A 57,671-nucleotide genomic window follows, 5' to 3' on the forward strand; every position below is an offset into this window, starting at 1 on the left:
ATTACAATCTGGCCAATGCGTGCATCGGAGACATTAAAAAAAGAACTCTTTAATCAATTTGAAGAATGTGCTGCTAATTATGAAACCCTGATGGAAGGCTTTCTTGATAAACAAAGCTGCCTTATCCCCAGTGCGCTTGAAGCATTCAACAGCAGACTGGCCAAAAACCGTGAAACCTATGCCAAGGTAATCCGCCTTGAAAGATTCATATATATTGAAGACACTCAGCTGCTGGGCATGAAAGTCGAAATTCTGGAGAAATGTGCATCACACTTGCGGGCCATGCTCCATGCCTTAAGCCACGTACATGGCGAAGGCTATCATATCATTATGGAAGACGAACTTCGCCAGCTGGCAAAAGCCACTGCCCAAGCCATGCGCGATATCGGTTCAAAAAGAATTCCTGATGAAAAATCGCTGCACGAAGCACTTGTTGCCTCACAAAAAAGACTGGAGACTCTCAGAAATGAAGGAGCAACGCGCAGATTCTATCTACAGAAGATGATCCAGTTCTTTGCTTTTTATCACAGCGCACAATTCATTTGTGAAGACCTGCTCCGCTACACACGAGAAAGAAAAAAAATTAACGCCAAGCTGGTTAAGAACTAGTACACACCAGCCAGACTAAGCAGAAGCTCATCAGCTTCAGGCTTGTCGTGCTTATGAGTCATAAGCAACTCACGGACACTGACTTTCTTGCCGTAATACCTTTTATTGAAATCATTACTGATCATGAACGCTCCGGTGCGGTAAGTCATGCCACCGTAAGCACCGGCTTGATCAACCAGAAGTATTATATTCCCTTCCGCATCGAAGGTTCCACGATTACTGCGGTCGGCATCATGTCCCACTGCCAAATCCGCACCTAACGAAAGGTCTATCTTTCCACCAAGCGCATCTTCCAAGGCCTGATCATCCATAAGAAATACCAGCAGTGTTTTGCCTTCCACTCCGCCCTGAAAGCCGATATCTATTCCGGCCATATTGAAAAAAGCAGGCCCGTTCCAGAACCCGGTCTCATCCTTGGCGCAAAGAACACCCGGACCGACCTCAGCCCCGACCATAAAAGCTGCCTTGTACACATCGGGGAAGATGAACACTGCTCGCGATTCCTCCAACAAATGATCAATATGCGGCCAGTTATCTTTGGCCCTCATTTGATTGAGCGCACAAGCAGAGGAATCAACAATACGCTGCATTACCGATGAAGAATTGCTGACGCAGGGATTGCCCACAAACTTTTTCACAGGAGTACAGGAACAGAATATCACTATTGTAAGCCCCAACAGGACTGTTAATATCTTTTTAATCATGCCTCATCCTAACCTTAGATGAATAAAATCATCAACCAGAGACGAGGTCACATATCTATCCTTTTCAATAAAATTTACGAATGATAAAAAATGTCATGTCAAAGTCAGCAAAACATGTTTAGTAAATATTAACTAAACACATTTGAGGAAAAATAAATGTCTACCATATTGAAACCGTATAATGAAAGAATGATGGAGGTACTGATCTACATCCAGCGCAATCTGGATGGAGACCTATCTCCGGAAATACTGGCTGAGCAAGCCTGTTTTTCTGTTGCCCACTTCCATCGCATTTTCAAAGGCATGGTCGGCGAAAGTTTGAAAGAACATGTACGCCGACTGCGCTTGGAACGAGCTTCTTATCGACTTTGCTACTCAGACACCACTGTTATGGAGATTGCCCTTGATGCCGGATTTGAATCCCCGGAAACATTCAGCAGGGCATTCAAAAAAAGATTTCTGGTTTCCCCCAGCGACTTCAGAAACAGCTCACGGGCCATGCTTGCGCCCGGGGGTGACGGTAAAATCCATTACCGCCCGGATCCAAGCATTGAAGGTTTCGAACTGGATGAAACCCCGCTTTCCTGCAAAGTGGAAATCCGCACTCGAGAGGATGTACAGGTTGTGTTTATCCGCCACGTTGGACCCTACCTTAAGGTGGTTAAAGCATGGGAAAAGCTTTGTGGGTGGGGTTATGGAAATGGTCTGCTTTCAGAAAAGACAGAATTTCTCGGACTCTCATACGATGACCCGGACATCACCCCGGAAGGGAAGATACGGTACGATGCCTGTTTTACCATTGATGAAGAGGTTGAAACACCTCCGGAAATGGGAATTCAGGTTATCCCCGGCGGTAAATATGCAGTTACAACTCATTACGGACTTTACGAAAAAATGCACGGTATTTACCGGGAGCTTTACGGTAAATGGTTACCCAGTAGTGGTTATCAGCTGAAAAACACCATTCCTTCATTTGAAAAATATATAAAAGTAGCACCAGATGTTCCGCCCGAGGAAGCGGTTACGGAAATCTGGCTAGCCGTTTATTAATAATTTAAAAAATAGGAGCGCTAAAATGGACGTACAAATCTGGACCCTTGACCCTGCTAAAATGGCTTATGCTGAACATGTCGGACCGTATGAAGAAGTAGGCAAAGCTTGGGAAAGACTCTGCGGATGGGCTGGCCCCAATGGTGTTTTCAATGAAAAAACCAGATTCTACGGCGTATATCACGATGACCCGGGACAGGTTCCTGCTGAAGAACTACGCTCCGAAGCCTGCATTACTTTGGAAAATGAAGTCAAAGTTCCCGCTGAAATCAAACTTAAAGATTTCCCCGGAGGCAAATATGCAGTCACCACCCACCTCGGGCCATACGAAAAACTCAAAGATTCTTGGACTGAATTTTATGAAAAATGGCTCCCGCAGAGTGGCGAAACTCATGCAGAAGCACCCTGCTATGAGCAGTATATGAACGACCCCAACAACACAAAACCAGAGCATCTGGTTACACTACTACTCATGCCTTTGAAGTAGAACACTAAAATTATGCCCCGCATCCGTATTAACGTTTGCGGGGCATATTGCTTTAATTGCTCAGACTAATAACTGGCAATCATGACTTTATTTTCCATCATCATGGGAATCCAGAGTCTTTTCCCTTTCAGATCCAGATAAAAATCAGCAGGACCGCCAATCTTTTCGCCAAGATTAAGCACGGAAAGCTTTCCTGTTTCAACATCCTGTTTGATCAAAACACCTTCTTTTTTAAAATCGACCCAGTCGGAAAATATTATATTTCCGTCATGATAAACCATTCCGTCGTAGAGTCCATTTCGCAGGCTGATCTTCTCGAAGTTAAACTTACCATCAACAATATGCCCTTTACCAACAATTCCATTAGGCTGGTGATCTTTACCAAATGAGCAAAAATAAATTGTTCCGGTCTTGAAATCGTAAGAGAGGCCGTTAGGACCGAATAAGTCGAAATCACACTCAAGTCTGGTGAAATTATGAGCTGAAGAAACATCTAAAAGATAAAGGACGCCGATATCCATGGCCGAGACAAGCAGCTTATGCTCGCCAACCGCAACGAGGCCATTCAGGAACGAAGTCCCTTCACCGGAAAAATCAACATCAGCCACCTGCTTTCCATCTAACACGGAATACCCCTTGATCCGGTCAATATCAGCCACATAAAGAATATCGTTAAGCACGACCATTCCTTTAGGCGCATTCAGTCCCTTAATGAACTTGCGATCAAGAACCTTTCCTTCATGAGAGAGTCGGGAAATATACCCATCTCCATCTTTATCCATTGGCTTGAGCTCTTCCCCCACATTGGAAACATAGAAATAATGGCCGTCCGAGGTCACACTTTCCGGTGATGAAAAACCATCTACGACAATAGTTTTTGTTGAGCAGGCTACGAGCTGCAGGACCGCTAAAAGACAAATTGCAATGATTACATATTTACGCATAAACTTTCTCCTTGTTCTGTTTGAAGAAAAGCTAGCGTAAAGCGACGGATAGGACTTGCGTTTAAAGACCAGATTTTGCTGAATTTAGTTCAGCGCGATATTCACGGGGAGTTACGCCGTAATTTTTACGGAAGAGAGTGCTGAAGTGGGATAAACTTTCGTAGCCTGATTCATAAGAAATTTCGGTAATACTCTTAGCGGAATTGCGGATAAGCTGCTCGGCCCAAGACATGCGGCGCTCACGAATCCAGCGTGCAGGGGTGGTGTTAAACGTTTTTTTGAATTCACGTTTAAATGAAGAAAGGCTGCGCCCGGAAAGTTCGGCCATTGTTTCCAAACTGATATTTTTATTAAAATACCGCTCCATGACCTCGGATAAATCGCCCCTGCTCCGGTTTCTGCAGGAAATCAAAAAATTGATAAACTCATCATTACCCGGTGTGGTACATATATAATGTAGCAGTTCCTGAACTTTCAGCCGTAAAAATTCATCATTTTTACCCAACGGGGAATCAAATAAGGAGAGCATGGATGAAAGATATATGCTGACCTGTTCCGTCACATTGATGCAAAATGCGGAACAATCCGTAGAAGCGAGCGGACTCCCTTCTGGAGAAAGCTTCTCAACAAAATTACTCAGCATGCTGTCATCAAAAAAGAAAAGGACAGTATCAAATGTCCCGCCATCTTCCGGAATCATCTCCGACATAAGATGACAGCCCTTGCGGACAAAAAAAGCTTCACCTTTACGGATCACCATATCCCCGTCAGCAGAATGGATATACTTTTCTCCCTCAAGCACAAAGACGAGTGAGTGCTGCGAAACACAAACTTCATGCCTGATCTCTGATTTCCTGCTCTGAAATTGTACAAAGGTGATTCCATCCACAGTGATATCAGCGAATTCAGGGGAATTATGAATAAAACGGGGTATTGTCAGCATGGGAAAGAAAAGGGCCGTACAATACGGCCCTTTAGTATTTAATGATTAGAATTCAAGGTGCTTGGGTGTTCTGGGGAACGGAATAACATCACGGATATTGGTCACACCAGTGAGCAGCATGAGCATGCGTTCGAAGCCCATACCGAATCCCGCGTGCGGTGCGGTTCCGAAACGGCGGGTATCAAGATACCACCAGTAATCTTCAGAATCCATTCCGGTTTCAGCAATTCTTGCTTCCAGAACATCAAGCCTTTCTTCACGCTGAGAGCCACCTACCAGCTCACCGATTCTGGGAACCAGCAGGTCCATGGCAGCCACGGTCTTATCATCATCGTTCACACGCATGTAGAAGGGTTTGATTTCCTTGGGGTAATCGTAAACGATGACTGGTTTCTTGAAATGTTTCTCAGTAAGATATCTTTCGTGCTCGGTCTGCAGGTCCTGACCATATTCAGGATAATATTCAAATTTCTTAGCCTTCTTGCAGCGCTGGAGCAGGTTGACTGCGTCCTCGTAACGGATGCGTTCAAAGTCGTTATCAAGGGTGTTACGCAGAGTATCCATCAAAGTTTTGTCCACAAATTTGGCGAACAGTTCGATGTCGTCAGCGCATTTATCGAGAACATGGTTGATCAGATATTTAACCATTTCCTCGCCGAGATCCATGTTATCGTTAAGATCAGCAAAAGCCACTTCAGGTTCAATCATCCAAAACTCGGCAGCGTGACGCGGAGTATTGGATTTTTCAGCACGGAAAGTAGGACCGAAAGTGTAAACCTGTCCGAGGGAAAGCGCATACATTTCAGCATCAAGCTGACCGGAAACAGTCAGGTGTGCCTCTTTTCCAAAAAAATCATTGTTGGCCTGCTCTTCTTTCTTCATAGAGGAAAGGGCACCGTGATCAAGGGAGGTAACCCGGAACATTTCACCTGCGCCCTCACAGTCGGAGCCGGTAATAATCGGGGTATGTACGTAGAAAAATCCTTTATCGCGGAAAAACATATGGATCGCGTAGGAAAGCTCGGAACGGATGCGGAACATGGCTCCGAATTTATTTGTGCGCGGACGCAGATGCGCAATTGACCGCAAGAACTCATCAGAATGGCGTTTCTTCTGCAGCGGAAAAGTCTCAGGATCAGCAAAGCCGACCATCTCGACAGACTTGCCGCGCACTTCCCACTTCTGGCCCTTACCCGGAGATTCAACCAGCTCGCCAACTACGCTAACTGATGCTCCGGTGGAAATTTTCTCCAGCTCAGCTTCAATTTCAGGAGTATGATCGATGATCACCTGCACATTCTTCAAACAGGAACCGTCGTTAACCTCCAGAAATGAAAAGCCTTTATTGGCACGCTTGGTGCGGACCCAACCTTTGACCAGAATTTCAGACGCAGCACTTTCCGCATTCAAAATATCTTTAACGCATGTTCTTCTCATAAATTGTCTCCAATCACTCGGTTTTGCGCCGATAATTGCGCTTCGCGTAAGATGTAGCTGCTAGACGGGCAAATTTCAACAAACTTATGCATCATTAATATATAGCAACTGGAGTTGAAATTTTTTCTTCAAATTTTTCCATTTTTCACTTGCATTTCATAACAGGAATCGTTACTAATTATTTCAACGAAACGGAACAAAGATTTTAACCATAAATTCACACTCAAATTGAACAAGGAGAATTCCAATGAGCAAGACACTTGAAAACCTCAAAGCAGCTTTCGCAGGCGAGTCCCAGGCTAACCGTAAATACCTCGCTTTCGCAGAAAAAGCAGAATCCGAAGGTAAGCCCGGTGTTGCAAAACTCTTCCGCGCAGCTGCTGCCGCTGAAACCATTCATGCTCACGCACATCTTCGCCTCATGAAAGGTATCGGTACTACCGAAGAAAACCTCAAACAGGCTATCGAAGGCGAAAGCTACGAATTCGAATCCATGTACCCTGAGATGATGGAAGATGCCAAAGCCGAAGGTGAAAACGCAGTTCTCCGCTACTTCGGTTTTGCAAACGAAGCAGAAAAAATTCACGCAAACCTTTACACTGAAGCACTCAATGCTGACGGTGACGTTTTCGCAGAAGCAGAGTTCTACATCTGTTCCGTGTGTGGTCACACCCAGAACGGTGCAGCCACCGAAAAATGCCCCATCTGTGGAGCTGCCCCCAAGGCTTACCACAAAGTGGACTAAAACCACCTCTTTCAGATACCTCTTCAGCCCCGCCCGCTACCATGCGTGCGGGGCTTTTTTCATTCATTAAATAAAGAAGCCCTAGACTAATTCCATTGAGTACCTATTTGTAATGCTGACAGTGAAATAAGCCGAAACCGGACGGTTGCGCATCCGGGATTACTGCGCTATCTTCGCCTGTTCAAAATAGACTGCAAAGGGGATTTCAATGGGATTCTTTTCGAAAGTAAAAAAATTATGGAGCAGCCCGGAGGATAGGGCTGAACAAGCACTTAAAGATTATCTCGGCGATGATTATGAGCCGGAAGAAAAAGTAGAAGAACCGGAAGAAAAAGCCGAACCGGAGCCGGAACCGACTCCTGAGCCGGAGCCTGTTGTTGAAGCTGAGCCGGAAGTTGCGGAAGAAGCACCCGTAGAGGAAGAGCCAGTATTTGAAACACAACCGGAAGCGGTTGAGGAAAAGGCTGAAATCCCGGTAGAAGAACCGATTCTCGAAGAGCCTGCCGCAGAACCCGAGGTTGTGGCTGAGCCTGAAATTTCATTTGAAGAACCTGCCCCTGAGCCGGAAGCTGTTGAAGAAACTCCTGTTGTAGAAGCAGCACCTGTTGCCGAGCCGGAACCGGAAGTTGTCGCGGAAACTCCTGTTGTTGAAGATAAATCAGAACCTGTTGCCGAACCGGAGCCGGATGAAACCGACGAAGCTCCCGTAGTGGAAGCTGCACCTGTTGCCGAAAAGCCCGCAGCTCCAGCCGGACCGACCATTCTTGAACCGGTCATGGAGACCGAAGCACAGCCTGCGGAAGATAAACCGCAATGGCAAATTGAGCTGACTAAATCCCTGCAACAGGCAGAACCGCGCCTTTCCGTATGGCTGGGCCTGATCCTTGAAGGCATCGAAGAAGCCGGAGACGATCTCTGGGACCGCCTCTCCTTCCTGCTGGAAGCTCTTGAAGCACCGAAGAACGAAGCAGAAGACTTCATCACCCGCTTCAAAGACTGGCTTGAAGACATGGACTACGAGTATGTGGACGATTTCCGCTCCGAACTCCAATACCGTCTGGCCCTTGCCCTCGAACTTGAGGATGAGGAAGATGAGCGCAGCCGCTTGTTCATCAAGCTTTCCGAAGGTCTGAACAAGACCCGCGAGCAGATCACCAAGCGCATCGACTCCATGCTTTCCAGCCACACCGCCTTTGATGACGATTTCTGGGAAGAATTCGAAGAAATCCTGATCATGGCTGATGTTGGCTATGACGCTTCCATGGAACTTGTGGAACGCATGAAAGAACGTGTCCGCAAATCAGGTGAAACCAACCCTGAGAGTTTCAAAGATCTTCTGCGCGAAGAACTGGACGAAATCTTCAAGGTTCCCAAACGCATTAAAGCATTCAACCCGCCGGAAGTTGTCATGATGATCGGCGTAAACGGTGTTGGTAAAACCACCACTATCGCCAAGCTGGCCCACCGTGCCCAGATGCAGGGCCGCAAGGTTCTCATCGTTGCCGGTGATACTTTCCGCGCCGCAGCAATCGGTCAGCTGGAAGTATGGGCCCGCCGAGTTGGTGCCGGCTTCTACGCCAAGTCAGAAGGTTCCGACCCCGCAGCAGTAGCATTCGAAGCCATCGATTACGCAGTAAAGAACGGCTACGATCTCATGCTGCTCGACACAGCCGGACGTCTGCATAACAAAGCAAACCTCATGGAAGAACTGCACAAGATCCGCAGGGTCCTCGGCAAGAAGCATGATGAAGCACCGCACCGCAGCGTGCTGGTCATTGATGCCACCACCGGACAGAATGCCCTCTCCCAGACCAAGATATTCAACGAGGAAATCGGCGTTGATGAACTGATCCTGACCAAGCTTGACGGTACAGCTAAAGGCGGCGTCATGATCGCAGTGACCATGCAACACAAAATACCCATTACCCACATCGGCTTGGGTGAGAAAATGGAAGACCTCAGGCCGTTTAATGGCGAAGACTTTGCCAAGGCATTGTTGCTGTCATAACCACAACAAGCTTTAATAACGCTAGAAACCGCTCGACTCACAGTCGGGCGGTTTTTTGTTTTGAGATTCAAATTGCAACCTTAAAAATACTTCACAAAACATTAGCCAGCCTTTATACGGCCAGTTCTATAAACAATCTCATCTTATCAAAGCCGAGTTAACACCTAAGATCATAAAAAATATCATCATGAAAAGACTGCTTATTCTATTACTGTTTTTGTTCCTTGCTGCCTGCACCACACTGGCCGATCAAATGCAAACAAGCCTGCACAGCCACGATTTCAACACTGCCCTTGCGATGCTTGAAGAAAAAGGCGTCGGCATATCAGTGAGTCCTGATGCCGATGAAGAGGACCTGCTCGCCAGAAAAGTATATGAAAACGCTGTTTACAAATACTACAAGAAAAGAATTGATGACCAGTTGGACCTTGGCAACCTTAGACGAGCATACGATCTTTCAGTTGAGGCGAACTCGCATTGCCCGTGGTCGGAAGGAATCCTAAAAACAGAGTCCGGTTTAAAATCTAAGGTCGCAATTCTGGATTCATTACAGAAAAAATGGGAGCTGAAGGCACAAGGAACAAAACTTGATCCAACTACAGCAGAATCTGCATTCAAAGACCTTATCGGATCATATCAAATTTTGAACGACACCCCGCTCCTTGCGAATCTGTTAGACCGATCCACCGTCACCCTGCTCCACCAATGGGCAGTGGAACTTAAAGCAAGCAATCAAAGATTGACCGAATCTAAAATAAACGAATTTGCCACTGCACTGGATGATTTCCCCAACATTGATGAAAATAAAATTGCTTTGATCTTGGCCTTGAATAACTTGGCGACCATAAACAAGATCAACAAAAAGCGGAGTAATAAATATTCCAAACTGGATGATTCAGCTCAAAAAGCATTAAATGACTTGGCTGTATTTTTTGGAAATGGACAGGATTTTACACTGCTAAAAGAATGTTATGAGTCGACCAAAAGTGTTTTTGTTGCATGGACAGACTCGCATCTTGCAAAACTGTTGGAAAATGCAAATGTCTCATTCTCTTTAATCAACTCATCTGAAATAATCTTGGAATCTGTTCCGTTTATTGAACAGAAGAAAATATCTTATCCTCTGGCAAAAGCCCACCTGACCCGGGCAGAGGCAATTGCCGGCAAGAGTAAAGCCGCAGCAATTGCGCTGCTGCACGTTCAACGTATCAGTGAGCTTTCACCCACTCTTTACGCAAAATACGGCAAAGCAATCGCACGAAAGGCAGAAGCAAGCATAAAGTCCAGCAGGCCCGTTCAATCTGCGATCAACATTGGGGCCACCACGTCGACTTCCCTCAATGCCAGCGATTTGGTTGAACAGCTTTTCAAATCCGGGGTCAACATACAAACAAAAGACTATTTCCAATGGGCATGGAAGACAGGACAAGCGACCAACTGTAGTACTGACGTTTATTTTTCAGATATCACTAAATATATTCCTGCAACATGCGAGCTTAACATCATTAATTCAAGCTTCCTATCCCACTATCAGGATGTACCAAACCCGGAAAAACAAAGACTGGGTTCAAAGTTACAAAACGCTGATCAGGATGTACGAAACGCAAAATGGAATTATGACAGCGCAGTATCATCACACAACATATCTCCCAGCGACTACAGCCTAAGCAATGTAAACTGGGCTTATGACCAATATTCAAGCGCATTAAACAACTACAACAATATCCTGAGACAATATAATCTGGAACCGATGACCATACAGGAACCTGTATATATGGATTATCAATTTGAACAAGGCACAGTAAAATCAGGCTGGGCAGTGATAACAAAGATAAAATCGGGAGAAAGGCTGGAGACGCTTTGCAATGAGGAAGTACAGACCGACTTTGTCAGGCAGGGCTCAAATATAAACGATGTCAATTTCAAATACCGTGGTGATGACCCCATAAATTTAGATTCCTCGGGCAAAGCCATGCGTAACAGACTTGAAACCGTTATTCGTTCCACGGTAAATAATTTCATTTCAACAGTCGTCCCGGTAGAAATCAAGTTCTCCAAAGTCGGGAAGGAAGAACAAATCATTCTGAATGGAATTTATCAGCCCTTTGGGCCGATGATGGAGAATATTTCAGAAACATGGATTCATACTGCATTTCAAAAATCACATTTGCAGGCGAAACTGGAAAATTCAGTTAGATAAAAATAAGCTACAGCATATAAAAATCCCCTTGAAGGTCAGCTTCAAGGGGATTCATTTATTCCCAGCCAGTCTCACAAACCGCCTCAAATCCGGGCAGGACAATCTTGCGGTGATGCAGGAACATCCTGTCTGCACCATCTTCATGGCCGTAAATGGGATCACCTAATATGGGGAATCCAGCATGGGCGAGATGTACCCTGATCTGATGGCGGGCACCTTTGGCAATACGCACCTGTAAAAGAGATGTGCCGTCTTCGTAACTTTCCAGAAAGTCCACACTGGACCAGCGCTCGGACGGAGCCTGTTCATCCAATACCTTGGTGCGCTTGCGGTTAGCGGTATCTAACCTGTTTTTAACAATAAAAGATTCATCAGGGATGCCGTGCACTTTAGCATGGTAAATTTTATCCACTGTGCCGGAATCCTCATACTTACGAAATTCATTTTCCCGCTCTACCCCGAAAGCGACCAGCAGCATTCCCGAAGTAAGAAAATCCAAGCGATTGGCAAGAATGGGGTCCTGCCCCGGAAATATTCCGGCCAGACATTCTTCCACGGACGGTTCCGCGCTTCCGGCAACCATCGCAGAGTGCAACCCTTCCGGCTTATAAACAGCCCCGAATCCTTCGCCCTGCCTGACAACTTTCACCCGCGCTAAAATCTCCACGGCGCAGGAACGCTCCTCAACATCCAGCAAAACAACTTCCGCGCCGGGAAACATCTTTAATCCCGAACGGCAGCTACGCCCATTGACCATCACAAAGCCGTTTTCAATCAACCGCCTGCGTTCGCGCAATCCGCTCTCCGGCAAGAGCTTGAGTAGAAATTTATCCAAACGCAGCCCTTCGTCGCTGTCATCCGCTATAATTCTGTCAATTTCGTTCAATTTTTTATCTTCCGTTTCTGTTAGCTGATTACCGTTCCAATTTATTAAACAGGGTTTACGCTGCAAGGGAAACAGCATACAACTCACTAAGTGTAATGGAATTTATTTAAGCTGCCGTTTTTATAGCAAGTACCTACTTCTAAGCTGACAAACGGCCTTGATCAACCTTTTCCCAAGATAGCAGGTTTTGCCGTGAATATTAAAGGCTGTATTTTCGTCATTTGTGCCGCGATCATGTGGGGGCTGATCGGCCCTATTTCTAAATTCCCCATTGAGCAGGGAGTAGCACCACTTGAGAATGCCTTCTGGCGGGCAGTTTTCGCATGGATGCTCTTTGCTGTCCACGCCTGCCGCATCCGGGCTGTAAAAATCGACATCAAGGACCTGCCCCAGATCATCGGGTTCGGTTTTGTGGGCGTAACCATCTTTTACGGTTCTTACCAGTTGGCGGTAGAGGACGTAGGAGCTGCTCTGGCCTCGGTACTGCTCTACACAGCCCCGGCATGGGTCGCTTTTATGTCATGGCTGCTGCTGGGCGAAAAAATGACCACAGTAAAAATTTCCGCCATGCTGATCACCATCTTCGGGGTAGCCTGCGTATCTCTTGGACCCCAGATTTTCGGAACAGGAACCAAGATGACCTTTACTTTACCGGGCATCATTTTCGGCCTCACTTCCGGATTCACCTACGCCCTTTATTATATATACGGCAAAACCATTTTCTCCCGCTACACCACGCCGACTATATTTCTATACGCCCTGCCCATCGGGGCACTCTGTTTACTGCCGACTTTTGATTTCTCACCCAAGACCGGGACATCTTGGGCCAGCATCATCGCGCTGGCTGTAATCTGTACCTACGGGGCCTACTCGGTTTATTACGCAGGCCTGAAATGGCTGGAACCTACCGCCGCCTCGGTAATAGCCACCATCGAACCGGTAATCGCCGCCATACTGGCATGGCTCTGGTGGAACGAAAGCTTCGACTGGACCGGATACATCGGCAGTGCTTTGATTATTTCTGCAGTGTTAATGATTGTAATGGAAAAGAGAATTGAAGAATATTTTGCCTCTGGCGGCTTAAGCCCTTTTTCCAAAAGGGTTTAAGAATCCCAAAACTTTATATTAAGGCTTCGCCGCTTCGTACGAGATACAATGCTTAAACAAGTCAAAGCTTCAGCTGGTTCTGGTAAGACATACGAACTTACCGGACGTTTTTTATCCCTCTTAGCAGGGGCGCAGGAAGAAGATTCCGTTCCGGTCTGCAAAAGCTCACAAGGCAAAGGTTACTGGTGGCCTGAAATCATGGCCGTGACCTTCACCAATAAAGCTGCGGCTGAAATGAAAGAACGTGTGATCCGTTCCCTTAAAAACCGCGCCTTGGATATAGAAGGTGACGGTTTGGGCGCGGACTGGAAACCGATAGACGCCAAGAAGCAGCTCATCCCCATTCTGCAACGCTACAATCGGCTGAATATCCGTACCATTGACAGCCTGCTGAACCTGCTGGTGCGTATCTTCGCCCTTGAATTGGGACTAAGCCCCGAATTTGAACTTCTCTTTGAACCGCAAGCGTTGTTTGAACCCAACTTCAACAAATTTTTAGCCCAGTGCGAAGAAGGTGATCTGCTACGCAAAGAACTGCTCGATGACGCTGTGGACAGTCTCGTTCTCAAGGAAGATAAGCAAGGGTTCTGGCTGGCCGAACAGATGCGCATGCGTTTGCTTTCCATCCTGACACACGTCATCGACCATCCGGCAAAAAGGCTAACTGATCAGGAAGAGATTGCCGGACTGCTGCAAATTGAATTTGACGCCTTCCAAAAAGCCGTGCGCGATTTGTCCGCACTCATTGATACAGACAAGCTGGCAGCCTCGGCGCACCTGAAAAAATATCTGGCCCATGCCGCAAAAATCGATTTCATGGACCTGCCCAAGGAATCGACCATGGTCGCCAAGGACAGCTTTGAGGATTGCGTTAACAAAAAATCCAAGGGAGACATCGGCTCCTATCATGAAAAGATATATGCCGACCTGAAACAGGCTCATGAAATTTACCGCGATAAAGCAACAATCCTGCGCGGAGCCTATGCGCTTGCTCCTTTCGTACGCATTGTAGAAGAAATCCGGGCCGACATCATCGAATACCAGACCCGCAACGGTATGCTTCTCAGTGCGGACCTGCCCAAGGTAGCAAGTTATGTCCTGCAAGGCGGCAGCGCCCTACCCGATGCATTCTGCCGCATGGGTTCCCGCTTGCACCACATGCTGGTTGACGAATTCCAGGATACCAGCCTTGCCCAGTGGCAGGCCATGATCCCTTTGGCAATAGAATGTCTGGCCAAGCGCGGCAGCCTCTTTTACGTCGGTGACGTGAAGCAGGCCATTTACAGCTGGCGTGGAGGACGTTCGGAACTTTTTGATGAAGTGGGACAGGACCCGGAACTGAATGGACTGACTGAATTCACCCCGGCTAATCTTGATTACAACTGGCGCAGCCTTAAGCATGTCATCGGCTTCAACAACGAATTCTTCGATGCACTGGCTGATTATGATCTGGCCATGGACCTTGCGGAAAAACTGTATCCCAACGGACCGGAAGATCAACAAATTGAACTTGCCCAGCGTATTTCCCATTCCTTTGATAAAGCCTCCCAGCAACTGCCGCCAAATCAGGACCGCACAGGTGGCTACGTCAGGCTGCAACGGGTTTTCGCTTCAAGCTCACAGGAGATTGTGGATGAAACACGCCGCAACTTCGACCTGCTCATGGATGAACTGCTTCCCCGCCGCGAATACAAGGATATCTGCGTGCTTGTCCGTTCCAACGGACATGCCCAGCTGGTCTGCGACTGGCTGGTAGAAAAATCCATCCCGGTGATCACCGAGAACAGCCTGCAACTGGACCGCCATCCCATCGTGCGTCAGATAGTTTCCCTGCTCAAATTCCTTGATTATCCGCAGGATGACCTTGCATTTCTGGAATTCATCTGTGGACAGGAAATTTTCGGCACCATCTCTGATATTGAACACGACGACCTTTTCAAATGGCTGGCCGGACGGGACCGGGGACCGCTGCACCGCCGTTTTGCCGAGCAGTACCCGGACTTCTGGAACACGCATATTTCACCCTTCCTGCGCAAATCAGGGCTAATGACTCCCTACGACCTTGCCAGCGAAATGGTTTCCCGCTTCAAGCTCATCGAAACATACCCGCAGGATGAACTATACATACGCCGCTTCCTTGAGGTGGTTCACCTTGCCGAGGAAAAACGCGGCACATCACTGGCCGCCTTCCTTGATTTCTGGGAACTCTCCTCGGCTGAAGAAAAAGTCCCCCTGCCGGAATCAGTCAATGCGGTGCGCATCATGACCATCCACAAATCCAAGGGACTGGAATTCCCGGTTATCGTGGTGCCCTTCCATAACTGGTCCGTATCCGGCCCGGACACCTCGCTGGCGGATATCCAGATTGACGGGCAAACCATGCTCACCCCCATGTCCAGCTCACTCGGAGATATTTATTACGAAAACCGGACCCGCATGTTCAGCGAACAGCTTAACCTGCTCTACGTAGCTTGGACCCGTGCAGGTCAAGAGCTATACGGATTCCTGCCCTCGGAAAAAACTCGCGGAGTAAGCCCGGCCCTTGCGGCAATCGAACTGATCCTCGAAGGTAAATTCAATGACCTCGGTCTGCTGGAATATGGAATTACACCTAAAGCTGCTCAAGCTGAAAACAAAACCAATGAATCGGAATCAGCAGCAGAAGAACCGTGCAACGATTTCTGTGAAACGGATTCAGACAACCTCCCCGAACCGGAACTAATGGGCTGGCTGCCAAGGCTCCGAGTCTACCGCCATAACCTAGAAGATTATTCCTACGATGCACGCATGCGCGGAGAACTGGCTCACAATGCCATGGAAAACCTAATCCTCACCGGGGATGACGAAGCCGACTGCCGCCGTAGCGCCGAGGCCGCATTTGCCAAATTCCCGGCAGTGACCGAGGAAGAAGACGTGCTGGTACCGGAAGTCACAAACATGGCCCTGTGGGCCTTGTCAGAGCCGGATGTACGAGCTGCCATTGAGCGCGGCAGGCCGGAAGTAGCCATCATGGATACACAGGGCGAAACTCATCGCGCCGACCTGTTGCTTCTGGAAGATAAACAGGCCTTGGTAGTGGAATACAAAACAGGTCAACCCTCCCCGGAAAATGAGAAGCAGGTTAAAAGGTACCTGAAGTTACTCAGAGACATGTACGGCGAGGAGAAAAAGTTACGCGGTCTTCTCGTTTACTTGGACGGAAAATTTACCAGAGAAATAGTTCTATAGCTGAGATTTTAATGCGAAACGGCGAAGCCTACTAAAAAGTTTTGAGATTCTTAAACCCTTTTCCAAAAGGGTTTAAGGCTCTCGGCAGAGCCGCCGGAGGCATCTTATGACAAATAATAAACCTATCCAAATAATCTCGTGGAAAGAGGATTTCATTGAAAATCTCGCCACTACTATAATCAACGATTCTGACGGTGACCTGAGCAAGGTCACGGTCATTGTACCGCACCACCGTCCGGCCCGTTACCTTAAGAAAGCACTCGCGGCATCGGACCAGCTGACCAAGCCGTGCATTCTGCCGGAAATTTATTCTTTTTCCGACTTTGTATCCTCGCTCATACCCAAGCTGACCGCTGAATTTCCGCGCAAAATCGGCAAGCTGGATCAGGTAGGGCTTCTCTTCGACATCATTGAGAAACTACGCGGAGAATCCACAGGCATGCTCTCCAAGATGCCTACGGATTTACAATTATTCTTTCCGTGGGGAACCCGTCTGGCCTCTCTGCTGGAAGACCTGCTACGTCAGGATATCAAACCGCGCAACCTGACCATGCTTCAAGGCGAGGTGCTGGAATGGGCTGCCGCCCTGCTGGAAGAGCTGGAAATAATTTTCGTACGCTATGTGGCAGAACTGGAGAAGCGTGGCTGGACCACTTCCGGTCTGGAAAACCGCACTTTGGTAGAAAATTTTAACGGGCTTGATGATATCCTCAAAGACCGCCAGCTTTACCTTGCCGGATTCTACGGGGTCAGCGGAGTGGAAGATATGTTTTTCCGCTACCTCTGGGAAAATCTAGGCTTGCAAGTCATCTGGCATAGCGATCCCGGACTTGCTGAAGGACGCAAGGGCCATTTTGCAGTTCGCGAACATCGGCTCTGGCTCCAGAACTGGAAAGCCGAAGCAATCTCGGATCATCAGGCAAAGGGCAGCTGTGAACTGCCGGAACTGAAATTCTTTGAAGGATTCGACCGCCACTCCCAGCTCTGCGCCATGCGCGATGAACTCTGCTCACAAAAGGTGGAAGGCTGCGCCGTGGTTTTACCGGACACTTCTCTGCTCCTCCCGGTCATGCACCATCTCCCGGAGCAGGATATCAACATCAGTATGGGCTACCCGCTGGAGCGCTCGGCCTTGAACGGACTGGTCGAAGCGGTCCTCAAATTACAGGAAAACCGCAACGGACAAACTTTTTACTGGAAAGATATTCTGGCCCTGATCCGCCACCCGTATTTAAAAATGTTGGAAGTCGACGGCGACCAGCCGCTGCGAACCATCTTCCACCAATGGGAAAATGCACTACGCCATGGCGCACCTTACGCGGATGTGAAAGACTTCGTTCCGGTCTACAGCGACGACAACGGCAATCTGGTCGACAACCCTGAAATAACCGAAGGACTGCGCGCCGAGGCCGTACAGATCTGTATTGATGGATTCAAGGATATTGAAACCCTTTCCGAACTGGCCGACAGCCTGCAGGCCATGGCTGAGATGCTCCGTCAGCGCGGCGGCACCCTTTGGAACCGTTATCTACTGGACTCCGAATGTCTGTTCCGGCTGATGAATGAGGTCATTCCCGAGCTGCGCGAAAGCTCTATCAGCAATGAAATTTTCGGACAATCGCTCTGCTTTTCCATCTTCCGGCAGTTGCTTGCCTCACAACGCGTATCCTTTGAGCCGGACCCCATTTCCGGCATGCAGGTGCTCGGTATGCTGGAAAGCCGCCTTTTGAATTTCAAGCGTACCTTTATCCTTGATACCGTGGATGAAAAACTTCCCGGCACAGATCCTTACGACCCACTGCTCCCGGACCAGTTACGTCACCTGCTGGACCTACCCGATTCACGGGAAAGAGAATCCGTAGCCACCTACAACTTTTACCGCTTGATCATGGGTAGCGAAGAATCCTGCATATTCTATCAGAGCGGTGTGCAGCCGGGTTTACTCGATTCCAAATCCATCCGCTCCCGTTTTGTAGAACAACTGCTCTGGGAAATTGAACAGCAGCGTAAGGAAATCATAACCCCGGGTGAAGACTTCCCGCTCAAGGCGGTCAACTTTCCGGTGGGTGCAATCATTAACAATCCGGCAGCAATTCCCAAAGAACCATTGCAGGAAAAATTGCAAAACCTGCTCAAATTCAAGGGACTCTCACCTTCAGCCATTGATTGCTACGTGGGGTGCCCCAAGCTTTTCTTTTTCCGCTACCTATCCAATGTGCGCGAAAGTGTGACAGTTGATCAGAACGGTGACCGCGCCGGATTCGGTGATCTGATCCACTCCGTACTCAAGGACTTCCTCGAACCGCACTTAAATAAGGAAATCTGCGGTAAGGATCTGGATGCGCAGGCATTGCAGGACCTCTTCATGCTCAGGCTGGAGCGGGATTCTCTTTATCCCAACCTTGCCTATGACATCAAAAAATCCCTTGAGCAGGCTGGGAAAAACAGACTGGCCCAGTTTCTTAAAAGCCTGAAACCGACCAAAATAGTGGAACTGGAATCAGATTCACAGGCAGAACTTGAAATGGATGATTTCTCCGTACGCATTCATGGCCGGGTGGACCGGGTGGATGAACGGGCCGGAGAACGCCACGTGCTGGACTACAAGACCGGACGGCTGCACCTCCCCCGCAAATCCTTCTGGGAGAATGAATCCATTTGGGGACCGCTACTGGATGATCCGCAGGCCATCTATCATGACGGCACCCCTTTCCTTGAAAAGATCAAAAATTCAGCGGACAGCCTGCAACTGCCACTCTATCTGCTCATGGATCAGCACACTTCTGGTGAACTGCCCCGTCAGGCGGCACTAGTGGAATTGGTCACCGACGGACGGGAAGTTGGCCTTTTCGATTCCAAAACCAGTGATGAAGAGCGTGAAGAGATCATTGAAACCAAAATCCCGGCACTGACCAAGCTGATCATCAACAACATGTTGCAGGAAGAGGATTTCAAACCGATCCGCTCCAACATGTGCCACTGGTGCGCATACCGGGAAGCCTGCGGAAGCTGATAGTTCTGCATTTTAATGATTTGACATTAGCAGTGCTCTGTTGAAGACTATGCCCCTACTTATAAATAGAAGAGGGATATAGTGATGAAGACTGCTGAAATAATGATTTGCGGAGCTGGAATTGTAGGTCTTACTGTAGCGCGAGAGCTTGTCTCTAGAGGATACAGAGACATTCTGATCATCGACAAAGAACCTGAAATTGCAACACATGCCTCCGGACGCAATAGTGGAGTTCTGCATGCCGGTATTTACTATGCTCCAGGTAGTCTGCGCGCTGTGTCCTGCCTTTCCGGCAACTTCAGAATGAAAGAATACTGCCGAGAAAAAGGATTGCCCCTGCTGGAAACAGGCAAGGTAATTGTCGCCCGCAATGAATCCGAATTACCCACCCTGCATGAACTATATAACCGGGCCACCGCCAACGAAGCCAAGGTCGAAATAATTGATGAGCAGCATCTTGCAGAAATAGAACCCAATGCCAAAACAACCAAAGAAGCGTTGTTTTCACACTATACTGCTGTAGTAGACCCACGAGCAGTAATGCAATCCTTGTATAATGACCTTGAATCCAGCGGAAAAGTATCTTTCATGCTCGGCACTAAATTCATTACTGCTAAGGGCAACAACACTATCGTTACCGACAAAGGTGAAATCAGCTGCGGGTTATTCATCAATGCTGCCGGAGCCTACAGCGATCAAGTGGCCCGCCCCTTCGGCTTCGGAGAAGGCTACCAACTCATCCCGTTCAAAGGCATCTACAAAAAATTAAAGAAAGAGAAAGCCCATACCATTAAAGGCAGCATCTACCCTGTTCCCAACATCAAGAACCCTTTCCTCGGCATACACTTCACCCGTGGAGCCAGCGGTGACGTCTATCTTGGACCAACTGCCATACCTGCATTCGGACGCGAAAATTACGGAATACTGAGTGGACTAGACAGAGAAGCATTCGACATCATGCTCCGCGATGCAATTCTCTTCTTCAAGAACCCCAAATTCCGATCTGTTGCATTTGAAGAGCCGCGTAAATACTTTTTCAAGTGCTTTTTCAACGATGCAAAAGAGCTGGTTAAAGAACTTTCTCCTGATGATATTGAAAGCTCCCCCAAAGTGGGTATCCGCCCGCAATTAGTAGACCTGAAACGTAACGAGCTTGTCATGGACTTTTTAGTCGAATGTGATAAAAAGAGTGTGCACGTACTCAACGCTATTTCACCTGCATTCACCAGCTCCATGTACTTTGCTGAAATGATTGCGGAGAAATACATACACTAGAGAATGTATGTATTTTACATTGCAGAAAGCAGTTTTTTACATAGCGCCACCCAACTGCTACAGTTAAAAAGAACTTGACTTTAAGGCTCATACAGGAAAAAACTTTTCTCGGACTTCAAAGTTGCCTCTAAACAATAAATACACCGCTGTATGTATCTTTCAGATACCTGCCACAAAGCGTTTTTGCTGACAGTATTGTTTAACAACCAGAGGCAGCTCTTAAATATACAAGTCATAGGAGAACTTTAGTATGAATCTTCCTCAGCTTAAAATTGGTGATCTGGTTGCCAAGGTGCCCGTTATTCAGGGCGGCATGGGTGTGGGAATTTCCCTCTCCGGCCTTGCTTCCGCAGTTGCCAAAGAGGGCGGCATCGGCGTTATCGCTGCTGCAATGATCGGCCTTACCAACAAAAACGGCGGTAAGGATCACGCAAAAGCACACATCGACACTCTTGCAGAAGAAATCCGCAGGGCCAAGGAAATGACCTCCGGCATCCTCGGTGTAAACATCATGGTTGCCCTGTCCAACTTCGCGGACATGGTCAGCACCTCTGTTAAAGAAGGCGCTGATGTTATCTTTTCCGGTGCCGGACTGCCCCTCGACCTGCCCAAATACCTGCACGACGGCGCAAAGACCAAACTGGTCCCCATTGTTTCCTCCGGTCGCGCAGCATCCATCATCTGCAAGAAATGGATTTCCAAATTCGACTACCTGCCCGATGCATTCGTAGTTGAAGGTCCCATGGCAGGCGGCCACCTCGGCTTCAAGCGCGAGCAGCTCAACGATCCCAAATTCGCCCTCGAAAGCATCCTCCCCGAAGTAATCAAGGCTGTTAAGCCCTTCGAAGAAAAAGCTGGCCGTACCATCCCGGTCATCGCTGCCGGCGGTGTTTACTCCGGTGAAGACATCAGCAAGTACCTTGATATGGGTGCTGCCGGCGTCCAGATGGGAACCCGCTTTGTTGCCACCCACGAATGCGATGCTGACGAAGAATTCAAACAGGCGTACGTAAATTCCACTAAAGAAGACATGGCCATCATCCAGAGTCCCGTAGGACTCCCCGGCAGAGCAGTTAACAACGACTTTCTGCAAGCGGTAACCGATGGCAAAAAGTCTCCCTTCAAGTGCCCGTTCCATTGCATCAAAAGCTGCAAAGTAGAGCAAAGCCCCTACTGCATCGCAGCGGCACTGATCAATGCCCAGCGCGGTAAGCTGAAAAACGGTTTTGCCTTTGCAGGCTCCAATGCTTGGAGAACCGAAAAGATCATCTCCGTTAAACAACTCATCTCAGATCTAAAATCTGAATTCGATCGCGCGGTCGCACGCTAAGCTGATTTCTCCATACGATAATAAAAAAAGGCGTTCCACATTATGCGGAACGCCTTTTTTAACGTCATATAACTTTTAATTCTACTTCTTCTCAGCCGCTTTCTTTTCTTCTTTCTTAGGTTCTTCTTTAGGAGCAGCTTCCTTCTTGGGGGCTGCCTTTTTAGGAGCGACTTTCTTTGCAGCAGGCTTCTTGCGCTTGGTGATCAATGATTCCAGCTTTTCAGCAGCAGCCTGAGTATCACCGGATTCACCTAAATAATGCATCTCGCCCTGAGGGGATATCCAGTGCCATCCTTCGGGCTTTTTAAGCACCCGGGCCCCCTTTGAATCAAGATAATCCTTGAACGATGCTTTCTCAAGACTTTCATCAATCTGAACTGTAAGTTTACGGTTCTCAGCCATTACCTGAGTGTGGCGGAAAATTTCAAAAGCACTGTGAACCAGATCAAAGGCCGGATCTTCGATTACACATTTCTTGGAGGACAGCTCTTTCTCCAATTGAGCCAGATCCTTTTTCAGGCTGCGAATCTCAAACAGGGCATCCTTACGGGCGTCTTCACTCTTGTCATTAATAGCGTTAGTAACTGCCGCTGCGGTCTGTTTCTTCATTGAATCTCCTCCAGAATTGCTAAGTTAACTTTTGCTTAACACACTCATTTACAAATATCTATTCCTTTTTATCATCGCTTGAATCCGGCGACTGGTTGCCTGCCAACGGATGAGCCTTGTCATATACATTCATAATCTGCTGCAGATTCAAATGGGTGTAACGCTGGGTGGTGCTTAAATGCTCATGTCCCAATAACTCCTGAACTGACCGCATGTCAGCCCCGGATTGGAGCATGTGCGAGGCAAAGCTGTGCCGAAGCATATGCGGATGCACTCCTTCATGCAACCCCGCTCCCTCAGCCATACGGGCCAGAATACGGTTGACCTGCCTGCGGTTGATACGCCCACCACGGTTACCCACAAACAAAGCCTGCTCCTCTAAGGCAGGCCCCAGCTCGGCACGTACTGCCAGATAATCATCAACAGCCTTACGAGCCGCATCACTCAGGGGAGAAAGCCTCTCCTTATTACCCTTACCGGAAACACGAACCACTCCGCTGGAGGTATCCACATCAAAAAGATCAAGAGTGATTGCTTCACTGACCCGCAGCCCGGAACCGTAAAGCATCTCGGCAAGAGCTAGATCGCGCTTATCAGCAGGTTCATCACCTACATGGGCATCCATCAGATTCACAGCCTGATCCACATTCAGAGAACGGGGATGGCGGATTTCCTGCTTGGGGTTCCTGATCCCGACCATAGGATCACTTTTTATAAAACGATGCTTGGTCATGTACTTAAAGAATGAACGCAAAGAAGAAAGCTTGCGCGACATGGTCGACTTTGCCAACCGCTGTCCGTGCAGCTTGGCAAGGAATGCGCGAACGAGGTCCGGAGTGACCTTCTCAGGGGTGGCAAGGGATTTTTTGCGGGTCTCCAGAAATTCCTCAAACTGAGAAAGGTCCTTTGCATAAGAACGCAGCGTGGCAGCTGAAGACCGTTTTTCCACATCCAGATAAGTCATGAATATCTGAACTGGTTCGGACAGATCTTTAATTATTTCTGCGATCGAGAACATAGCTGCTCTTGGGATTTTCCTTGGCTTTTTTCTTCAACGCCATGGCAATAGCTGAGGCCTCACCAAAGTGCTTCATCCTGCCGTTGATGTTGAAAACAACGGCAATGGAAATGGCCATGAGCGGAAAGGTCTGCGTGTTGCCCTGACGATCCTTGGAAACGATCGATTTACGCTGACGATCTTCCATGTCATAGAAATTTGGTACAATGCCGTCGAATGAAAAAATTATGCGCTGGCAGACTTCCTCAATTATATCCGGGGAAGTTATAATCACAAAATCATCGCCGCCCACATGGCCTACAAAAGTCTGCTCCCCGGCAAAACTCTTAACCGTGTTGACGATGATGCGCGCGCTCATCATCAGGACTTCATCACCACGGGAAAAGCCGTACTTATCGTTAAAGGACTTGAAATAATCGAGGTCGCAATAGGCAAGAGCAAAATCCTGCTTGCGGTCAATTAAACTTTGAATCTTCTGGATAATGGAAGTGTTGCCCGGAAGCTTGGACAATGGGTTGGCATCAAGAGCACGAAGAGCGCGGCAAAGAGTCAGGTTCACCCTTTCCCGGACAACTGGCAGGAAGAACGGGCGAACCAGAAAATCATCCACCTCGACCTTGTTCCAATCCCATGGATGCTGTAGATCGATATCATCAAGGCAGATAATCACCGGAAGCTGGCGGTAAACGTTTTCGCTCTTAACCAAGCGGGCCAATTCCTGAGCCGGAACATCTTCCACTCTGCTGTCCACAATGAGCAGATCCGGTGGGTCATTGAAGAGATGCTCTACTGCCCCGCGGGCTTCAGTATAGCAGGTGAATTCCAGCACATCCTGCGGCCAGATTTCAAACAGCAGGTCGCGCAGGGAGCTGTCCGGGGAAACCAGAATGGCCTTATGTTTTGCCAGCCCCAACAGGCCGTGATCCTTATTATTGTCCATAGCCAACGGTTTAACATCAACCATTGGAAAACGTCAAAGCTCAAGCGGACCACGTTCCGGATAATTTCAAAAAAATAACAGACTGACTAGAAAGTAAGGTCGGATATCTCCATAAATTTATCGGAGACTTCATCCATGACCGGCTCAAGGTCCTTCATTTTCAGCTTCAAAATCTTCATGGCCGCAGGTTTAAAGTACGCAATCTGGTCATCTCCGCCGTTTCCATATTCAAAAAGGCGAACAATAAAATCACCGACATGAACCACTGCGGCGGTCTGCTGGTAATGCTGGGCTCGGTCGGGGTGGTGATGATAAGTCATGGCCTCGCGAACATTGGGCGGAAGGTGCCAGTGACGAGCCAGCCAAGCGTTGATACGATCATGACCGAACCCGAGAATATGGCGTTCAGCCTCGTAGTAGGTCAGGTCCTTTTCCTGCACAGTCATGCGTACAGCTTCATTGAGTTCCGGCAACTGTACTGCGGTGACGACTTTACCGAGGTCATGAAGCAACCCGGCCACGGTAAATTCTTCGGGGTCTTCAAATCCTGCGGCCTTGGCAATGGCACCACTGGCCATAGCGCAACCGAGACTGTGTTCCCAAAGCCCGGACATAGCCTGCTGAATCATATCGAATACAGAAGTTGAAATAATAATGCCGCGAATAACGTTAAGACCGAGCAACACAAGAGCGTGCTGAATGGTGGTGATCCTGCCCGGAAAGCCATAAATGGGCGAGTTAACCATCTTAAGAACCTTGGCCGAAAGCACCTGATCCTGTGAAATAACTTTTGCAACCTGCTCGGTTGAAGAGTTGGGGTCATCCACGAGCTTGGTGACCTCATCAAGAACTGAAGGCAGGGTCGGAAGGTCGGAAGTAGAAAGAATCTGCCCCTTTACACTGGTTTTAAGATCTTGACCGACCATCTATGCCTCCTCCCCGTTTGCTGCAGCCTCTTCTGCTGCAGCGGCTTCAGCTGCAGCCTGCTCTTCAGCCAGTCTTTCAGCTTCTTCTTCAGCCTTCTGAGCGGCAGCTTTGAGGTCGAAATATTCCTTAAAAAATCCTTTAACCCGAAACATCCATTTGTCTTTGGCATATCGGCGGAAAAGATGGTCGAGACGTTCCGACTTCTTAGACCATGAAGAGTTGTCATTGTCCCCGAGATCAACGGGATTACCCTTGACCACAATACGTTCAACATCCATAGACTCCAGTTTCTGGATGATCCCGTCGGTAAGTTCCAGCCCTTCGGCAAGAACAACCATACCGTTATCGCGGGTTACTGGCTTGGCAAGCTTCATGCCCGGAGCCGCAAGTTTAACCGGAATTTTCTGCATCAGTCGGACTTCTCCTAATAAAATTCAAAAATACCCGCCCCATACTAACTACGCTTGAGATCATAATACATGCCGGGAAAGCGCACAACCATTCCCTTGACCTCCATGCCGAGTATGACTGCCCCGGCCACGGAAACATCAATCCCCGCTGCGCGGGCAATTTCATCAATGTGCAGCTTCCCGCCACTCTCAAGGGATTTGGCTATGTCTGACTCAGGCGGCTCAAGCGCTGAAATATCAACAGCTGGCGCAACAGACTCAGCTTCCGCAGTAACACGGACATTCTTGGAAGGACTGCTTTTACCACTCTGCTTTACCGGGAGCTTGCGCTCAGCCCCGGAAACCGCCTTTTGCCCGGAAAAATTATCAACATCAAGGGCGTGCCTGATATTCATTAATACATCATCCGCGGTTTCCACAAGGGCCGCGCCTTCCTTAATCAATTTCAGGCATCCGGCAAAGCTCTTATCGCCACTGGGACCGGGCATAGCCATTACGTCTCTGCCCTGCTCCCCAGCCAAACGTGCGGTAACGAGGCTGCCACTGGCGATCTCAGCTTCCACCACCACAACGCCGACACTCAGCCCGCTGATCAAACGGTTGCGAAAAGGAAAATTGCGGGCAAAAGGCTTTGTTCCCGGAGGAAATTCAGAAATGATCAATCCGGATTCAAGAACACTTTTACGCAACCAGCCACTGTCCGAAGGATAGGAATCATAATCCAGCCCAGTCCCCAGCACAGCGACTGTTGAGCCGATCCCTTGCAAGGCAGCTTCATGGGCGCAGGAGTCTATACCTTTTGCAAAACCGGAAGTAACGGTGATACCACTTCTGGATAAATCTGCTGCAAGTCTTGCGGCGTACTCCATCCCAAGCCGTCCACTATTACGTGAACCGACAATACCGACAGCCGGGTTGGAGAGCAGCTTCGGATCACCGAAGTAATACAGGCAGGTTGGAGGATCTGCCAATTCTTTAAGAAGATCAGGAAATAATGGATGAGTCCACGGCAAAACACCGAATTCGAGACGCATAGCCTCGCGGTATTCTTTTTCAGCTTTGGAACGCCACTCTTCTTTTTGTGCGGATTCAGACCTCTTTTCAGAAGCCAATTTTAGAGCGGGCCAGTTGGCTGCGTCTTTCAAGCCTTCATAAGCTGTAGGGTAATGCCTGAGAATAGGTCCCCATGATTTAGGCCCAAGCCCCGGCGTATAGCGCAGGGCCAGACATGCAAAATATTCTTCCTGTAGGGAGCTCACCAACGGCCGTCGCTGAAAGGATTACCCTTCGATTGCACGCAGACGTTCCCGCCCGATCTTCGCGGGATCGGACTTAGGATAATCTTCAATCAGAGTGCGCAGGTAAAAAACAGCATTTTCACGGTCGCCGAGTTTATCGTAGGCCAGACCGATCTTAAGCATGGCATCGGGCACCTTTCCGGCCTTGGGAAAACGCCTGCTCACTTCCTTGAACTTCAGAATAGACTGGGCAAAACTTTTTTCAGAGTAATATGTCTCACCGACCCAATAGAGAGCATTGGGGGCAAGCTTGGAAGAAGGATTCTGAGCCAGATACTGCTCAAGCAGAGCGCGTGCCTTCAGGGGATTATCGTTCATCACCAGTCGCACACCTTCCTGATACAGGGCATCTCCGCTCAAAGCAGATACAGGTTTCGGAGCGGCAGTAGCAGGAGCAGTCTGGGTTGCGGATTCCGCAGTGGCGGCAGCTTCACCGGGAACAATCATCCACGGTTTTTCCTCGCTACTGGTTTGTCCACCCATGACCACTTCTTCAGCCACAACGGTCTCTTCAGCAGGAATTTCCTGCTCAACCTTCATAGCCATCATCTTCTGCTGATTTTCTTTAAGCTCGGCAAGAGTGCTGTCCAGTTCGGTCATCCTCTCCTGGAGCCTTTCTATTTGGGCAGTGGTATCTTTGTGATTGCTTTCAATAAGGTCATTTTGCTGGCGCAGTCCTTCCTTGAAATTTAGAAAGTTCTCTTCAAGGCTTTTAAGGCGCCATTCTTCGCTTCCGCCCCATGCGGGCTTGACCGGCTCTTCAGGCTGCTTTGCCGCAAAACATCCGCTAACAACGAAAGCCAGAATAACAATAAGAAGGATTCGTAAGTACTGCATCAAATATTCTCCGAAAGGCATGTTGAATCTAACTGGTGAATTTGGTTCAAGTTTCAACGGATTTAAAGTAGGCCACTTAGTTAGATTTGGCAAGCATATCTAACCTTTTACATAATGGACGGCCCGCTGCCCTTGCTTCCTGTGCAAATTTAGGGCAAAAAGTGCACACAAAAGAAGTCTTTAAAACCCTTATTTTAGGAAAACAAATATGAACATCCCCATGGAACCCCTTCGGCTCACGGCAATGATGAGTGCCCAGATGCTGCCTAAGGCGCTGGTGGACTTTGCCACGCTTGCGGCTATCGGTGCCCCGATCATGGCTGTGATCCTTGAAATTACGGCCAAGGCCCGAAAAAAAATTTTTTACGACAAGCTAGCTCAGCAAGTCACAGCACTGACTTTGGTTATGTATCTGCTCTTCACCATCTGCCTCGGAAGCGCTGCAGCATTTTTCAGCCGCCAGATGCCATGGCTCAAAGATTGGTTTATCAACCCTGCTTCTCCGGTGATGATGTTTTACATCACTCTGGGAATCGCTCTGGCAGGGCTCATTCCTTATAAATACAGCTGGAAGAAACTCAAAAAGAGCAAGCCGCTGCACATCATGCTCGGCACAGTGGGCGCACTTGGCGGAATTGCCTCCATCCACGCGGCCACAGTGATCATGCAGAAATTTTTCACCCTGCAGATGGAAAATCCCCATCCTGCAGTTCCGGCAATTCCCTTTTACACCCACTTCCAGCAACTCCCTGGTAAGGCTGGACTTTGTCTGGCAGGGATTTACCTGATCATGGCCATTGCCTTTGCCGCCACCGCTTCCGGACTTTACCTGGTACTTCGCCGAAACAAAGACGACTTCGGCCGTGATTACTACAAATTCACCCTTCCGGTGGTTGCCCGCTGGGCATTGTTTCCTTCTCTGTTGCAGCTGGCAGCATCAGGCAGCGTAGTCTACTACATCTGTGGGCCCAACATTACCTCTTTATATCAGAACCTCCCCGTAGCTCTCAGCTTCGGAGCTTCCCTTCTGCTGACCATGATCTGCTGTGCAATCTGGATTGTTACCTGGAGAAGCGAAACTCCCATGCGTCACAAGATAGGCCTTGGACTGACACCGCTACTGGTAATCCTCGCCCATGCAACACTCATGGCCGGGACTATGAGTCTGTATCTGAGCCTTTCATAAGGCACTCCACATAGAAGACAAGCAAAGGCTTTTCCGTTCGCGGAAGAGCCTTTTTTATTGCTGCCCACGAAAAATCCCCCTGACGCATCAGCATCAGGGGGATTCACTTTTACTCTATGTATCTGACAGCTACTGGATGCCGCCGCCCTTGACTGTTGCCATGCTGTATATCTCATGGGGGTCAAGGATGAGAACAACGCTACCGTCACCCATAATGGTCGCACCGGACACGCCTTTAAGGTCAAAGCCATTGAGGTAGTTACCAAGAGGTTTAATAACGATTTCCTGACGCTCAAGCAGTCTGTCCACAACCAGCCCCAGTCGACGGTCATTGTCATGAACAATAACAACGGGCAATACTTCGCGGTCAGGATCACTGACCGGCTGCTCCAGCAGTTCAGCAAGCTCTGCAATACCGAGCACCTCGCCGCGTAGGGTAACAGCCTTACGGTTGTTGACTTCAGTAAGTCTTTCCGCCTCGATCTTGGTGGTTTCGGAAACCGCGTCAAGAGGAATAGCGTAGTTTGCACCGTTGATCTGAACCATAAGCGCATCAATAATCGCCAGAGTCAGCGGCAGGGTCAGGGTAAACTTGGACCCCTTACCCACTTCAGATGAAATGTGGACACTGCCTTTGAGGTCCTTGATGTTATTACGCACAACATCCATACCCACGCCGCGACCGGAAATATCGGTAACCTTCTCGGCGGAGGAGAAACCCGGGGCAAAAATCAGCTCGATGGCTTCGCGGTCATCAAGGTTACGTGCTTCTTCCGGAGAAATAACCCCTTTCTTGATGGCGACATTACGCATCTTTTCAGGATCAATTCCACGACCGTCATCCTCAACCTCAATGGCAACGGAGTTACCCTTGTGGTAAGCGCGCAGCCAGACGTGCCCCTGCGGGGTCTTTCCGTTAGCAATACGCTCTTCTTCAGGCTCAAGACCATGGTCAACGGAGTTCCTGATCAGGTGGACAAGAGGATCGCCGATTTCCTCGACAACACTCTTATCGAGTTCAGTCTCTTCGCCTTCGGTTATCAACTCGACCCGCTTGCCGCTCTTGCGGCTGAGGTCGCGAACCAAACGCGGGAATCTTGAAAATACTGTCTGAACCGCAACCATGCGGACCTTCATGATGGTGTCCTGCAGGTCATCGGAAATTCTGGACAAGGCATATGTGGTCTCGGTCAGCTGCTGGGCAACAACCGGGACTTCAAGATGTCCTTCCTCAAGACCACGAGCAAGCATGGTGTAACGGCCCCTGCTGATGATAAGCTCACCGATCAGGTTCATGAGATGGTCAAGCTTCTGGTGGTCAACCCTAATGGTGGACATAGCCTTGGGCTTGGCATTCTTGGCCGGGGCACCGGCTGCGGGTTTCGGTTTCGGCTTCGCCGCAGGCTTGGCTGCGGGCTTAGCAGCCGCCTTGGGCTTGGCTTCAGCTTTAGGAGCAGACTTGGGCTCAACTTTAGGTGTCGGCTTGGGCTCAGGCTTAGGCTCAGGCTTGGGTTCGGGCTTCGGCTCAGGCTTGGGTTCGGGCTTGGGTTCGGGCTTGGGTTCGGGCTTCGGCTCAGGCTTGGGTTCGGACTTCGGTTCAGGTGCCGCAGGAGCCTCTGCACCGCCCTTGAGATCATTCACTGCAGAATCAATCATTTCTGAAATGATTCCACATTCCTGACGCAACAAGTCAAGCATCAGCTCAAAATCCATATCGGATGAACGAGCCTGATCTACCAGTCCTGCGGTCCTTTCAGCGTACTCCCGTAAATCATCAAACCCCATGTAACCACCGGAGTTTTGGATGGAAACAAGGCTTCTGTAGAGTCCGTCAATATAATCTTTCTGGCCGGCATCCTCACCGAGGGTTTTCAGGGCCAAATCAATATTATCAACCTGCTGGCGCACGGTCTGTTCAAAAATTGCAATATCTTCCGGGTCCAGACCATCTTCTGTCGGTTCCAGTTCTGCTTCAGGCTCAACCTCAAGTTCTTCCGCTTCACCATCTTCCTCAGGAACCTCGACAGCAACAACCTCACCCTTTTCAACCGCTTCTTGCAGCGGACTTACGAGCTGGTCAATATCAAGAGGCTGCACATCGCCTGTTTTCGGCGAGACATGGGCAATCAGCGACTCAATTCCGTCCACGACAGCCAAAAGCAGATCGATCATGGAACGGGTTGCGGCCACTTCTCCCTTACGTACCTTATTCAACAGGGTTTCAGCCTCATGGGTGAGTGAATTCAGCTCACGGAAGCCAATAATACCGCTATTGCCTTTAAGGTTGTGGAAATATCTGAATATGTCATTGATAAGGTCGTCATTGCCCTCGGGATCCTGCTCAAGCTCAAGCAGACCGTTAGTGAGGTTCTCGATGATTTCATGGGCTTCTTCGAGAAAATCGGCCAGATGACCTTCCCCTACAGTTGTTAACTTATAGGATTCGGCTTCCTCATTGACAATGGCTACAAACTGAAAAGCCTGTTTGCGTCCTGACTCTGGCATATTGGACTCCTGCTCGATTTGGGTCTCCGGCAAATCTGTCTCAACTTCAGTAATTTCTTCAACCGGTTCAGGTTCCGGCTCAACTTCTTCCAGAACAGACTCGGGTTCCGGCTCAGGCTCAACCTCATCTTCAGAAGGCTCGGAAGGTTCGAGGGTTTCACCGGCCATGATGGCATCAATCCTTTCAATGGTAACTGAAGTATCAACTTCACCTTCATTGCCGAGTTCATCCAGATTATCAATCAACTGACGTAACAGATCGGTGGCGGCAAGAATTACATCCATAATTTCAGATGTAACCGCAATCTCACCTTTCCGAAGTTCATCAAGAATATTTTCCGCCCTATGGGCAAGGCCGTTGATGATATTCAGCCCCAAAAAGCCTGAAGCTCCCTTGAGGGAGTGCATTGGTCTGAATATTTCATTCAGAAGATCAAGATTCTCGGGATTATTCTCAAGCTCAAGCAGGTTGGGCTCGATAGTTTCGAGATGCTCTTTAGCTTCAATAATGAAATCCGCAAAAATTTCAGGATCCATGAAATCCTGGCTCATCTAGAGACCCCTTCTTAAAAGTTCTTCTGCAGTGGTCAGTTGCAGTCAAGTCCGGAAACAGTCTTCGTCGACCGTACCGCTAATACATTATCCGAGAAGCATTTTAATATTCTTAACCATCTTTTCAGGCTGGGCCGGCTTCACCATATAGAGGTTGGCACCCAAGCTCAGGCCGGTCTGAATATCTTTTTCCTGACCTTCAGTCGAGAGCACAATAATAGGGATATCTTTATAAGCATCCTGCTCACGAACTGTTTTAATGTAAGTAAACCCGTCCATTCTCGGCATATTTACATCGGAAATAATTAGATCAACTTTGTCCAGACTGTAAAGCTTTTCAAGGCCGTCCAAACCATCTTCCGCGGTAGTTACCTTGAACCCTTCCTTTTTCATGATGAAGGCGACGAGGTTCCTTACAGTCTTTGAATCGTCCACTATCAGAATATGTTTAGGCATTTCCCTCTCCTTCACTCTTTAAAATTTGTTCTACCAGTCGATCCACGGAAAGAATGTTGACCAATTTTTCACCATTTTTATAGAGGCCGAGCAAAAAATCAGAACTCACACCCACTTCTGATTCCACTCCCCAAACCAGATCCTGCTTGTATGCGCGGTACATGGTTCTAACCGCGCTGATAGCCAATCCGATCTGCAAGCCCTTGTGTCTGCAGATAACAACAAATTTATCCTGTACGCCCATTCCGTCATGCAGCAGGTGCCGCAAATCCAGAACCGGAGTAACGCGGCCCCTAAGGTTGATGATCCCCTGCATAAAGCGTGGAGCAGCGGGCAGCAAAGTCACAGGAATTTTCCTGACAACCTCTTGAATGACCATGATCGGCAAACCATATTCCCGGTCCCCGACAACGAAACTGACGAGCTGGATTTCATCCTCATCCTTGAGCTTTTCCTCAAAGTCTGCGGAACTTCCTTCTCCCCCGTAATCATCGACCGGTCCGGCACCGAATCCGGGAACGGCAGCATCTCCACGGGGATCCACCCGCTCAAGGCTGTTAAACGCAGCCTGCCCGCCAATCCCCATGTACTTATCCATGAAAGCTTGTTCGGCATCAGTGTATCCGCCGTCCTGCTTTTCTTCACTGGGCAGGTTTACGTTTTCAACAAAATATTCTTCAGGCGTCTTCATTTCTGACTATCTCTCTTGCCAACTGCATATATTCCTCAGCGCCACGAGTTTTAGGATCAATATCGAAAATGATCTTCCCGCTAGCGCAAGCCTCTCTGAACTTGGTATCCATGTGGATAACGGTACTGAAAACCTTATCCCCCAACTTTCTCCTGATCAGATTTAAAATCTTCCTGCATGCCCCTGCCCTGCCGTCATACATTGTGGGTAAAGCCATGAATTTAACCGGGCTGGGAAGCACCTTGTTTAAAATCTTGATCGTATCAAAGAGCAACCGGATACCATAAAGAGCTAAAAAGTCAGTCTGAATAGGGATCAAAACTGTATCCGCAGCCACAATGGCATTAACCAGCAGCACTCCCACATGGGGCGGACAGTCGATGAGTACATAATCATAATACTCTTTAATCTCGTCCAACGAATTGGAGAGGACCATCCCCTTATTCTTCCTGTCTTTAAGATCAACCTCCAGCTCGGATAACCGAATGCTGGCCGGAACAAAGTCAAATCCCACCCACTCGCGTTTTTTGACTATCTTGCCCCAAAGACTCTTGAAATCCGCATCATCAAAAAACAGATCATGAGCCGAGGTTGTGACGGTTTCCGGGAAGTAAGACATATGAACCGAGGCATTCGCATGAGGATCAAGATCAATGACCAGTACTTTTTTTCCTTGTCTGGCCAAGGCTTCCCCAAGAGTCAGAGCCGTGGTCGTCTTGCCTACACCTCCCTTTTGATTGGCGATGGCATAGACCTTCGCCAAGGATGCAGTTCCGTCCAACTGCTTTGTATTATTGCTTTCCATATCAGCCCGCAGCTTTATATAAATTTAACCGCAGACCGGTATTATTCCAGCTTCTGGTAAATAATCGCTCCCGGATGGTGAACCGGCTTGAATGCCCTGGTGATATTATGCAGGGATTCGGAATGGCCGATTATCAAATAACCGCCGGGAACAAGGTTATCGTAATAAGCATTGATAACCTTTTTCTTCATGGCTTCATCAAAATAAATGATCACGTTCCTGCAGAACACGATTTCCGACCTCTCAACCCGTCTGACCTGCATGCGGTCACTGAGGTTGATCTGGCCGAAACTGACCAATTGCTTGATAGCTGGTTTTACCTTGTACTGCTTGCCGTCCTTGTCAAAATACTTGGCTATGATTTCCTTGGGGGTCGTACGCAGCGAATATTCACTGTAAACCGCACGACGCGCGGACTTGAGAACCCTTTCAGAAAGGTCATTCGCGGTAATTTTGATATCCCAACTGCTAAGCTCGGGACCAAGGACGTCATGAATGATCATGGACAGGGTATAAGGCTCTTCCCCGGTAGAACAACCGGCGGACCAAATCCGCAGCCGCTTACGCCTTTTCTTGCGCAGCTCATCCAGAACAGCGGGCAGGACCTTGGTCTGGAAAACCTTCAGCTGAGGCGGATTGCGATAGAAACTGGTCTCGTTGGTAGTAATTACCTCGAAGAGCTTGTTCAATTCTGCCTTTTTACCCGGATCATACTGCAGGTAATAATAGTACTCGCCGAAATTCTTGAGGTTGAGTTCCTTCAAGCGGTTGGCAAGACGGTTTTCAAGCAGATATTTACGGTTACCCGCAATAAAGATACCTGCCTGATCGTAAATGAAATCACGGAGCTGGGTGAACTCCAAATCGGAGATTTTCAGCTCTTTCCGCAGCGATATTGTCTTTGAAAACAGAGAAGACATCTAGTCTCCTTCTCCTTGCTCTTCCTGAATTCTCAAAATGGCCTCTTCGGCGGCCTGAATAACCTCGGGATCGGAATCGGAATTGGACGCTTCCAGAAGAGCCTGAAACGCCATAGTTCCGCCAATGGCGCCTAATACTTCAATCACCTTAAGGACCACAAGCTTATGTGGAGAATCCAACATTGTTATAAGTTGAGGCAATGCACTTTCTTCACGATGCTCGCCCAGGGCTTCTGCAGCTCTGATCTGTACCCAGTCATCATCATCCTGTAGGGCCTGAATAATGTAAGGGGTAGCTTGCTCTGTGTAGCAGCTTCCAAGAAGCTCAATCACAGTCAAGCGCACATCGCGGTTTTCATCATGAAGTCTTGAAAAAATGAGTGACATGCTTTCGGGGTCCGAAGAGCAATCATGCAACGCTTCGAGGGCAATCTTCCTGATATCAGGAACTTCATCCTCAAGAGCGATCCTGATGTGTTCAAGGTTGCCGTAAGCATCAATCTTACCCATGGCAAATACAGCCATGAGTCTTTCAATGGGCTCATCGCTGCTGAACAATTCAACAAAACGCTGATTTACATCCTCGCCGCCAATGGCAACACAGGCGTTAAGGGCTGCTTCCTTCACATCATCATAGGAGTGAGTAAGCAATCCAAAAATAGCATCAACAGCGTCCACATCCTTAAGCTTGCCACCAAGAAAATTGATGGCTGACTTAAGCATGGAACCGTCCTGCTCGCTCTCGAGAACATTTTCAAAAAATTCCTTGGCTTCTTCATCAGCGGTGCCGACAAGAGCTTCAAGAATTCCGCGTTTAATATCCCGATCTCCGTTCTCAAATGCATCCATGAGAACCTTGGAAACTTCGGGACCTTCAAGCCTTGAAAGAATCTCAATAACGATTGCGGCCTTCTTAAAGTTGCCGCTGTTCACAGCAGCAACCATAGCTTCGTTCAGGCCGATATTTGAAAGGTCGTCGACTATTGTTGCGAGACGGTCACGATCACGGTCCGGATCAAGCTCGCTTGCGAGATTGAGCACTTCTTCAGTAGCCTTTTCGCCGCCCACGTAACTCAGACCGGAGATGGCTGCATCCTGCACATCTTCGTCTTCATCATTAAGCGCGACCAGCATATATTCACGGAGCTTTTCACGCTCACTGGCAGAAAGCAGCTTGAGGGACTTACCGCCGAGAATGCTGACAATAGCTTTGACAATTTTATTGCGCAGGGCGGTGGGACTTTTATCCAGATGTCTGAGCAGCATGGTTACAGCCTTGATGTTCCCAACCTCACCGAGAGCATCCACGATCATGGAGGCCACGAGGTCGGAGCTACTATTCAAAGCCTTAACCAGCGCGTCAACAGAACTGGAATGCTTAATCTTAGCCAGAGCTTCGATAACTGCGTACTGCACCCACTCATCATCCGCCATGGCCTTATTCAGGCAACGGGCGGCGGCGGGGTTGGCGAGATCTCCAAGGCTCACCGCAGCCTGATAGCGGACGTTGACTTCAGGGTCTTTAAGCAGGGCATCGCAAAGAGGTTCCACAGCCATAAAGCTGTTGGTAGACCCCAAAATATCGGTCGCGAAAATTCTGATATCAGGATCATCGTCATGGACAAGCTCCACAAGGGAAGCAAAGTCCTGCGCACCGACTTCACGCAGGATGTCCATGGAAAGGTTACGTACTGGGGCATCATCTGATCTCAACAGGGGTACGACAGCCTGAACAGCTCCCTTGCCGCCGATACTGCGCAAGGCCTGATCGGCTGCTTCCTGCAATCCCAGATGGTTTGTCTTTAAAAGATCGGCCAGCAGAGGAACGGCATCTGCACATTTCAACTCCCCAGCCTGAAACGCGGCCTCACGGACGACTTCATTATCGTCGCTTTTAAGTTCTTCAAGAACCTTAGAACAATCCGTCATTGCAAGTCCCCATTTTGTTTAAATCCGTAAGACATCTCACGGTTGCGTCTTAGAAAAAATTACAAGTAAAGATTATTGATGATCGCATTTGCCATATCATCAATATCTACGATTTCATCAGCGAGTCCGTCGTCCACGATAGCTTTCGGCATACCGTAAACAACACAAGAAGAATCACTCTGCGCAATAGCCCTGCCACCCTTGCTCTTAAGCTCTCTGATTCCGTCACGTCCGTCATTACCCATACCGGTCAGGATAACCCCGAGAGCCCTGCGGCCTACAGCCTTTGCAACCGAAGAAACGAGCACGTTTGCAGAAGGCTTATACAAGGCCTCCTTGGGTTCAGGTGTCACAACCAGATCAATTCTGCTGACTTTCTGGTCAATAACCAGATGAGAGCCGCCGGGAGCAACGAATGCATGACCGGGCAGAAGTCTGTCCCCGGTCTCAGCCTCTTTGACTTTAATCTGGCTGACTCCGTTAAGACGATTAGCAAAGGGGCCGGTAAAGGCCTTAGGCATGTGCTGGGCAATAACAATACCAGCCGGAAAATCTTTGGGCAGGGAAGAAAGGATTTTCTGAACCGCCGGTGGTCCACCGGTGGAAACACCGATCACGACCACATCGCGCTTAGCTCTTCCGCGCGGGGTCCGCACCGGGACTGCAGGCTTGCGAGCGGCAGTAGCGGCCCGCAGACGCGGCACCGGACGCATCTTGCGTCTGGCAACAGTCTTAACCTTGGAGATCAGGTCATTTTCGATTTTAACAATGTCGAGGGATACTTTTGACAACTGCTTGGGAATAAAATCAATTGCCCCAAGGTCCATGGCTTTCAGGGTCGCCTCAGCACCTTCAGTAGTCAGGGAACTAACCATAAGCACCGGACGGGGCATTTCCATCATGATATGCCTTAGCGCGGTCAGACCGTCCATCTTGGGCATTTCAATATCAAGGGTAACCACATCCGGGTTGTGCTTCCGGATAACCCTTAAGCCTTCCTCTCCGTCACGCGCGGTGGCAACCACCCTGATGCCGGGGTCCTTCTGCAACATGGTACTGATTGCTTTACGCATGAAAGCGGAATCATCTACAACTACGACATTTATCACTAACCCGATCTCCTTATCTCTACGGCGTCTGCTCAGCTTAGTCTTTAACAGTTTGTATAAAAAGACGATTTTTTGGAAAAATCCAGCCGTTCAAATAAAAGTGAACCGCAACCGTAGATAAAACTTGGCACATATGAGTATTTTTGTCCAACAAACTCCCCGAATTTCACCAAAAAATCATACAAATCGGATTTTAGGACAAATTTCAATACTCACACTTTTACCACTTTAAAACATTGGAAGTTTATGTGCAAGAATATAAAAATTCATGACCGCTCTTTTTGAAATTATTTTTTTTCTTAATTTTTTTCTTGCCAAGCGCGTCAGGATTAGATAGTTACCCAATCTCACGACGGGATGTGGCTCAGTCTGGTAGAGCGCTGCGTTCGGGACGCAGAGACCGGAGGTTCAAATCCTCTCATCCCGACCAGATAATTCAAGCCCCTTACGATTTTTCGTAAGGGGCTTTTATTTTTTGGAATAAAAAAATTACCCCCCGCATTTTTATTGCGAAGGGTTTTTCATACAAGAAAACTAAACCGAATTATTCGATAATTTAGTTATCCTATTAAATCTCCATTCCCCAAGCTCATCCTTAAGCTCAACAAAAGCTCTGGTTATTTTTTCACGAAGCCCAACAAAGGTATCAGATTGAGAGTGACTTCTTGCAAACTGAATCGATATTTTAACAAATTCAGGATCTTCTTGAAACCATTTCCTCAGTAACTCAACTCTCACTCCATCAAAATATTTCTTGTCAAAGTCTCCCCAACTTCTCGCACTTTGGACCTCTTTTAAACGCTCTTTAAATAAACTAAGTGTATAAAGATCATTAATTTTATTACCAAATTCTGCTTCATAATATTCCTTAACCTTAATATCTGATGCACAAATAGAACTAATAGTCTCACAGTACCAAGACTTCCTCGCTGACTCCACCCCATCTATCTCACAAACTCTATCTCTAATATAATCCATTTTAAATTGCCGAAAGAGCGCATCAGCATCAGCATCAGCATCAGCAGAAAACTCTTTAAACACAGAAAACAAATAATTAATATTTTCAAATGATGTATACTCAAATATATTATAACCAACACCGTTTATGGCACTAGTCAGTTCTTCAATAAACTCTTCCGCCGACTTAGACAAATCAAATGTATATTGATCTAATATATCGAACACTTGCCTATATTTACTTTCTTTTTCTTTCTCAAGCTCTCGCCCACTTAGTAGGCGCTCAAACTCAACTAAATCTAAGAGAGAAGTGTGTATAAATTCCCACAAAAAATTATGCCACGCAAAATGTTCTGAAACCCTGGTTCCATAAGCATAAGCATATTCTTTTATCTGCAAATCGTCAGCAGCACTAGGTTCAATTCCCTCTTGGTAGCCAAATTGAGAGATTTTACTCAGCCCCTCATATCCTAGCCCGCAGTATACGATAGTCAACAGCGAAACATTGTATGCCAGATAACTTGAACGCCAATCATTACATGGCCCGACCATCTGTGATATAAGAATTACATTCCTAACAGCTTTCTTTACAGTTCGTAGATTATTTCTATGGTAAATTTCAAATGCTTCTTCAATTCCTATTCTATATTTCATTTCAACCTTATGCAGCAATTTGGCAACAATCTCTTCCTGAGAAGGATTGTACTTAAACTCGCAATCCACTATTTTTTCACGATACTTAGAATACAGTCTATCATCTGTTAATTTATCTTCGTCCATAATGAGCACAACGGTTGAGCCAAATCTTTCCTTCAAATTAGACACAAAACCCATAATCTCAGAATAGCTCAATTCATCAGACTTACGCTCAAAATCATCTATGCAAATGGTTAGACCAGACAAACTATTCTTTTTAAATAAAGATAAAGTATTACCGAGAACACCTGTACCAATACTAAATCCACCAAACTCACCAACATCCCCGCTAAAGCTAGTTTTAATACTTTTCAGGACACCAGAAATTTTATCTATATATTCATTTCTTGAAAAAGCTTGAACTAATATATTATTTTGCAACGACTCAAAGTTTCTATGCCCAAACAGTGAGACATAAACAAATCGCTCTTGTTCCTTTTCATCAAAATCTTTTTCAACAAAATCATTCCAAAAATAAGTTTTGCCACATCCCCACTCACCTTTCAGGACAATCACCTGCGCATCATCTGCATCGACTAAAGCTTTAAGTTGCTTTTTATATTCATTTATTGTCATACTTTTGTCCTTTCATTCCCCCTGCTCCATCACCCACTGGCGATAAAGCGCGAGAGCCATACAGGTCAGCGGCAGGGCCATGACCAGCCCGAGGAAGCCGAGCAACTGGCCCCAGATGGAAAGGGAGAGCAGAATCATCCATGGAGACAAGCCCATACTTTCGCCCTGTAAGCGCGGAACAAGCACTGCATCCTGTAGCACCTGCACAACGGCGAATACGACGCCTACACCACCTAGGGCGAGCCAGAAATTACCACCCGTTGCCAGTGCATCGATTGCAGCCAACAAAAAAGCCGGGATCAGTCCTGCGATCTGAAGATATGGAACCATATTAAGCAAACCGATAAGCATGCCAAGCAGAATTGCCAACGGCAATTTGATGATCAAGAATCCCAATGAAAACAGGCAGCCGATAATCAAGGCTATCAGAGCTTGCGTACGAAAATAGCGGTTGGTCACGTTGGTGAAGTCATCTACAAAGGATGCTACCCGCTCGCGGTATCTGGAGGGAATCTGCTCCCGCCATTTGCCGAGCTTATCGTAATCGGTAAGCAAGAACACGAGGTAAAGAATGATAACAAACAATCCGGCAAGCATGCCAAGAGTGTGGGCCGAGCCACTGACAATATTCCAGATACCGGGCAGCGCTTTCTGAGCCGAAACCTTAAGCATATCCGTCAGGCCGGACTCTGTGAGAAATGAACGCACATCTTCCTGCTTGGCCAGATCGACTATGGTCTGCCAGAGGTCCTGGGGGATATATTCCGCCGCCCTTTGCGCAACAGAAGAGTCGTTGACCATTTTTGCCAGCAACACCCCGGTTTGTTTCATTTCAACCCCGACTGCACGGACGGTAACCCAAAAGACTTTAACCATGGGAATCAATACCGCCAACAGGGTTAGCAGCACCGCTGCAGTACGGTTTTTGAGATATCGGCCTACAAAATTAACCAGCGGATTGAGCAGGTAGGCAAGGGTCAAAGCCACGGCAAAAGGTGCCAGCACTGCGCTCAGTTTATCCAAAAGGGTTACAGACACCCAGATGAATCCCGCAGCAAGCAACAAACGTACTACGCGATCAAAAGTGTATGGAGTATTGTCGTTAATCATATTTATCTCCTAATTACTATTCCCGCCCGTAGCGCAGATCATGCATCCGCTTTCCGGCTCTGCGGATTTCACCACCAAGGGCGCGAATGTTCCAGATGAACGCTGAAATATTGTTACGCCGCTCAAGGGGCACATCCTCAAAATCACCACGCACACGGGCATCCCCCACTGCAGCCATGAAGTTATCGATAGCCTTATCAAAATCAGGCTCATCCGGGCAATACTCAGGAGTCAGGGAATAGCATTCCAGCCACTCATAGTACTCTGTTGTTGCGCCCAGAACATCAGCCATACCATCAGCAATGGACGGTAACGGCCCTCCATATCCCCGACGGATAATGGTCGACATGGTCATGAGCAGACTATGCATACGGGCGAACGTACGGAGCAAACGGGTTAACTCACTACGCTGCCAGCCCTGCAAGCCCGGTTCAGCAGCGGCCTCACGGAATGACTCCGCACAGGTATCGAGCATAGTGGAAGCTTCAATACGGGTCTCAACAATCTTAGCTTCAGTGATTCCGCCATGCAGATACGATTCAGAAAGAATCTTGAAATGCGTGGACTGTAACTCCACCAGAGTCGCCATTTTCGCCCGCAGATTTTTACGCGCCATATTGGGCCAGACTCCAAATGACGCAGCAACACCAATCGCTATACCCAGCACAGTATCCAAAATCCGCTCAACCCCGAACTGCCAGCCGTCAGTAAAAAGCACGCCTAGCAGCAGGATCACTCCCACAGTCAAGGAGCAGGAAAAAAAAGTATAACTGAAGACCCGAACAAGGATCATCAGAAAAAACGATAATACAATCAGTCCGGCAAGGACCGGGGTTCCGGGCTCAAGAAAGAGAATCCCCACCCCGATTGCTGCGCCGATAACCGTACCCCAGAGCCGTTTCCAACCGATACGCAAAGTACCGCCCACAGACGGACGCATGATCACAATCACACTGATCGGCAACCAGACCGCATGGCGCAGCTCCAGAAAACGGGCAGCCACAATGGCAAAGGTAATCGCTGCCGCTGCCTTGAGAGCATGGCGAAACGGAACCGAATCCCAGCGGAATTCTTTTTGCAAGGTAGCAAATGCATCAGCGAACACTGCAAGCCCCTCCTTTGCAACAGAGCTTGCTCATTTCAGCGAATTCCATGCTCAAATTGCGTAACCCATAGATTGCACCCCAAGCCTCAAGAAACTCATTGCGCAAGCCGTCATCACGCTTATAGGCCCCCAGCCGGAGCAATTCACTTTCAAGTTCGGCAATCCCTTCATCAATGCCACGCAGGTCAACTCCGCCCTTCCCAGTGGAAAGGCTTGCCGCCAGCACATCGAAGGCTACAGAACTACGTCCGGCAATATCACTGAATTTGAAACGCATATCCTTAAAGACCGGACTATGTTCGGCAAACTGGCGGCTGTTAGCCAGTCCGACCACCGCCTCAATCATCCGTACCAGCAGTGCATACAAGGCCGAAGGACCTTCATAACTGCCAAGCTCCTTAACCGGGTCCACGTTCATGGCTTCCATAAACCGTCGATAACGACGCACGGATTCCACAGACCGTTCATGGATTTCGGCGATCTCTTTTAAATCAGCCTTGCTGCCCGTGGACGAAGCCACTGCACGGAAGTAGTCGCCGATATCAGTCAAGGCCACTGCACCTGCCCGAGTAAGAACCTTTTCAGGCTTCATGGGCCAAAGATAAAAAAGAAAGAGATAGGATACCGTTGCCCCGAAAAGAACCGCACCGGACCGTTCCAGCCCGACAAGCATCGTACCCGGCGAGGTTAAAGCCAGCAGATTGACGATAAGAGTCCCGATAGCGGCAGTTGCTGCTGCTACACCGAGAACCGGAGCAAAAAAGACCGCAAAGGCCAGCATAAACAGGTAAATTTCCAGCAGTATCGAATAATTACCGACCACCGTTGAAACAGGGACAAGGCACATCACCGCAAAGGCCAGCCAGCGGGCCACAGCTTTGCGCTTGGCGAGGGTGCTACCTGCACGAAAAACAACCACCACCATGGAGCCGTAAACCGACCATTGCAAAAATTTGGTGCTCATGCCCACCAGATAGGCCAGCAACAGCGCAACAAGACAGGCACAGATAGACTTGGCCGCGTATTTGGTCATGAACAGGCCCGGATCAATCGGCCTGATAAATATTCTGTAAAATTCTGAGATTAGTTGCATATAGAGAGAAGCCTCCGGCGGCCTTTCGGGAACCAGAGAACCCTTTTGAAAAAGGGTTCTTTGGACTCTCCTAAAACTTTTATTATGCTTCGCGTATAGCGCGGGGAGGCGTCATAATAAAGTAATATTTTTTGCTACTTGGCTGCCAACTTGATTATCTCTCGGCAGAAAGCGGGCAGATCATCCGGTTTACGCGATGAAACCTGATTGCGGTCTACAACCACTTCCTCGTTAACCCAAGTAGCTCCGGCATTTTCAAGATCATCTTTGATGCCGGGGGTGGAAGTGCATTTATAACCAGTCATGATCTTAGCGGAAATAGGAATCCAGCCACCATGGCAGATATGGGATACAACTTTTCCGGCCTCGTGGATTTCACGGGTAAGCTCCAGCACTTTCGGGTCGCGGCGCAATTTATCCGGGGCAAAACCGCCGGCGATCACCAACAGGTCGAAGTCATCCGCATTCATGTCATTGATGGCTGCGGTGGAGCGGAAAGGATAGCCGTTCTTGCCAGTGTAGACCTCGCCATATTCCGGTCCGGCAACAATAACTTCCGCCCCCTCTTCTATCAACCGATAGTAAGGATAAAGCAGTTCCATATCTTCAAAAACATTATCAATAAACATCAGAACACGCTTTCCGTTCAATTTCATGATATGCTCCCTATGTTTCATGTTTATTAAAATTGCTGCCCATCAAATAACACAAAATCAAATAAAAAAAGACCGTAATATCATGAAAGATATTACGGCCGAAAAAGCAATTTCCCATATGCAATGGGGGCTAGCCTATCTCAAGGGGCCTGTCTTCAGCATTCCATGCATCCATGCCACCCTTCAGAATCAAAACGTCCCTGTGGTCCTGCTCTACCAACTTACGCGCCGCCAGTTGACAGACAAAACCGAAATAACAAACCACAACAAGCTGCTTTTCATCCGGGATGTTTGGACAATCATCTTCAAATAAAGTGATGGGGTAATTCACTGCTCCGGGGATATGACCGAATTGAGAATAGGTGTTCGCAAGCCTGCAATCAACAATAGCTATATTCTTTCCCGACTCAACCATACCCCAGACAGCTGCTGAATCTGTCACCCCGTAAGTCTGTTTCCTGAACTTTGCAGCCACATACCTGCGGGTTAAATTCCACCACCCTTCCAGCGGTAATTCCTGCTTATGCCAAATCAATTTCATATATTACCTCGCTTTCTCTGTTTTCGTTGACGATTTGCGGCATTTGATGAACCATTTACGATAAACAACAGGCCAGACAATATTTGTTCTGATCTGGAAAACAAGAAACTGTAATCTCAAATAGACCAAGCTTGGACAAAAACGATATTTTGTCCCACTGAAAGGACATGAACGAGAAAAAAGGGAAACGACAGGCTGAACGCAGTCGCAGGCAGATCAAATTTGCCCTGCAGGAATTGCTGCGCCATAAAAATTACGGAGATATATCCGTTGGCGAAATAGTCGAACAAGCGGACGTGGGCCGTTCAACCTTTTACCGCCACTTCAAAGGCAAAGCCGACGTCATGATCGACCTGCATGCGGATATGTTTCAGACAATGTTTGCTCAAATACATACCCCGGAAGATTGGCTCGCTGGAGATACGTCTAAAATCATATGCAGCATGTTTGATACTCACCTCAGCTCTTCGAACTTTAAAACATCCCTTGCCGATAACATCGGGGCCGACCTCGACTACATCATGCGCGGAGTTATCGATCTGCTGGGCAAGAGTATCCAGTCCGGCCTTGAAAAAACATTCACGGGCACAAAGCCCCACGTCCCATTCGCAGTGACCGCCAGCAGCATTGCCGGTATCTACAGCATGACTTTCATGTCATGGAAAGGGGCATTCCCGGAAATTTCAGGGGAAGAACTTGCAGGCCATGTGCAACGCTTGATCGGGGCGGTTGTCAAAGAAAGTATCGCAGAATAAAAGAATCCCCCGACTCATCAAGCCGGGGGATTCTTTTTAAACTTACGAAGTAGCGAAGCCCTAATAAAAAAGTTTGGGATTCCTACAAAAGCTTATCCATAAACTCTTTAATTCGCGGATGCTGAGTCTCGGCAGAGAAAAACTCTCCGGGAGTTCCCTTGGCGATGAAATCGCCGGTTTCCATAAAGATTACGGTATCGGCAACTTCACGGGCAAAGCCCATGTTGTGGGTAACAATGACCATGGTCATGCCGTCGTCGGCAAGTGAACGTATGGTATCGAAAACCTCACCGACCAGCTCCGGGTCGAGAGCTGATGTAGGCTCATCAAAAAGCATCATCTTCGGCTTCATAGCCAAGGCACGGGCAATTGCCACACGCTGCTTCTGCCCACCTGAAAGGGTCACCGGATAGACGTTGGCGCGATCGGAAAGCCCGACCTTTTCCAGCATCTGAAGAGCAACCTCACGGGCTTCTTCCTTAGACTTGCCAAGTACAGTCACCTGCCCTTCCATAACGTTCTGAAGAACAGTCATGTGCGGGAAAAGGTTAAACTGCTGGAAGACCATGCCGATCTCGGAACGCAGTGCACAGAGATTCTTCTGGGAATCAAGGACCGGGTTGCCGTCTTTGTAGACGTAGCCGCAGGGCTTGCCTTCAAAATGGATTTCCCCGGAATCAATAGTCTCAAGGAAGTTCATGGTCCGCAGCAGGGTTGATTTACCGGACCCACTGGGGCCGACGATAACCACTTTCTCGCCGCGAGCAATCTTGAGGTCGATATGGTTGACCGCAGTAAGACTGCCGAACTTCTTGACGATTGTTTTGAGTTCTAAAATTGTTTCCATTTAGCGCCTCTCGTATACCCCGACCTTGTATTCGATCTTCTCGAAAAAGAAGGTGAATACGGAGGTAAAAATAAGATAAATGACAGCAGCCATTACCAGTACGGTCACGTTAAAATATGCATTGAACATCTGGTCCGCAGCACGCATGAGTTCGACCATGGCGATGGTGGAAACCAGTGCGGTATCCTTGATCAATGCGATGAATTCGTTGGCAATGGGCGGGATGATCCGCTTGTATGTCTGAGGAATGATGACCCGGCGCATGGTCTGGCCGTAAGTCATCCCCAAAGCTTTAGCCGCTTCAGTCTGACCGTCATCAATGGACTCGATACCAGCCCTGATAATTTCAGCAAGATATGCGGAATAGTTAATCCCCAGACCGATAAGTGCCGCAGCCAGCGGAGACAGGGTAATGCCGATTGCAGGCAGACCGTAATAGATAAAAAAGAGCTGCAGCAAAAGCGGTGTGCCGCGGAAAAACCAGATAATAAACCAACTGAGAGCCATAAACGGCTGCATGCGGCTGATCTTGCCAAGGGCGATGAAAAGGCCCCCGATGGGTGAAACGATCATAGTAAAAAAGACCAGCAGCAGGGTCATGGTCGCGCCCTTGAGCAGATTGGGCATGAATCGCTTACAGTCCTCAAGGGTCTTCTGCCATTCAGGCTTGGTCTCACGATCAAGGGAGGTCAGGAAATTTTTCGCTTCCACGTTGTCCGGGTAAACGGCAACAACCTGTTCGGCGAATTCACGGGCTTTGCCCGGTTCTTTCATGGAATAGCTGATGCGCGCCAGCTGCATGCGGGAATAAACAAACTGCCCGTCATCCCCTTCAGGACCGGGAGCGGGAACCTGCTTAAACAAAGACTGAGCCTGATCAATCTGACCTACGGTCAGGGCATCACGGGCCTGCTTGAGCAATACGTCAGCGTCAACAGCGGCTGAAGATACAGCCGGAAAAATCAGAAGTGCAAACAGCAGAAAGAGCGAGGCAAGTGCCCCGCTCTTTCCGAGTTTATTATTTGAATTAATCATTTCTTACCATTTAGCGGGGTTGGTGACATCTTCACCAAACCACTTGCGGGAGATTTTACCCATTGTTCCGTCTGCGATCATAGCGTCAATGGTCTTCTGTACTTCAGCGCGCAGGGAATCTTCACCCTGGCGGAAAGCAATACCGAAAGCTTCACTGGTGATGTAACCGGGAAGCGCAACGTATTTACCGGGACGCTGGGCCATGGAGTAACGGCCTGCGATGTTATCAACAACTACGCCGTCAAGACGACCGGATTCGAGGTCAAGCAGAGCTTTAACGTTGGTGTCGTACTCGCGGATTTCCTTAGGTGCAGGCTTGAGGGATTTTGCAGCCTCAAGAGCGGGGGAACCTTTCTGTACGCCGACAACTTTGCCGCCGAGATCTTTGTGAGCCTTGATGGACTTGTTGCCCATTGCGATAACGGCGATCTGGCCGTCCATGATGTAAGGCTTGGAAAAAGAAACTGCTTTTTCACGCTCGGGGGTGATGGTCATGCCGTTCCAGATACAGTCAAATTTCTTTGCATTCAGGGAGTGGATAACGCCGGACCATGCAGTGGGCTGCCATACGATTTTGATACCGAGGCGTTTACCAACTTCTTCTGCTGCGTCAACGTCAAAACCAACCAGAGTTCCATCGTCCTGACGAAAGCCCATAGGGGCAAAAGTGTCATCAAGACCGATTACAAGCTTACCTGCTTTCTGTACTTTCTCGAGAGAACCGTCACCTGCCATTGCGGTGGTTGCGAATGCCAGCATCATTGCAACCATAAGAATAACTAATACCCTTTTCATGCGTCACTCCTAAATGAAAATGTAAATTTCCGCTCCTGTAACATTTAAAAAGGACACAACGGAAAACACTTCCATTCTGACTTTTTAAAATAAGAAGCGATGAACGGAATAGCTCATGAAGCGGGAACATGCAAGACTGTATCCCCTCAAAAACAGAACTTAGCACCCCTTTTTTATCAAAAATGTGAGTATCATGCCGCAAAAATGCTATTTTTACGCATCCAAATTCCGGTTATTACAAATACAATCTCTTTTGCACTTTCTAACTGCAAAGCGGTTGCTAAACTTTTTACCCATATGTTAACTTGGAATTAACTGATATTCCCACCTGTTCTAACAAGGAGACTGCACATGCCTAACCTTACTTCGTGGGGAAGCCGAGAACTTGAAAGATTGAAAACCGATATGGACAGGCTCTTCAACAGCCTTTGTCACGATTACGGCATCCCTTCAGTTTGCGGAATAATTGACTGCACACCACAAACCAGTATGCGGGAAGATGGTGAATCACTTGAAGTGAGTACCACTATGCCCGGTTTTCAGGCCGAAGACCTCGAAGTTAAAGTAACTGAGACTTCCATGACTATTTCAGGGGAAAAGAATGTTACTTTTGAGGGAGGCCGTCAGACCAATCATTTCAAAAAAACAGTCCCGCTGCCCTGCCGGGTGGACCCTGACAATGTAAGCGCAACCTTCAAAGACGGAATACTGAGAATCGTACTCCATAAATGCGTAATCAAGCCTCAAAAAGTTATTTCCATAACCGCTGAATAGCCATCAGACCGGAGACTGCCATGACTAGCATTCTGAAAGACAGAGAACTGCCGCTTGAAAAACTGAGGTGGACCCTTGACCCGGAAGAACTGCCCTTCAATACCACTGCAGACCTAGACCATGAAGACGAAATCATCGGCCAGTGCCGGGGTGTTGAGGCCTTCCGATTCGGTATGGGAATGGGACTCAAAGGATACAATATTTTCGTTACCGGACCTGCCAACACAGGAAAGCAGGCCACGGTAAAAAAAATGCTCACAGAGCTTTCCAAAACGGACAAAAGCCCGGATGACCTGCTTTACGTTAACAACTTCAAGTCCACTGAATCGCCGATCCTTATTCGCATGCCAGCCGGAGAAGGTGCGGTATTCAAAAAACTCATCCATGACTTTCTGGAAGGTATCAAGCGCGAAGTTCCGCAGCTTTTTGAAAGTCAGGAATACATGGCCCGCAAGAATGAAATCATTGAAATGCACGAAAAGCAGACTCGTGAATTCTTCCAAGGCATTGAAGAGAAGGTTAAGGATTCAGGACTGGTTATCGTCAACATGCAGATGGGCCATTTCCAGCGTCCTGATGTTGTTCCGCTGGTGGATGGCGAACCTATCCGCATGATCCAGCTGGAAGAAAAGGTCGAAAAGGGCCGCTTCCCGCGTGATGAATTTGACAGGCTCAAGGAAAAGCAAAAAGAGCTCAAGGAAGAAATCGACAATATCCTCGCACAGGTCCGCAAACTTCAGAAAGAAGTAAAGAAAAAGAGCGAAGACGTGGACAAGCTCATGTTCATGACCCTTGCTCAGGATCTGATCAGCCCCCTGCGGGAAAAATACAATGACAAAAAAATTCTCAAGTACTTTGAGGCCATGCTCGAAAACATGAGTGACGAGCTTGATTCCCTGCGCATGATCGGCAAGAAGCCGCAGGCCGGGGAAGCAGGCATGATGTTCATGCCTCCTCAGGCTGACGCCATCCTCCATCCGTATAAGGTCAATCTGCTGGTGGATAACACCGAACAGGACAGTCCTCCGGTGATCTTTGAAGCCTACCCCACCTACCGCAACCTGTTCGGCTCCATTGAAAGGGTCATGGACAGGCACGGCGGCTGGCGTACAGACTTCACCAAGATCAAGGCCGGGTCATTCATCAAGGCCAACGGCGGCTATCTGGTCATCAACCTCATGGACGCCATTGTGGAGCCGGGAGTCTGGCCGACACTGAAACGGTCACTGAAGACAGAAAAAATCGAAATTCAGACCTTCGACCCTTATTACTTCATATCCTCCACCGGACTAAAACCGGAACCTATTGATATGGACGTAAAAGTGGTTGTACTGGGTGAGCCTTATCTCTACCAGCTGCTGCGTCATTACGATCCCGATGTGCCCAAGATTTTCAAGGTCCGCGCGGACTTCGAAACCTCCATGGACCGGGATGCGGATGCCATCAACTCGGTATCCAATTTCATCAGCCGTATGGTGGAAAAGGACGATCTGATGCCATTCGACCGCTCAGGAGTTGCCGCCATCATTGAACAGGCCGTGCGCATGTCCGGTAGGCAGGAAAAGATAACCACAGCTTTCCCGATGCTGGCCGACCTGCTGGGCGAAGCCAGTTACTACGCAGGCCGCAACGGCTCCACTGCCGTGGAAGGAAAGCATGTAGTCCAAGCCCTTGAGGCTCACCGCAAGCGCTCGAACCAGACTGAAGAACGGTTACAGGAAATGATCGACCGCGGCAGCATCTACGTTGATACCGACGGTGCGGTAACCGGACAGGTCAACGGTCTGGCTGTATATTCCATGGGCGATTACTCCTTCGGTAAGCCATCACGCATTACCGCTGTAACCGCCATGGGTAAGGGCGGCATCATAAACATTGAACGCGAGGCCGACATGTCCGGCCCGACCCATAATAAAGGTATATTCATCCTCTCAGGTTTCCTGCGCCGCCAGTTCGCACAGGATAAGCCGCTCTCGCTGACCGCCAGTATTGCCTTTGAGCAGAACTACGGCGGAATCGACGGAGACTCGGCTTCATCCACCGAACTATACGCCCTGCTCTCTTCCCTTGCGGAAGTTCCCATCCGGCAGGACATTGCTGTCACCGGATCAGTAAACCAGAAGGGCGAAGTCCAGCCCATCGGCGGGGTCAACCAGAAGGTGGAAGGATTCTACCTCTGCTGTAAGCATGCCGGACTGACCGGGAACCAAGGGGTAATGATCCCCGAACCCAACGTTAAGGATCTCATGCTGCGCACGGAAGTTGTAGACGCTGTCCGCGAAGGCAAGTTCCATATCTGGTCGGTGGAAAACATCGAGCAGGGAATCGAGATTCTTACCGGATTGGCAGCAGGAGAAAAGGATGCAGAGGGCAAGTATCCCGAGAAATCCATATACGGAAAGGCGGATGCAAGGCTCGTCGATCTGGCCGAAGGACTCAAGAACTTCGGTGTCAGTGAAGATGAGAAGGATGAGAAGAAAAAGGAAGGCGGCGCTAGCTGCGGGTGTGGCAAGTAAGGGCACTTCGCATACAGCTCGCTTAGACTACTAAAAAACAACCCGGCAATATCTTGGACGATATTGCCGGGACTTTTTTTATTTAGTTTCTGTTCTGTAAGAGTTAAGAGTTACGCAGCTCTTCAATCAGCCCGGTCAGTTGCTCACCTAAGCGCATAAGTTCCTCAACTGCTGTAGCTGATTCACGCATAGCTTGAGCATTATCGTTAGCAATGAGATTTACTTCCTCTATGCCACGGTTAATCTGCTCACTGGCAGCAGACTGCTCTTCAGATGCAGTCGCGATACTACGAACCTGCTCCGAAGTGGTCTCAACAATTTCAACAATCTCTTCAAGGCTTTCACCAGCCTTACTCGCTAGCTCAGTACTGGAAACTACCATTTCGGCAGCATTACCCATCTTATCGATGTTACGACGGGTTTCTGTCTGAATTGAATGGACGGCCTGCCCCACTTCCTGAGTGGCCTGCATTGTTTTCTCAGCCAACTTGCGAACCTCATCAGCAACAACTGCGAACCCACGCCCAGCATCACCCGCGCGCGCAGCCTCAATAGCAGCATTCAAGGCCAACAGGTTGGTCTGGTCGGCAATATCTGTAATTACGTTAATTATTTGTGAGATACCGTCGGCATGCCCACCCAAAACATCAAGCCCTGAGACCATTTCTTCAGCATGCTTATTTACTTCTGATATAGCTGAGACCACATTAGCAACAATTTCTCCACCATCTTCCGCCTTGTTTTTTGCATCCAAGGCACTCTCAGATGCATCACCGGCATTACGGGCTACCTCCAGCACACTGGCATTCATCTGCTCCATGGCTGTTGCAGATTCTGAAGTACGTTCACGCTGCGTCTCAGAACCACGGTTGGACTCATCAATCTGGGCAGTCAGTTCTTGTGTTGCACTGGACACCTGCGAGACGATACCAGCAAGCCTTTCTGCAGCCTGCAACATACCTTCACGTTTGGCATTCTCTGCCTCAGCTCGAGCCTCGTCCGCTTCTTTAAGTGCAATTTGTGCTTTCTCGGTTTGATCCTGAGCCTCTTGCGCCATTTTTTCAGATTTGGATATATTCTCAACTAATCCACTCAACATTTCCCGCAAAGCAGCGTTCAGATCCAACAACTCACCGCCGAACAGCGAATCATCAAGCCGGACGTCCATATTTCCGCCTGCGACCTCTTTCGCGGCACCAGCCATAATACCAATGGGTTTTGAAATTGAACGGGCAACAAAAAATATCGCTATCAACACAACTACGAAAGCAAAAACACCGATAAGTATTAAATCATTAGTCAGACTTTTCGAACTAGCGAGAATTTTATCCAATGGAGCACTGACAGCAAGAAACCAACGCTGGTCTATTCCAGGAAATTCCACGGGGACATATTGAACCATGGAAATAAGCCCTGTAGCAGCGGCCTTGCGCAACTCAAAGTATGGCTCGCCGGATCTAATTGCCCCCTTCAAAGCAGCTTCGTCCTGAAAGGAAGCTACATCATAAATATTTTTACCTAAAAACTCCTCTTTCGGATGGTAGATAAAATCTCCACTGGGGGTCATGAGCCATGAATACCCAGTTTCATACGGGCGGATTTTTGAAACAAGATCCATAATACTGGTAATAGGCAAATCAGCGCAAAACACGCCTTTGAAAACACCGTTCACCATAATCGGCGAACAAATACTGATCATGGACACGTCTTTCCCGCCGACTTTGTAGACATAGGGGTCAGTTATAAATATCCGACGCAACTCCTTCGGCTTCAGGTAGTAATCCCCATCTCCGGGAACATCATAGCCCACTAACGGGTCCACTTTGATTGCGCCGCCATCCCTATACACATAAGGAACAAAACGACCACTAGCGTCGTGATTTGGGGTTCCAGCATAAGATGAATCCTGCCCGTCAAAAGCATTCGGTTCCCAACCAACACATGCTCCAACATATTCCGGATTTCCTGCAACAAACCCTTTAAGCATGGCAATGACACTATCACGGCTCAAATTCTTATCTTCTGACTTGAGTCCACCAAACGCCTCAGCGAAACCTTCCGCCTGATTTTGAGCTTTAGCTACGTAAGCCAGAACTTTTTCGCCATAAGTACTTGCGAGTCCGTATAGTTCCCTTTCGGCAACATCTTCAATCGCAGCAGAACTTTTATAAGTGGCTACAACTTCAATGCTTACCAGTGTTAGCAACAACAGTGCGGCCACAGGGAGTAAAATTTTATACAGCATTTTTAGATTTTTGAACCAATTCATTATCCCCTCCTTTTATTTATACCCCGAGAAATATGACCATACTGACAAGCTAAGATTTAGCAGACTCAGAAAGTTCTACTGATTACATTTTAGAATACATCAAAAAAAGCAAGAAGTCATAAAAACACATTATGTTTTTGAAACAAAAAAACGCCCAATCTTACAAAGACTGAGCGTTTAACGAAAACCAATTCAAATACAAGAACAGGGAATCAAAGAACAGAAGAAACTCCCTTCACTTTCTTCAAAGCCACTGTCAGTACCCAGCAACTAATTGTCGATCCGAGCAGCAGTATTGGGGCCTTGATAAATGGCGATGCATTCATACTCAGCAAGTAATAGGCTCCGTAATAGACAGCCAGAGAATGGAAGATATAAAGCCCGTAGGAACTGGCGGAAAATGATTTCCAGAAATCGCTGGAGCTGTTCACAAAAATTTTAAACAGAGCCACTCCGGTCATGAGTGTGCTGTAAGCAAAGACATTAAAACCTAAAGCATTACCAAGCTGGACAGGTAACTCAGTTCCTCTGGCGTGCATCATTCCTTTAAATGTAAGATAAACGACCGCCGAAACGAGACACACTATCAACCATGGCAGCAACCGTGGGGTGTACCCCTGTCTGGTAAACCAGTTGCGCTTCCAAGCCAGAATGCCGAGCCAGAAATAAAGCAGATAAACAAACAGACGCAAGGGCTGAAAAACAATCAGGTAGTAATCAGTAATCCATGTATCTACAGGGAAAAACTGATTCATACCCAGAAAAATTACGCTTGTTATTGTGATGAACAAGATAGATAGCAGTGGGGATGGATTGCGGCTTACTCGTGGCGGACCCTGCAAACTGGGGAAAAGATTGTAACAGCCGCTGAGGATTATATAAAACAGGGTCAGCAGACCGAGAAACCAGAATACAGACTGGCTGTACATGGTTGTCCAGAACGGACCGGACCAGAACTCCACGAAAGAAGGAGCCTTGCCCCTTGAAAGCAGGATCATATACATAGCAGGGGGTGCGAGAAACAACACGCCCAACACCCACGGTATAATGATACGCTTGAACTTTCCGACCCAAAATCTGGGCATCCCATGCTTCTGCAACGAAGGCAGAGCAAAATACCCGGCCAGAAAAAACATTATCGCCATGATGGGGACATCAATAAGCATCACCGCATAGGTGAAAAACATACTCTGGGCCGGATCAACAACAAACCACCACTGCGGCGCAAACTTCATGTAGCAAAGAGAAACGTGCAGTACTACAACCAGAAAGATAGTTACAGCGCGTAGGTTATCGAGAAAGAACATTCGCTGATTCATAACGTAAGAACCTCTTAACTAAACGATTGTATAAACTAGTTCTGATTATTCCCCTGTTAATTTCAAGTCAACCATTATCAGACAAGGGACCGCTCACCTACCAAACAGAAAGGGCCGGGGGAAAATCCCCCGGCCCTTGAATATACTTATGGCTTATGTAGCTAAGACCTACGTAGCTCTTCGATAAGTTCAGTAAGCTGCTCACCGAGATGCATGAGTTCTTCCACTGCTGTGGATGATTCACGCATGGCCTGCGCATTGTCATTGGCAATGAGGTTTACCTCTTCAATGCTGCGGTTGATCTGCTCACTGGCGGCAGACTGCTCTTCGGAAGCTGTGGCGATACTACGTACCTGCCCTGCGGTCTCCTCGACAATCTCCACGATACCCTGAAGCGCGTCACCGGCCTTGTTGGCAGACTCAGTGCTGGCGGAAACCTCGGCTGCAGCCTTGGTCATCCCGTCAATATTCTCACGGGTACCGCTCTGGATGGCGGAAATATAATCTCCGACTTCCTTAGTGGCATCCATGGTCTTTTCAGCCAGCTTACGGACTTCGTCGGCAACAACCGCAAAACCGCGTCCTGCTTCACCTGCACGAGCAGCCTCAATTGCAGCGTTCAAAGCCAACAGGTTGGTCTGGTCAGCAATATCTGTGATCACATTCATGATCTTGCCGATCCCGTCAGCCTGCTCACCGAGCATACCCAGCCCTTTTTCCATCTCAACGGTCATACCCTGAACACGGTTAATACGCTCAACTACGTCGTTAACTATGCTTCCGCCATTTTCGGCTTCAGTACGGGCGTTATCCGCAGAATCGGCAGCCTCAGCAGCATTACGGGCAACTTCCAAGACACTGGCATTCATCTGCTCCATGGCAGTGGCAGACTCGGCAGTTCGCTCACGCTGGGTTTCGGACCCGCGGCTGGACTCATCTATCTGGGCGGTGAGTTCCTGACTTGCACTGGCAACCTGTGAAACAATACCTGCCAGCTGATCAGCTGCGTGGAGCATGCCTTCACGCTTGGCATTTTCAGCTTCTGCCCGGGCCTCGTCAGCTTCTTTAAGGGCCACCTGAGCCTTCTCGGTCTGATCCTTGGCTTCCTCAGCCATCTTTTCAGCTTTGGAAATGTTTTCCACCAGACCGCTCAACATGGCTCGCATAGCAGAATGCAGGTCTTTAAGCTCTCCACCAAAAATGGAGTCATCAAGGCGAATATTAAAATTACCGCCGGCAACTTCCATGGCCCCACCGGTAATAACCCCAATAGGCTTGGAGATGGAACGGGCTACAAAGAAAATTGCAATCATGACCAGCACAAGGGCAATTCCGCCCATGGTCAAAAGATCACGGGTAAGAATATGCGCGTCTGCAAGAATTTTATCCAGGGGGGCGCTGACAGCAAGATACCAGCGCTGCCCACTATCCTTAAATTCAATGGGCACATACTGAATCATAGATCTCTTACCATTCGCAGCAGCCACACGAATCTCAAAAAAGGAGTCCCCACCTTCTAATGCCCGACGTAAATCATCTTTATTTGAGGACTTATCAACGTCAAACATATTTTTACCAATACGGTCCTCATTGGGATGATAGATAAAATCACCATCAGGCATCATCAACCAAGCATAACCTGTACCGTAAGGACGAATCTGGGAAACAAGCTCACTAATGTTAGTAATAGGCATATCCACGCAGACAACCCCGAGAGGACGGCCATCAAGCATGATCGGCGCACCGATAGTGGTCAGCATGAGACGCTTACCGTCAACATCGTAAGGATAGGGAGGAGTAATATACGGTCTGCGCCTTTCAATGGGCTTCAGGTAGTAGTCACCATCACCGGGAATAAAATATTCTACCAGCGGGCTTACTTCAATACCGCCTCCGGTCCGATAAATATACGGGATATGACGTCCGGTTTTGTCATGCATTTCGGTATTAGCGAATTCCGCATCACGACCGTCAAAAGCATTAGGTTCCCATGCGTTACTACCGCCGATGAAGTTCTCATCTCCTTTAACGAGACCGACCATCATGGCAATAGCTTCAGAGCGGCTCAGCGCAATATTCTCACGCCTGAACTGAGCAAAAGTGCTGGCTACCCCCTTAGCCTGCCCCTGCGCATAGTCCATATAGTTGAGGATTCTACCGCTATATTCTCCAGCGAGGGCGGAAATTTCTTTTTTTGCAACCTTTTCAATAGCTTTTGAACTACTGTCCATTGCAAAATATTCCATACTACCCAAAGTCAGCAGCAACAGCGCTCCGACCGGCAGCATGATCTTGTACATCATTCTTAAATTTCTGAACCATTTCATCCAGTCACCACCTTAATTAAAGTTATAAATGAAACCCTCACTATAACCCCGTCGCGCTAGTTATTTTCATTTTCGCTATGTGTCAATATTGACGTTAAATGATGTTTAAGTCGCACTAGAATACGTGTTCGGCAATTTTTTA

General features: G+C 48.2%; 46 protein-coding genes and 1 tRNA gene (1 of these 47 cut by a window edge). 16 read left to right on the forward strand and 31 right to left on the reverse strand.

Annotated features, from left to right (window positions below; genetic code table 11):
• Window positions 1-609 carry the 3' portion of an FUSC family protein gene (locus tag ACO05Z_RS13880; RefSeq protein ID WP_421902765.1) on the forward strand. It extends 453 nt beyond the left edge of the window, so only the last 609 of its 1,062 coding nucleotides appear in the window; its start codon lies beyond the left edge, outside the window; it ends in the stop codon at window positions 607-609.
• Here ACO05Z_RS13880 and ACO05Z_RS13885 read toward each other — a convergent pair.
• Complete coding sequence (locus ACO05Z_RS13885; RefSeq protein ID WP_421902766.1) at window positions 606-1,313, reverse strand: lipid-binding SYLF domain-containing protein; 708 nt, start codon at window positions 1,311-1,313, stop codon at window positions 606-608. The genes ACO05Z_RS13880 and ACO05Z_RS13885 overlap by 4 nt on opposite strands.
• A gap of 156 nt (window positions 1,314-1,469) precedes the next feature.
• On the opposite strand from ACO05Z_RS13885, the gene ACO05Z_RS13890 reads away from it, so the two are divergent.
• Together ACO05Z_RS13890 and ACO05Z_RS13895 are read left to right on the forward strand one after the other, a co-directional pair.
• Window positions 1,470-2,363: an AraC family transcriptional regulator gene (locus tag ACO05Z_RS13890; RefSeq protein WP_421902767.1), complete on the forward strand. Its 894-nt coding sequence runs from the start codon at window positions 1,470-1,472 to the stop codon at window positions 2,361-2,363.
• A gap of 25 nt (window positions 2,364-2,388) precedes the next feature.
• Window positions 2,389-2,850, forward strand: coding sequence for an AraC family transcriptional regulator (locus ACO05Z_RS13895; RefSeq protein WP_421902768.1), 462 nt, complete (start codon window positions 2,389-2,391; stop codon window positions 2,848-2,850).
• Between the two features lie 65 nt (window positions 2,851-2,915).
• On the opposite strand, the gene ACO05Z_RS13900 is transcribed toward ACO05Z_RS13895, so the two are convergent.
• From ACO05Z_RS13900 to asnS, 3 genes are all read right to left on the reverse strand, one after another.
• Window positions 2,916-3,794 carry a hypothetical protein gene (locus tag ACO05Z_RS13900; RefSeq protein ID WP_421902769.1) on the reverse strand — a complete coding sequence of 293 codons (879 nt, stop codon included), beginning with the start codon at window positions 3,792-3,794 and terminating at the stop codon, window positions 2,916-2,918.
• 61 nt (window positions 3,795-3,855) lie between these two features.
• On the reverse strand, window positions 3,856-4,737 hold the full coding sequence (locus ACO05Z_RS13905; protein ID WP_421902770.1) for a helix-turn-helix transcriptional regulator: 882 nt from the start codon (window positions 4,735-4,737) through the stop codon (window positions 3,856-3,858).
• Between the two features lie 45 nt (window positions 4,738-4,782).
• Window positions 4,783-6,174 (reverse strand): asparagine--tRNA ligase, encoded by a 1,392-nt coding sequence (asnS, locus tag ACO05Z_RS13910; protein WP_421902771.1) that lies wholly within the window; start codon window positions 6,172-6,174, stop codon window positions 4,783-4,785.
• Between the two features lie 247 nt (window positions 6,175-6,421).
• On the opposite strand from asnS, the gene ACO05Z_RS13915 reads away from it, so the two are divergent.
• From ACO05Z_RS13915 to ACO05Z_RS13925, 3 genes are all read left to right on the forward strand, one after another.
• The gene (locus ACO05Z_RS13915; protein ID WP_421902772.1) at window positions 6,422-6,919 is read left to right on the forward strand and encodes a rubrerythrin family protein; all 498 of its coding nucleotides are present in this window, start codon (window positions 6,422-6,424) and stop codon (window positions 6,917-6,919) included.
• A gap of 208 nt (window positions 6,920-7,127) precedes the next feature.
• Window positions 7,128-8,927 (forward strand): signal recognition particle-docking protein FtsY, encoded by a 1,800-nt coding sequence (ftsY, locus tag ACO05Z_RS13920; protein WP_421902773.1) that lies wholly within the window; start codon window positions 7,128-7,130, stop codon window positions 8,925-8,927.
• A 187-nt stretch (window positions 8,928-9,114) separates the two neighbouring features.
• On the forward strand, window positions 9,115-11,127 hold the full coding sequence (locus tag ACO05Z_RS13925) for a hypothetical protein (RefSeq protein WP_421902774.1): 2,013 nt from the start codon (window positions 9,115-9,117) through the stop codon (window positions 11,125-11,127).
• Between the two features lie 55 nt (window positions 11,128-11,182).
• On the opposite strand, the gene ACO05Z_RS13930 is transcribed toward ACO05Z_RS13925, so the two are convergent.
• Complete coding sequence (locus ACO05Z_RS13930) at window positions 11,183-12,013, reverse strand: pseudouridine synthase (protein WP_421902775.1); 831 nt, start codon at window positions 12,011-12,013, stop codon at window positions 11,183-11,185.
• A gap of 192 nt (window positions 12,014-12,205) precedes the next feature.
• Here ACO05Z_RS13930 and ACO05Z_RS13935 point away from each other — a divergent pair, with 192 nt between their 5' ends.
• From ACO05Z_RS13935 to ACO05Z_RS13955, 5 genes are all read left to right on the forward strand, one after another.
• Window positions 12,206-13,120 carry a DMT family transporter gene (locus ACO05Z_RS13935; protein WP_421902776.1) on the forward strand — a complete coding sequence of 305 codons (915 nt, stop codon included), beginning with the start codon at window positions 12,206-12,208 and terminating at the stop codon, window positions 13,118-13,120.
• Window positions 13,121-13,168: 48 nt separating this feature from the next.
• Window positions 13,169-16,348, forward strand: coding sequence for a UvrD-helicase domain-containing protein (locus ACO05Z_RS13940; protein ID WP_421902777.1), 3,180 nt, complete (start codon window positions 13,169-13,171; stop codon window positions 16,346-16,348).
• A 106-nt stretch (window positions 16,349-16,454) separates the two neighbouring features.
• Complete coding sequence (locus ACO05Z_RS13945; RefSeq protein ID WP_421902778.1) at window positions 16,455-19,361, forward strand: PD-(D/E)XK nuclease family protein; 2,907 nt, start codon at window positions 16,455-16,457, stop codon at window positions 19,359-19,361.
• An 84-nt stretch (window positions 19,362-19,445) separates the two neighbouring features.
• Window positions 19,446-20,636, forward strand: coding sequence for an L-2-hydroxyglutarate oxidase (gene lhgO, locus ACO05Z_RS13950; protein ID WP_421902779.1), 1,191 nt, complete (start codon window positions 19,446-19,448; stop codon window positions 20,634-20,636).
• 250 nt (window positions 20,637-20,886) lie between these two features.
• The gene (locus ACO05Z_RS13955) at window positions 20,887-21,966 is read left to right on the forward strand and encodes an NAD(P)H-dependent flavin oxidoreductase (RefSeq protein ID WP_421902780.1); all 1,080 of its coding nucleotides are present in this window, start codon (window positions 20,887-20,889) and stop codon (window positions 21,964-21,966) included.
• Between the two features lie 81 nt (window positions 21,967-22,047).
• On the opposite strand, the gene ACO05Z_RS13960 is transcribed toward ACO05Z_RS13955, so the two are convergent.
• From ACO05Z_RS13960 to ybgF, 7 genes are all read right to left on the reverse strand, one after another.
• The gene (locus tag ACO05Z_RS13960; protein ID WP_421902781.1) at window positions 22,048-22,575 is read right to left on the reverse strand and encodes a hypothetical protein; all 528 of its coding nucleotides are present in this window, start codon (window positions 22,573-22,575) and stop codon (window positions 22,048-22,050) included.
• A gap of 58 nt (window positions 22,576-22,633) precedes the next feature.
• Window positions 22,634-23,593, reverse strand: coding sequence for a tyrosine recombinase XerC (gene xerC, locus ACO05Z_RS13965; protein WP_421902782.1), 960 nt, complete (start codon window positions 23,591-23,593; stop codon window positions 22,634-22,636).
• A complete protein-coding gene (locus ACO05Z_RS13970; RefSeq protein ID WP_421902783.1) occupies window positions 23,568-24,557 on the reverse strand; it encodes a GGDEF domain-containing protein in 990 nt (329 codons plus the stop codon). The genes xerC and ACO05Z_RS13970 overlap by 26 nt, the downstream gene beginning before the upstream one ends.
• Before the next feature lie 62 nt (window positions 24,558-24,619).
• On the reverse strand, window positions 24,620-25,459 hold the full coding sequence (locus ACO05Z_RS13975; RefSeq protein ID WP_421902784.1) for an HDOD domain-containing protein: 840 nt from the start codon (window positions 25,457-25,459) through the stop codon (window positions 24,620-24,622).
• A complete protein-coding gene (locus ACO05Z_RS13980) occupies window positions 25,460-25,870 on the reverse strand; it encodes a hypothetical protein (protein WP_421902785.1) in 411 nt (136 codons plus the stop codon).
• 44 nt (window positions 25,871-25,914) lie between these two features.
• Window positions 25,915-27,129 (reverse strand): DNA-processing protein DprA, encoded by a 1,215-nt coding sequence (gene dprA, locus ACO05Z_RS13985; RefSeq protein WP_421902786.1) that lies wholly within the window; start codon window positions 27,127-27,129, stop codon window positions 25,915-25,917.
• A 21-nt stretch (window positions 27,130-27,150) separates the two neighbouring features.
• Complete coding sequence (ybgF, locus tag ACO05Z_RS13990; RefSeq protein WP_421902787.1) at window positions 27,151-28,005, reverse strand: tol-pal system protein YbgF; 855 nt, start codon at window positions 28,003-28,005, stop codon at window positions 27,151-27,153.
• Window positions 28,006-28,213: 208 nt separating this feature from the next.
• Between ybgF and ACO05Z_RS13995 the strand changes: the two genes are divergently transcribed.
• The gene (locus ACO05Z_RS13995; protein WP_421902788.1) at window positions 28,214-29,191 is read left to right on the forward strand and encodes a hypothetical protein; all 978 of its coding nucleotides are present in this window, start codon (window positions 28,214-28,216) and stop codon (window positions 29,189-29,191) included.
• 129 nt (window positions 29,192-29,320) lie between these two features.
• Here ACO05Z_RS13995 and ACO05Z_RS14000 read toward each other — a convergent pair whose 3' ends face one another.
• From ACO05Z_RS14000 to ACO05Z_RS14030, 7 genes are all read right to left on the reverse strand, one after another.
• Window positions 29,321-32,248 (reverse strand): Hpt domain-containing protein, encoded by a 2,928-nt coding sequence (locus ACO05Z_RS14000; RefSeq protein ID WP_421902789.1) that lies wholly within the window; start codon window positions 32,246-32,248, stop codon window positions 29,321-29,323.
• A gap of 87 nt (window positions 32,249-32,335) precedes the next feature.
• Entirely contained in the window at window positions 32,336-32,704 is a 369-nt protein-coding gene (locus ACO05Z_RS14005; RefSeq protein WP_015852595.1) for a response regulator, read from the reverse strand.
• The gene (locus tag ACO05Z_RS14010) at window positions 32,697-33,395 is read right to left on the reverse strand and encodes a chemotaxis protein CheW (RefSeq protein WP_421902790.1); all 699 of its coding nucleotides are present in this window, start codon (window positions 33,393-33,395) and stop codon (window positions 32,697-32,699) included. Before ACO05Z_RS14010 ends, ACO05Z_RS14005 begins: the two co-directional genes overlap by 8 nt.
• Window positions 33,382-34,200 carry a ParA family protein gene (locus tag ACO05Z_RS14015; RefSeq protein WP_421902791.1) on the reverse strand — a complete coding sequence of 273 codons (819 nt, stop codon included), beginning with the start codon at window positions 34,198-34,200 and terminating at the stop codon, window positions 33,382-33,384. The genes ACO05Z_RS14010 and ACO05Z_RS14015 overlap by 14 nt, the downstream gene beginning before the upstream one ends.
• A gap of 41 nt (window positions 34,201-34,241) precedes the next feature.
• Entirely contained in the window at window positions 34,242-35,120 is an 879-nt protein-coding gene (locus tag ACO05Z_RS14020) for a CheR family methyltransferase (protein ID WP_421902792.1), read from the reverse strand.
• Window positions 35,121-37,049: a HEAT repeat domain-containing protein gene (locus tag ACO05Z_RS14025; protein WP_421902793.1), complete on the reverse strand. Its 1,929-nt coding sequence runs from the start codon at window positions 37,047-37,049 to the stop codon at window positions 35,121-35,123.
• Window positions 37,050-37,108: 59 nt separating this feature from the next.
• The gene (locus tag ACO05Z_RS14030; RefSeq protein WP_421902794.1) at window positions 37,109-38,158 is read right to left on the reverse strand and encodes a protein-glutamate methylesterase/protein-glutamine glutaminase; all 1,050 of its coding nucleotides are present in this window, start codon (window positions 38,156-38,158) and stop codon (window positions 37,109-37,111) included.
• A gap of 353 nt (window positions 38,159-38,511) precedes the next feature.
• Between ACO05Z_RS14030 and ACO05Z_RS14035 the strand changes: the two genes are divergently transcribed.
• Window positions 38,512-38,588: transfer RNA gene (locus tag ACO05Z_RS14035), tRNA-Pro, on the forward strand.
• A 104-nt stretch (window positions 38,589-38,692) separates the two neighbouring features.
• Here ACO05Z_RS14035 and ACO05Z_RS14040 read toward each other — a convergent pair.
• The 6 genes from ACO05Z_RS14040 to ACO05Z_RS14065 all read right to left on the reverse strand — a co-directional run bounded on the left by ACO05Z_RS14040 (window position 38,693) and on the right by ACO05Z_RS14065 (window position 44,892).
• Window positions 38,693-40,387 carry a P-loop NTPase fold protein gene (locus ACO05Z_RS14040; protein WP_421902795.1) on the reverse strand — a complete coding sequence of 565 codons (1,695 nt, stop codon included), beginning with the start codon at window positions 40,385-40,387 and terminating at the stop codon, window positions 38,693-38,695.
• Window positions 40,388-40,399: 12 nt separating this feature from the next.
• Window positions 40,400-41,497, reverse strand: coding sequence for an AI-2E family transporter (locus tag ACO05Z_RS14045; protein WP_421902796.1), 1,098 nt, complete (start codon window positions 41,495-41,497; stop codon window positions 40,400-40,402).
• A gap of 16 nt (window positions 41,498-41,513) precedes the next feature.
• On the reverse strand, window positions 41,514-42,602 hold the full coding sequence (locus ACO05Z_RS14050) for an FUSC family protein (RefSeq protein ID WP_421902797.1): 1,089 nt from the start codon (window positions 42,600-42,602) through the stop codon (window positions 41,514-41,516).
• Window positions 42,592-43,695, reverse strand: a complete 1,104-nt coding sequence (locus ACO05Z_RS14055) for a hypothetical protein (protein ID WP_421902798.1) — start codon at window positions 43,693-43,695, stop codon at window positions 42,592-42,594. Before ACO05Z_RS14055 ends, ACO05Z_RS14050 begins: the two co-directional genes overlap by 11 nt.
• A gap of 134 nt (window positions 43,696-43,829) precedes the next feature.
• On the reverse strand, window positions 43,830-44,351 hold the full coding sequence (locus ACO05Z_RS14060; protein WP_421902799.1) for a type 1 glutamine amidotransferase domain-containing protein: 522 nt from the start codon (window positions 44,349-44,351) through the stop codon (window positions 43,830-43,832).
• Window positions 44,352-44,481: 130 nt separating this feature from the next.
• Window positions 44,482-44,892, reverse strand: a complete 411-nt coding sequence (locus tag ACO05Z_RS14065) for a rhodanese-like domain-containing protein (RefSeq protein WP_421902800.1) — start codon at window positions 44,890-44,892, stop codon at window positions 44,482-44,484.
• 167 nt (window positions 44,893-45,059) lie between these two features.
• Here ACO05Z_RS14065 and ACO05Z_RS14070 point away from each other — a divergent pair, with 167 nt between their 5' ends.
• Window positions 45,060-45,647: a TetR/AcrR family transcriptional regulator gene (locus ACO05Z_RS14070; RefSeq protein ID WP_421902801.1), complete on the forward strand. Its 588-nt coding sequence runs from the start codon at window positions 45,060-45,062 to the stop codon at window positions 45,645-45,647.
• Window positions 45,648-45,729: 82 nt separating this feature from the next.
• Here ACO05Z_RS14070 and ACO05Z_RS14075 read toward each other — a convergent pair whose 3' ends face one another.
• Genes ACO05Z_RS14075 through ACO05Z_RS14085 form a run of 3 tightly spaced genes read right to left on the reverse strand, consistent with a single transcriptional unit; the run spans window position 45,730 to window position 48,324 of the window.
• Complete coding sequence (locus tag ACO05Z_RS14075) at window positions 45,730-46,494, reverse strand: amino acid ABC transporter ATP-binding protein (protein ID WP_421902802.1); 765 nt, start codon at window positions 46,492-46,494, stop codon at window positions 45,730-45,732.
• Window positions 46,495-47,529, reverse strand: a complete 1,035-nt coding sequence (locus tag ACO05Z_RS14080) for an ABC transporter permease subunit (protein ID WP_421902803.1) — start codon at window positions 47,527-47,529, stop codon at window positions 46,495-46,497. It abuts the gene before it with no gap.
• Between the two features lie 3 nt (window positions 47,530-47,532).
• Window positions 47,533-48,324 (reverse strand): amino acid ABC transporter substrate-binding protein, encoded by a 792-nt coding sequence (locus ACO05Z_RS14085; protein WP_421902804.1) that lies wholly within the window; start codon window positions 48,322-48,324, stop codon window positions 47,533-47,535.
• A gap of 351 nt (window positions 48,325-48,675) precedes the next feature.
• Here ACO05Z_RS14085 and ACO05Z_RS14090 point away from each other — a divergent pair, with 351 nt between their 5' ends.
• The gene (locus ACO05Z_RS14090; protein ID WP_421902805.1) at window positions 48,676-49,098 is read left to right on the forward strand and encodes an Hsp20/alpha crystallin family protein; all 423 of its coding nucleotides are present in this window, start codon (window positions 48,676-48,678) and stop codon (window positions 49,096-49,098) included.
• A gap of 20 nt (window positions 49,099-49,118) precedes the next feature.
• Window positions 49,119-51,614 carry a Lon protease family protein gene (locus tag ACO05Z_RS14095; RefSeq protein WP_421902806.1) on the forward strand — a complete coding sequence of 832 codons (2,496 nt, stop codon included), beginning with the start codon at window positions 49,119-49,121 and terminating at the stop codon, window positions 51,612-51,614.
• A 103-nt stretch (window positions 51,615-51,717) separates the two neighbouring features.
• Here the strand turns inward: ACO05Z_RS14095 and ACO05Z_RS14100 are convergent, their stop codons facing one another.
• The 3 genes from ACO05Z_RS14100 to ACO05Z_RS14110 form a co-directional block, all read right to left on the reverse strand.
• The gene (locus ACO05Z_RS14100; RefSeq protein ID WP_421902807.1) at window positions 51,718-53,883 is read right to left on the reverse strand and encodes a methyl-accepting chemotaxis protein; all 2,166 of its coding nucleotides are present in this window, start codon (window positions 53,881-53,883) and stop codon (window positions 51,718-51,720) included.
• A 212-nt stretch (window positions 53,884-54,095) separates the two neighbouring features.
• Window positions 54,096-55,202 (reverse strand): acyltransferase family protein, encoded by a 1,107-nt coding sequence (locus ACO05Z_RS14105; RefSeq protein WP_421902808.1) that lies wholly within the window; start codon window positions 55,200-55,202, stop codon window positions 54,096-54,098.
• A gap of 161 nt (window positions 55,203-55,363) precedes the next feature.
• Window positions 55,364-57,529, reverse strand: coding sequence for a methyl-accepting chemotaxis protein (locus tag ACO05Z_RS14110; RefSeq protein ID WP_421902809.1), 2,166 nt, complete (start codon window positions 57,527-57,529; stop codon window positions 55,364-55,366).
• Between the last annotated feature and the right edge of the window lie 142 nt (window positions 57,530-57,671).

Source organism: Maridesulfovibrio sp., assembly GCF_965230075.1.
In the GTDB taxonomy this organism is placed as follows: domain Bacteria; phylum Desulfobacterota; class Desulfovibrionia; order Desulfovibrionales; family Desulfovibrionaceae; genus Maridesulfovibrio.

Coding starts and splice junctions, on each gene's coding strand:
- ACO05Z_RS13885 (WP_421902766.1), bottom strand. CDS start 1,313: ATGATTAAAAAGATATTAACAGTCCTGTTGGGGCTTACAATAGTGATA.
- ACO05Z_RS13890 (WP_421902767.1), top strand. CDS start 1,470: ATGTCTACCATATTGAAACCGTATAATGAAAGAATGATGGAGGTACTG.
- ACO05Z_RS13895 (WP_421902768.1), top strand. CDS start 2,389: ATGGACGTACAAATCTGGACCCTTGACCCTGCTAAAATGGCTTATGCT.
- ACO05Z_RS13900 (WP_421902769.1), bottom strand. CDS start 3,794: ATGCGTAAATATGTAATCATTGCAATTTGTCTTTTAGCGGTCCTGCAG.
- ACO05Z_RS13905 (WP_421902770.1), bottom strand. CDS start 4,737: ATGCTGACAATACCCCGTTTTATTCATAATTCCCCTGAATTCGCTGAT.
- asnS (WP_421902771.1), bottom strand. CDS start 6,174: ATGAGAAGAACATGCGTTAAAGATATTTTGAATGCGGAAAGTGCTGCG.
- ACO05Z_RS13915 (WP_421902772.1), top strand. CDS start 6,422: ATGAGCAAGACACTTGAAAACCTCAAAGCAGCTTTCGCAGGCGAGTCC.
- ftsY (WP_421902773.1), top strand. CDS start 7,128: ATGGGATTCTTTTCGAAAGTAAAAAAATTATGGAGCAGCCCGGAGGAT.
- ACO05Z_RS13925 (WP_421902774.1), top strand. CDS start 9,115: ATGAAAAGACTGCTTATTCTATTACTGTTTTTGTTCCTTGCTGCCTGC.
- ACO05Z_RS13940 (WP_421902777.1), top strand. CDS start 13,169: ATGCTTAAACAAGTCAAAGCTTCAGCTGGTTCTGGTAAGACATACGAA.
- ACO05Z_RS13945 (WP_421902778.1), top strand. CDS start 16,455: ATGACAAATAATAAACCTATCCAAATAATCTCGTGGAAAGAGGATTTC.
- lhgO (WP_421902779.1), top strand. CDS start 19,446: ATGAAGACTGCTGAAATAATGATTTGCGGAGCTGGAATTGTAGGTCTT.
- ACO05Z_RS13955 (WP_421902780.1), top strand. CDS start 20,887: ATGAATCTTCCTCAGCTTAAAATTGGTGATCTGGTTGCCAAGGTGCCC.
- ACO05Z_RS13960 (WP_421902781.1), bottom strand. CDS start 22,575: ATGAAGAAACAGACCGCAGCGGCAGTTACTAACGCTATTAATGACAAG.
- xerC (WP_421902782.1), bottom strand. CDS start 23,593: ATGTTCTCGATCGCAGAAATAATTAAAGATCTGTCCGAACCAGTTCAG.
- ACO05Z_RS13970 (WP_421902783.1), bottom strand. CDS start 24,557: ATGGTTGATGTTAAACCGTTGGCTATGGACAATAATAAGGATCACGGC.
- ACO05Z_RS13975 (WP_421902784.1), bottom strand. CDS start 25,459: ATGGTCGGTCAAGATCTTAAAACCAGTGTAAAGGGGCAGATTCTTTCT.
- ACO05Z_RS13980 (WP_421902785.1), bottom strand. CDS start 25,870: ATGCAGAAAATTCCGGTTAAACTTGCGGCTCCGGGCATGAAGCTTGCC.
- ybgF (WP_421902787.1), bottom strand. CDS start 28,005: ATGCAGTACTTACGAATCCTTCTTATTGTTATTCTGGCTTTCGTTGTT.
- ACO05Z_RS13995 (WP_421902788.1), top strand. CDS start 28,214: ATGAACATCCCCATGGAACCCCTTCGGCTCACGGCAATGATGAGTGCC.
- ACO05Z_RS14000 (WP_421902789.1), bottom strand. CDS start 32,248: ATGAGCCAGGATTTCATGGATCCTGAAATTTTTGCGGATTTCATTATT.
- ACO05Z_RS14005 (WP_015852595.1), bottom strand. CDS start 32,704: ATGCCTAAACATATTCTGATAGTGGACGATTCAAAGACTGTAAGGAAC.
- ACO05Z_RS14010 (WP_421902790.1), bottom strand. CDS start 33,395: ATGAAGACGCCTGAAGAATATTTTGTTGAAAACGTAAACCTGCCCAGT.
- ACO05Z_RS14015 (WP_421902791.1), bottom strand. CDS start 34,200: ATGGAAAGCAATAATACAAAGCAGTTGGACGGAACTGCATCCTTGGCG.
- ACO05Z_RS14020 (WP_421902792.1), bottom strand. CDS start 35,120: ATGTCTTCTCTGTTTTCAAAGACAATATCGCTGCGGAAAGAGCTGAAA.
- ACO05Z_RS14025 (WP_421902793.1), bottom strand. CDS start 37,049: ATGACGGATTGTTCTAAGGTTCTTGAAGAACTTAAAAGCGACGATAAT.
- ACO05Z_RS14040 (WP_421902795.1), bottom strand. CDS start 40,387: ATGACAATAAATGAATATAAAAAGCAACTTAAAGCTTTAGTCGATGCA.
- ACO05Z_RS14045 (WP_421902796.1), bottom strand. CDS start 41,497: ATGATTAACGACAATACTCCATACACTTTTGATCGCGTAGTACGTTTG.
- ACO05Z_RS14055 (WP_421902798.1), bottom strand. CDS start 43,695: ATGCAACTAATCTCAGAATTTTACAGAATATTTATCAGGCCGATTGAT.
- ACO05Z_RS14060 (WP_421902799.1), bottom strand. CDS start 44,351: ATGAAATTGAACGGAAAGCGTGTTCTGATGTTTATTGATAATGTTTTT.
- ACO05Z_RS14065 (WP_421902800.1), bottom strand. CDS start 44,892: ATGAAATTGATTTGGCATAAGCAGGAATTACCGCTGGAAGGGTGGTGG.
- ACO05Z_RS14070 (WP_421902801.1), top strand. CDS start 45,060: ATGAACGAGAAAAAAGGGAAACGACAGGCTGAACGCAGTCGCAGGCAG.
- ACO05Z_RS14075 (WP_421902802.1), bottom strand. CDS start 46,494: ATGGAAACAATTTTAGAACTCAAAACAATCGTCAAGAAGTTCGGCAGT.
- ACO05Z_RS14080 (WP_421902803.1), bottom strand. CDS start 47,529: ATGATTAATTCAAATAATAAACTCGGAAAGAGCGGGGCACTTGCCTCG.
- ACO05Z_RS14085 (WP_421902804.1), bottom strand. CDS start 48,324: ATGAAAAGGGTATTAGTTATTCTTATGGTTGCAATGATGCTGGCATTC.
- ACO05Z_RS14090 (WP_421902805.1), top strand. CDS start 48,676: ATGCCTAACCTTACTTCGTGGGGAAGCCGAGAACTTGAAAGATTGAAA.
- ACO05Z_RS14095 (WP_421902806.1), top strand. CDS start 49,119: ATGACTAGCATTCTGAAAGACAGAGAACTGCCGCTTGAAAAACTGAGG.
- ACO05Z_RS14100 (WP_421902807.1), bottom strand. CDS start 53,883: ATGAATTGGTTCAAAAATCTAAAAATGCTGTATAAAATTTTACTCCCT.
- ACO05Z_RS14105 (WP_421902808.1), bottom strand. CDS start 55,202: ATGAATCAGCGAATGTTCTTTCTCGATAACCTACGCGCTGTAACTATC.
- ACO05Z_RS14110 (WP_421902809.1), bottom strand. CDS start 57,529: ATGAAATGGTTCAGAAATTTAAGAATGATGTACAAGATCATGCTGCCG.